The sequence below is a fragment of the Enterococcus sp. 22-H-5-01 genome (assembly GCF_050310005.1).
Taxonomy (GTDB): Bacteria; Bacillota; Bacilli; order Lactobacillales; family Enterococcaceae; genus Enterococcus_A; species Enterococcus_A hailinensis.
Genome location: NZ_CP189993.1, coordinates 978,085 through 1,025,000, shown reverse-complemented (window position 1 = coordinate 1,025,000; position 46,916 = coordinate 978,085). Strand labels below are relative to the sequence as shown.

At 36.2% G+C, this 46,916-nt stretch carries 59 protein-coding genes and 2 tRNA genes (2 of these 61 only partly in view); 39 read left to right on the top strand and 22 right to left on the bottom strand.

All coding sequences use genetic code 11. The features are described from left to right. A protein-coding gene (locus ACQKTA_RS05290; RefSeq protein WP_427814454.1) for a histidine phosphatase family protein crosses the window boundary here: on the top strand, positions 1-151 show its 3' end. 392 nt of this gene lie to the left of the window's left edge; the window shows 151 of its 543 coding nt (coding positions 393-543); its start codon lies off the left edge, out of view; it ends in the stop codon at positions 149-151. A gap of 58 nt (positions 152-209) precedes the next feature. Here ACQKTA_RS05290 and ACQKTA_RS05285 read toward each other — a convergent pair whose 3' ends face one another. From ACQKTA_RS05285 to ACQKTA_RS05275, 3 genes are all read right to left on the bottom strand, one after another. After that, complete coding sequence (locus ACQKTA_RS05285; RefSeq protein WP_427814453.1) at positions 210-1,115, bottom strand: lactate/malate family dehydrogenase; 906 nt, start codon at positions 1,113-1,115, stop codon at positions 210-212. 85 nt (positions 1,116-1,200) lie between these two features. Beyond that, positions 1,201-1,644, bottom strand: coding sequence for a class Ib ribonucleoside-diphosphate reductase assembly flavoprotein NrdI (nrdI, locus tag ACQKTA_RS05280; RefSeq protein ID WP_427814452.1), 444 nt, complete (start codon positions 1,642-1,644; stop codon positions 1,201-1,203). Between the two features lie 89 nt (positions 1,645-1,733). Then, on the bottom strand, positions 1,734-2,885 hold the full coding sequence (locus ACQKTA_RS05275) for a hydroxymethylglutaryl-CoA synthase (RefSeq protein ID WP_427814451.1): 1,152 nt from the start codon (positions 2,883-2,885) through the stop codon (positions 1,734-1,736). Positions 2,886-3,109: 224 nt separating this feature from the next. Here ACQKTA_RS05275 and ACQKTA_RS05270 point away from each other — a divergent pair, with 224 nt between their 5' ends. From ACQKTA_RS05270 to ACQKTA_RS05260, 3 genes are all read left to right on the top strand, one after another. Continuing rightward, on the top strand, positions 3,110-5,527 hold the full coding sequence (locus tag ACQKTA_RS05270) for a hydroxymethylglutaryl-CoA reductase, degradative (RefSeq protein WP_427814450.1): 2,418 nt from the start codon (positions 3,110-3,112) through the stop codon (positions 5,525-5,527). Between the two features lie 485 nt (positions 5,528-6,012). Continuing rightward, positions 6,013-8,046, top strand: a complete 2,034-nt coding sequence (locus tag ACQKTA_RS05265; RefSeq protein WP_427814449.1) for an LPXTG cell wall anchor domain-containing protein — start codon at positions 6,013-6,015, stop codon at positions 8,044-8,046. Positions 8,047-8,117: 71 nt separating this feature from the next. Continuing rightward, positions 8,118-8,546: a hypothetical protein gene (locus tag ACQKTA_RS05260; RefSeq protein ID WP_427814448.1), complete on the top strand. Its 429-nt coding sequence runs from the start codon at positions 8,118-8,120 to the stop codon at positions 8,544-8,546. 38 nt (positions 8,547-8,584) lie between these two features. Here the strand turns inward: ACQKTA_RS05260 and ACQKTA_RS05255 are convergent, their stop codons facing one another. Continuing rightward, complete coding sequence (locus ACQKTA_RS05255; protein ID WP_427814447.1) at positions 8,585-9,652, bottom strand: endonuclease/exonuclease/phosphatase family protein; 1,068 nt, start codon at positions 9,650-9,652, stop codon at positions 8,585-8,587. Positions 9,653-9,779: 127 nt separating this feature from the next. On the opposite strand from ACQKTA_RS05255, the gene ACQKTA_RS05250 reads away from it, so the two are divergent. Further along, complete coding sequence (locus ACQKTA_RS05250) at positions 9,780-10,361, top strand: GNAT family N-acetyltransferase (RefSeq protein WP_427814446.1); 582 nt, start codon at positions 9,780-9,782, stop codon at positions 10,359-10,361. Between the two features lie 32 nt (positions 10,362-10,393). Here ACQKTA_RS05250 and ACQKTA_RS05245 read toward each other — a convergent pair whose 3' ends face one another. Then, positions 10,394-10,915: an LURP-one-related/scramblase family protein gene (locus ACQKTA_RS05245; protein WP_332580315.1), complete on the bottom strand. Its 522-nt coding sequence runs from the start codon at positions 10,913-10,915 to the stop codon at positions 10,394-10,396. A 20-nt stretch (positions 10,916-10,935) separates the two neighbouring features. After that, entirely contained in the window at positions 10,936-11,805 is an 870-nt protein-coding gene (locus tag ACQKTA_RS05240; RefSeq protein WP_427814445.1) for a Cof-type HAD-IIB family hydrolase, read from the bottom strand. Positions 11,806-11,983: 178 nt separating this feature from the next. Here ACQKTA_RS05240 and ACQKTA_RS05235 point away from each other — a divergent pair, with 178 nt between their 5' ends. The 4 genes from ACQKTA_RS05235 to ACQKTA_RS05220 all read left to right on the top strand — a co-directional run bounded on the left by ACQKTA_RS05235 (position 11,984) and on the right by ACQKTA_RS05220 (position 14,942). Then, positions 11,984-12,664: a uracil-DNA glycosylase gene (locus tag ACQKTA_RS05235; protein ID WP_427814444.1), complete on the top strand. Its 681-nt coding sequence runs from the start codon at positions 11,984-11,986 to the stop codon at positions 12,662-12,664. 159 nt (positions 12,665-12,823) lie between these two features. After that, complete coding sequence (gene pta / locus ACQKTA_RS05230; protein ID WP_071858568.1) at positions 12,824-13,804, top strand: phosphate acetyltransferase; 981 nt, start codon at positions 12,824-12,826, stop codon at positions 13,802-13,804. A 152-nt stretch (positions 13,805-13,956) separates the two neighbouring features. Further along, the gene (gene tsaE, locus ACQKTA_RS05225) at positions 13,957-14,421 is read left to right on the top strand and encodes a tRNA (adenosine(37)-N6)-threonylcarbamoyltransferase complex ATPase subunit type 1 TsaE (protein ID WP_332580312.1); all 465 of its coding nucleotides are present in this window, start codon (positions 13,957-13,959) and stop codon (positions 14,419-14,421) included. Continuing rightward, positions 14,421-14,942 (top strand): N-acetyltransferase family protein, encoded by a 522-nt coding sequence (locus ACQKTA_RS05220; protein WP_427814443.1) that lies wholly within the window; start codon positions 14,421-14,423, stop codon positions 14,940-14,942. Before tsaE ends, ACQKTA_RS05220 begins: the two co-directional genes overlap by 1 nt. A 37-nt stretch (positions 14,943-14,979) precedes the next feature. On the opposite strand, the gene ACQKTA_RS05215 is transcribed toward ACQKTA_RS05220, so the two are convergent. Continuing rightward, positions 14,980-15,513, bottom strand: a complete 534-nt coding sequence (locus tag ACQKTA_RS05215) for a 3'-5' exonuclease (RefSeq protein WP_332580310.1) — start codon at positions 15,511-15,513, stop codon at positions 14,980-14,982. Between the two features lie 76 nt (positions 15,514-15,589). Continuing rightward, positions 15,590-16,345, bottom strand: coding sequence for an exodeoxyribonuclease III (locus ACQKTA_RS05210; protein ID WP_407856255.1), 756 nt, complete (start codon positions 16,343-16,345; stop codon positions 15,590-15,592). 151 nt (positions 16,346-16,496) lie between these two features. Between ACQKTA_RS05210 and ACQKTA_RS05205 the strand changes: the two genes are divergently transcribed. Together ACQKTA_RS05205 and murB are read left to right on the top strand one after the other, a co-directional pair. Next, a complete protein-coding gene (locus ACQKTA_RS05205; RefSeq protein ID WP_407856256.1) occupies positions 16,497-17,408 on the top strand; it encodes a Gfo/Idh/MocA family protein in 912 nt (303 codons plus the stop codon). An 84-nt stretch (positions 17,409-17,492) separates the two neighbouring features. After that, positions 17,493-18,398 carry a UDP-N-acetylmuramate dehydrogenase gene (gene murB / locus ACQKTA_RS05200; protein WP_427814442.1) on the top strand — a complete coding sequence of 302 codons (906 nt, stop codon included), beginning with the start codon at positions 17,493-17,495 and terminating at the stop codon, positions 18,396-18,398. Between the two features lie 43 nt (positions 18,399-18,441). Here murB and ACQKTA_RS05195 read toward each other — a convergent pair whose 3' ends face one another. From ACQKTA_RS05195 to ACQKTA_RS05180, 4 genes are read right to left on the bottom strand one after another with little or no spacing between them, the layout of a single operon-like run. Next, the gene (locus ACQKTA_RS05195) at positions 18,442-19,065 is read right to left on the bottom strand and encodes an ECF transporter S component (protein WP_427814441.1); all 624 of its coding nucleotides are present in this window, start codon (positions 19,063-19,065) and stop codon (positions 18,442-18,444) included. A gap of 3 nt (positions 19,066-19,068) precedes the next feature. After that, complete coding sequence (gene coaC, locus ACQKTA_RS05190) at positions 19,069-19,611, bottom strand: phosphopantothenoylcysteine decarboxylase (protein ID WP_427814440.1); 543 nt, start codon at positions 19,609-19,611, stop codon at positions 19,069-19,071. Next, the gene (locus ACQKTA_RS05185) at positions 19,608-20,333 is read right to left on the bottom strand and encodes a phosphopantothenate--cysteine ligase (RefSeq protein ID WP_427814439.1); all 726 of its coding nucleotides are present in this window, start codon (positions 20,331-20,333) and stop codon (positions 19,608-19,610) included. Before ACQKTA_RS05185 ends, coaC begins: the two co-directional genes overlap by 4 nt. Then, positions 20,333-21,322, bottom strand: coding sequence for an acryloyl-CoA reductase (locus ACQKTA_RS05180; RefSeq protein ID WP_427814438.1), 990 nt, complete (start codon positions 21,320-21,322; stop codon positions 20,333-20,335). Before ACQKTA_RS05180 ends, ACQKTA_RS05185 begins: the two co-directional genes overlap by 1 nt. 242 nt (positions 21,323-21,564) lie before the next feature. Between ACQKTA_RS05180 and ACQKTA_RS05175 the strand changes: the two genes are divergently transcribed. The 5 genes from ACQKTA_RS05175 to ACQKTA_RS05155 are packed head-to-tail and all read left to right on the top strand — an operon-like array spanning position 21,565 to position 25,955. Then, entirely contained in the window at positions 21,565-22,107 is a 543-nt protein-coding gene (locus tag ACQKTA_RS05175; protein ID WP_332580302.1) for a helix-turn-helix domain-containing protein, read from the top strand. Between the two features lie 22 nt (positions 22,108-22,129). Then, a complete protein-coding gene (locus ACQKTA_RS05170) occupies positions 22,130-23,218 on the top strand; it encodes an ABC transporter ATP-binding protein (protein ID WP_332580301.1) in 1,089 nt (362 codons plus the stop codon). Positions 23,219-23,236: 18 nt separating this feature from the next. Continuing rightward, positions 23,237-24,046: an ABC transporter permease gene (locus ACQKTA_RS05165; RefSeq protein ID WP_071858555.1), complete on the top strand. Its 810-nt coding sequence runs from the start codon at positions 23,237-23,239 to the stop codon at positions 24,044-24,046. After that, positions 24,043-24,888, top strand: a complete 846-nt coding sequence (locus ACQKTA_RS05160; protein WP_427814437.1) for an ABC transporter permease — start codon at positions 24,043-24,045, stop codon at positions 24,886-24,888. The genes ACQKTA_RS05165 and ACQKTA_RS05160 overlap by 4 nt, the downstream gene beginning before the upstream one ends. Continuing rightward, positions 24,885-25,955 carry an ABC transporter substrate-binding protein gene (locus ACQKTA_RS05155; RefSeq protein ID WP_427814436.1) on the top strand — a complete coding sequence of 357 codons (1,071 nt, stop codon included), beginning with the start codon at positions 24,885-24,887 and terminating at the stop codon, positions 25,953-25,955. Before ACQKTA_RS05160 ends, ACQKTA_RS05155 begins: the two co-directional genes overlap by 4 nt. A 246-nt stretch (positions 25,956-26,201) precedes the next feature. Here the strand turns inward: ACQKTA_RS05155 and ACQKTA_RS05150 are convergent, their stop codons facing one another. After that, the gene (locus ACQKTA_RS05150; RefSeq protein ID WP_427814435.1) at positions 26,202-26,858 is read right to left on the bottom strand and encodes a C39 family peptidase; all 657 of its coding nucleotides are present in this window, start codon (positions 26,856-26,858) and stop codon (positions 26,202-26,204) included. Positions 26,859-26,923: 65 nt separating this feature from the next. Beyond that, on the bottom strand, positions 26,924-28,843 hold the full coding sequence (locus ACQKTA_RS05145; protein ID WP_427814434.1) for an ABC-F family ATP-binding cassette domain-containing protein: 1,920 nt from the start codon (positions 28,841-28,843) through the stop codon (positions 26,924-26,926). A 202-nt stretch (positions 28,844-29,045) separates the two neighbouring features. Between ACQKTA_RS05145 and ACQKTA_RS05140 the strand changes: the two genes are divergently transcribed. After that, positions 29,046-29,690: a redox-sensing transcriptional repressor Rex gene (locus ACQKTA_RS05140; protein ID WP_427814433.1), complete on the top strand. Its 645-nt coding sequence runs from the start codon at positions 29,046-29,048 to the stop codon at positions 29,688-29,690. 27 nt (positions 29,691-29,717) lie between these two features. Here ACQKTA_RS05140 and ACQKTA_RS05135 read toward each other — a convergent pair whose 3' ends face one another. Continuing rightward, positions 29,718-30,056 carry a thioredoxin family protein gene (locus ACQKTA_RS05135; protein WP_427814432.1) on the bottom strand — a complete coding sequence of 113 codons (339 nt, stop codon included), beginning with the start codon at positions 30,054-30,056 and terminating at the stop codon, positions 29,718-29,720. 131 nt (positions 30,057-30,187) lie between these two features. Between ACQKTA_RS05135 and ACQKTA_RS05130 the strand changes: the two genes are divergently transcribed. Further along, a tRNA-Gly gene (locus tag ACQKTA_RS05130) sits at positions 30,188-30,258 on the top strand. 97 nt (positions 30,259-30,355) lie between these two features. On the opposite strand, the gene ACQKTA_RS05125 is transcribed toward ACQKTA_RS05130, so the two are convergent. The 7 genes from ACQKTA_RS05125 to ACQKTA_RS05095 all read right to left on the bottom strand — a co-directional run bounded on the left by ACQKTA_RS05125 (position 30,356) and on the right by ACQKTA_RS05095 (position 35,049). Next, positions 30,356-31,498, bottom strand: coding sequence for a tyrosine-type recombinase/integrase (locus tag ACQKTA_RS05125; protein ID WP_427814431.1), 1,143 nt, complete (start codon positions 31,496-31,498; stop codon positions 30,356-30,358). Between the two features lie 155 nt (positions 31,499-31,653). Continuing rightward, positions 31,654-31,806 (bottom strand): hypothetical protein, encoded by a 153-nt coding sequence (locus tag ACQKTA_RS05120; RefSeq protein ID WP_427814430.1) that lies wholly within the window; start codon positions 31,804-31,806, stop codon positions 31,654-31,656. A gap of 133 nt (positions 31,807-31,939) precedes the next feature. Continuing rightward, on the bottom strand, positions 31,940-32,650 hold the full coding sequence (locus ACQKTA_RS05115) for a DUF3862 domain-containing protein (RefSeq protein ID WP_427814429.1): 711 nt from the start codon (positions 32,648-32,650) through the stop codon (positions 31,940-31,942). A 319-nt stretch (positions 32,651-32,969) separates the two neighbouring features. Continuing rightward, positions 32,970-33,254: a hypothetical protein gene (locus ACQKTA_RS05110; protein WP_427814428.1), complete on the bottom strand. Its 285-nt coding sequence runs from the start codon at positions 33,252-33,254 to the stop codon at positions 32,970-32,972. 21 nt (positions 33,255-33,275) lie between these two features. Continuing rightward, entirely contained in the window at positions 33,276-34,181 is a 906-nt protein-coding gene (locus ACQKTA_RS05105) for an SHOCT domain-containing protein (RefSeq protein ID WP_427814427.1), read from the bottom strand. An 89-nt stretch (positions 34,182-34,270) separates the two neighbouring features. Continuing rightward, positions 34,271-34,675, bottom strand: coding sequence for an ImmA/IrrE family metallo-endopeptidase (locus ACQKTA_RS05100; protein ID WP_427814426.1), 405 nt, complete (start codon positions 34,673-34,675; stop codon positions 34,271-34,273). A 14-nt stretch (positions 34,676-34,689) separates the two neighbouring features. Next, entirely contained in the window at positions 34,690-35,049 is a 360-nt protein-coding gene (locus ACQKTA_RS05095; protein ID WP_427814425.1) for a helix-turn-helix domain-containing protein, read from the bottom strand. Between the two features lie 153 nt (positions 35,050-35,202). Between ACQKTA_RS05095 and ACQKTA_RS05090 the strand changes: the two genes are divergently transcribed. The 21 genes from ACQKTA_RS05090 to ACQKTA_RS04990 form a co-directional block, all read left to right on the top strand. Beyond that, on the top strand, positions 35,203-35,424 hold the full coding sequence (locus ACQKTA_RS05090; protein ID WP_427814424.1) for a helix-turn-helix domain-containing protein: 222 nt from the start codon (positions 35,203-35,205) through the stop codon (positions 35,422-35,424). A 33-nt stretch (positions 35,425-35,457) separates the two neighbouring features. Then, on the top strand, positions 35,458-35,712 hold the full coding sequence (locus tag ACQKTA_RS05085; protein ID WP_427814423.1) for a hypothetical protein: 255 nt from the start codon (positions 35,458-35,460) through the stop codon (positions 35,710-35,712). A 92-nt stretch (positions 35,713-35,804) separates the two neighbouring features. Next, complete coding sequence (locus tag ACQKTA_RS05080) at positions 35,805-36,344, top strand: hypothetical protein (protein ID WP_427814422.1); 540 nt, start codon at positions 35,805-35,807, stop codon at positions 36,342-36,344. A gap of 1 nt (position 36,345) precedes the next feature. Beyond that, entirely contained in the window at positions 36,346-36,621 is a 276-nt protein-coding gene (locus tag ACQKTA_RS05075) for a helix-turn-helix domain-containing protein (protein WP_427814421.1), read from the top strand. Then, entirely contained in the window at positions 36,618-36,815 is a 198-nt protein-coding gene (locus ACQKTA_RS05070) for a hypothetical protein (protein WP_427814420.1), read from the top strand. Before ACQKTA_RS05075 ends, ACQKTA_RS05070 begins: the two co-directional genes overlap by 4 nt. Positions 36,816-37,011: 196 nt before the next feature. Then, positions 37,012-37,566, top strand: a complete 555-nt coding sequence (locus ACQKTA_RS05065) for a host-nuclease inhibitor Gam family protein (RefSeq protein WP_427814419.1) — start codon at positions 37,012-37,014, stop codon at positions 37,564-37,566. Between the two features lies 1 nt (position 37,567). After that, positions 37,568-38,233, top strand: a complete 666-nt coding sequence (locus tag ACQKTA_RS05060) for an AAA family ATPase (RefSeq protein ID WP_427814418.1) — start codon at positions 37,568-37,570, stop codon at positions 38,231-38,233. Then, positions 38,234-38,806: a DUF669 domain-containing protein gene (locus tag ACQKTA_RS05055; RefSeq protein WP_427814417.1), complete on the top strand. Its 573-nt coding sequence runs from the start codon at positions 38,234-38,236 to the stop codon at positions 38,804-38,806. 66 nt (positions 38,807-38,872) lie between these two features. After that, complete coding sequence (locus tag ACQKTA_RS05050; RefSeq protein WP_427814513.1) at positions 38,873-39,382, top strand: DUF559 domain-containing protein; 510 nt, start codon at positions 38,873-38,875, stop codon at positions 39,380-39,382. Between the two features lie 14 nt (positions 39,383-39,396). Beyond that, positions 39,397-40,287, top strand: a complete 891-nt coding sequence (locus tag ACQKTA_RS05045; RefSeq protein ID WP_427814416.1) for a replication protein — start codon at positions 39,397-39,399, stop codon at positions 40,285-40,287. Further along, the gene (locus ACQKTA_RS05040) at positions 40,284-40,568 is read left to right on the top strand and encodes a hypothetical protein (RefSeq protein WP_427814415.1); all 285 of its coding nucleotides are present in this window, start codon (positions 40,284-40,286) and stop codon (positions 40,566-40,568) included. The genes ACQKTA_RS05045 and ACQKTA_RS05040 overlap by 4 nt, the downstream gene beginning before the upstream one ends. Beyond that, complete coding sequence (locus ACQKTA_RS05035) at positions 40,565-41,068, top strand: Holliday junction resolvase RecU (RefSeq protein ID WP_427814414.1); 504 nt, start codon at positions 40,565-40,567, stop codon at positions 41,066-41,068. The genes ACQKTA_RS05040 and ACQKTA_RS05035 overlap by 4 nt, the downstream gene beginning before the upstream one ends. A gap of 13 nt (positions 41,069-41,081) precedes the next feature. Continuing rightward, a complete protein-coding gene (locus tag ACQKTA_RS05030) occupies positions 41,082-41,543 on the top strand; it encodes a hypothetical protein (protein WP_427814413.1) in 462 nt (153 codons plus the stop codon). Positions 41,544-41,573: 30 nt separating this feature from the next. Next, positions 41,574-41,777, top strand: a complete 204-nt coding sequence (locus tag ACQKTA_RS05025; protein WP_427814412.1) for a hypothetical protein — start codon at positions 41,574-41,576, stop codon at positions 41,775-41,777. 20 nt (positions 41,778-41,797) lie between these two features. Next, positions 41,798-42,412, top strand: a complete 615-nt coding sequence (locus ACQKTA_RS05020) for a tyrosine-type recombinase/integrase (protein WP_427814411.1) — start codon at positions 41,798-41,800, stop codon at positions 42,410-42,412. Positions 42,413-42,426: 14 nt separating this feature from the next. Then, a protein-coding gene (locus tag ACQKTA_RS05015; RefSeq protein ID WP_427813514.1) for an IS3 family transposase occupies positions 42,427-43,511 on the top strand; the annotation gives its coding sequence in 2 pieces (ribosomal slippage) (positions 42,427-42,664 and positions 42,664-43,511; 1,086 coding nt in all). Positions 43,512-43,845: 334 nt separating this feature from the next. Continuing rightward, positions 43,846-44,223 (top strand): transcriptional regulator, encoded by a 378-nt coding sequence (locus ACQKTA_RS05010; protein ID WP_427814410.1) that lies wholly within the window; start codon positions 43,846-43,848, stop codon positions 44,221-44,223. 101 nt (positions 44,224-44,324) lie between these two features. Beyond that, positions 44,325-45,569 carry a glucosaminidase domain-containing protein gene (locus ACQKTA_RS05005; protein WP_427814409.1) on the top strand — a complete coding sequence of 415 codons (1,245 nt, stop codon included), beginning with the start codon at positions 44,325-44,327 and terminating at the stop codon, positions 45,567-45,569. Positions 45,570-45,631: 62 nt separating this feature from the next. Continuing rightward, a tRNA-Ile gene (locus tag ACQKTA_RS05000) sits at positions 45,632-45,705 on the top strand. An 80-nt stretch (positions 45,706-45,785) separates the two neighbouring features. Next, the gene (locus ACQKTA_RS04995) at positions 45,786-46,442 is read left to right on the top strand and encodes a hypothetical protein (RefSeq protein ID WP_427814408.1); all 657 of its coding nucleotides are present in this window, start codon (positions 45,786-45,788) and stop codon (positions 46,440-46,442) included. Further along, positions 46,442-46,916: the 5' portion of a Panacea domain-containing protein gene (locus tag ACQKTA_RS04990; protein ID WP_427814407.1), read on the top strand. Its footprint extends 281 nt past the window's final position; the window shows 475 of its 756 coding nt (coding positions 1-475); it begins with the start codon at positions 46,442-46,444; its stop codon lies beyond the right edge, outside the window. Before ACQKTA_RS04995 ends, ACQKTA_RS04990 begins: the two co-directional genes overlap by 1 nt.

Sequence of the window (46,916 nt, the reverse complement as noted above, 5' to 3'; positions counted from 1 at the left end):
AAAAGAAATTGAAGAGGATCCTGAGAACGTATATTTATTGGTATGTCATAATTCAGTTATCCGAGCTATTAAAAATTATTTTGAACCTTTAAAAAATGAAGAAGTTTTTGAATACCGTACGCCAAATGCCACATTAATAGAATTCAAATAAAAAAAGTCATCCGTAAAAATCTAATTTTTTTACGGATGACTTTTTATTTTTGACTTAGTCAGATAGTAGAATACATTGAATGAATAGTTTCTATCGTATGATGCCATTTTTCTTTTTCTGATTCAGAAAGTGCAAGAGTATAGCTCTCATCAAGGCCATTCTTAGTTATTTTAGCTGGCGAACCAACATAACACTTCTCATCTGGATGATAATGAGTAACAGGAACGATCAGACAGTTATTATTTAAGATAGCTTGAGTAATTTTTGCTGCCTGGATCGCTATGCCGTAAGAAGTATAGCCTTTTCCTTTGAAAGTAACCCAGCCACCGTTACGTGCGTCTGTATCCAATTGTTTTAATACTTGATCATTTAGTAAATCTTTAATTGGGCATCCAGCTATTTGAACAGTAGACCAAGCAACAAACTGACTTTCTCCATGTTCTCCGATGACATAACCAGAAATTGCAGATGGATGGATATTTAAGTGTGTGCTAACTGCATGTTTCATTCGGCTAGTATCTAGAGAAGTTCCCGTACCAAGAACTCGTTCTTTAGGAAATCCAGTTAATTCCTGTAAGTACTGTGTGACAACATCACAAGGATTGGTGATATTTAAAATGATTCCCGAAAAATTAGCAGCTTTAATTTTAGGAGCCCATTCTTCAACAATTTTTTTTGTTAAATTTAATTCCGCGAATCGATCAGGGTTACCTTTAACAAGAGAGATATCCCCAGCTGAAAAGATGATAACGTCAGTATCAGCTAGCTCAGATAAATCGGGAGCAATTATTTTTACTTGATGTTCTTGTTCCATCTGTCCATCAAGTAAATCATTTATTTCAGCTTGAATTAGATCTCTATTTGAATCAAACAGTACTAATTCATCAATAATATTTTTTGAAATCAGGGTATAAGCAGTAGTACTACCGACATGACCTACACCAATAATTGCCACTTTTTTCATTTCAACACGCCTTTCGATGGATAAAAGAGTTTTTTAAAGAATGCGCTAAAAATGATAAAAAGTCAATAAAACAATGAGGGAAAATCTAATTTAAGTTTTTCAATGCTTGATACACTCGTTGACAATCGACTTTAGTTCCACGAAGTTCATAATCAGCAATAAATGGAAATTTAAAAGTTTCACTGTATTGTTTGGCTGTTAAACAGTACTGGTAATTAAAGTTTTTATTGCCACTGCCAACGACACCTAAACAATTTTTGTAATTATCTTCATACTCTAAATAATCTCGCATAGCTTCAGTTAAAATTTCAGTATCCCCATTATCAACCCCATTACCACCTTCGAGATATGTAGGAACAAAAGTGAAAAAAGGGTCATTTTCTATTTCAAAAGGACTATTATCAGAAATTTCTTTTGAAGTTATCAAAGGATTGGTTGCATCCAGTTGATGCTGTTCTTCAGCATAAATAGCTAAATTTTTTACAAAAGCACGAGTATTTCCTGAAATCGATATATATAAAATATTCATGAATAAATTGCCTCCTTTAATAAATGAATTATAGCATGAATAATAATTGAAAAAATATAAAAAAAAGACAGCCGTTAAGCTGTCTTTTTTTACTTGTTATAGTAGCGAATGAAACCTTTTGTTTTATTGATAGCAAAAGGTGTAGCATCATTAAAATGATATTCTTTTTCTTCAACGGGTAATTTCTCACTAAACATTTTTTCATAAGCCTCAATCGTCAATGCTGTCCGATCAGCTAATAAAGCTTTATTTTTTTCAACGTTCAAATAGTCTTGGTAATTTTCCATCAAAGTCATTGAAAAGAATTCACTGACTGCGCCAGAACCGTAGCTGAACAAACCAATCCGATCACCACTCGTTAATTTACTGTTGTCTAATAATGAAATCAGCCCTAAGTAAAGGGAGCCTGTATAAAGATTACCCACTTGACGGCTGTATAAAATTGCTTCATCATAACGTGCTTCGAGTCGTTGTTGTTCGGTTTCATCCATTTCAGGAAAAATCGCACGTAAAGCTTTACGCCCCATCTTTGTATAAGGTAAGTGGAAAGTCAGTGCAGCGTAATCAGAACTTGTCGTATGATTGATTATCTTATTTTGCTCCCAAATACGGGTAAAAGAGTCGATATAGATTTGATTTGATAAATGTCCATCGACTTCAGGATAATCATGTCCAGCAGGTCGCCAAAAATCATAGACATCTTCTGAATAGAAGACACTATCGTCATTGGAGGCTAAAATATGTGGGTCATTTGTCACTAACATAGCCACTGCTCCACAGCCTTGTGTTGGTTCGCCACCAGAATTCAAACCGTATTTGGCAATATCTGTAGCAATAACTAAAACTTTTCTATCTGGATGAAGGGCTACATAGTCATGAGCCTGTTGTAATGCAGCAGTACCTCCGTAACACGCATGCTTGATTTCAAAAGATCGAGCGTAAGGTTGAATAGCTAATAAGTCATGGATGATAGAAGCAGCTGATTTTGAAAAATCGGTGCTAGACTCTGTCCCAACAATCACCATATCGATGCTTTGCTTGTCTTCATCAGTCAATATTTTCGCAGCAGCACTCGCTCCTAGTGTAACGATATCTTGTGTGGCAGGAATGATCGCCATTTGATCTTGTCCTAAGCCAATGTGAAATTTATTAGGATCTGTTTCACGCGCATTGGCTAAATCAGTCATATCTAAAAAATATTCTGGCACGTGAAAACCAATTTTATCAATCCCTATCTTCATATTGCTCCCCCTAAATTCTATTTTAAAATCCATTTTTTATGAATCTTCATTTTCATTTTATACAGTTCTTTCATTTGTACTTTATGTAAATAAAAGATATTTTTATCCCAAAAGTAAATATATCATAGAAAGGTTATAATTAGGTAGTTTGAATCTTAAGAAATTATAAAACTATCTATGCTACACTTATGCGTGATTTTTAATGAAAAATTGGAGGTGCCCCGTTGGAAGAAGTAGTCATTTTAAGTTCAGTTCGAACACCAATCGGCAAATATAAAGGTAAATTAGCTAGTGTTTCAGCTGTAGAACTCGGTACTATTGTAATAGAAGAAGCCATCAAACGTTCGGAGCTAAAACCTGAGCAAGTGGAACAAGTATTTATGGGAAATGTTTTACAGGCTGGAAATGGACAGAATGTTGCTCGTCAGTCGGCTATAAAAGCTGGGGTACCGCAGGAAGTACCAGCAACCACAATCAATGAAGTTTGTGGATCAGGGATGAAATCGATAATCTTCGCGATGCAGCAAATTTTATTGGGGGATGCCAAGGTCGTAGTTGCTGGCGGTACAGAGAATATGTCTCAAGCACCTAAAGTTACAAGTTTTGATTTTTCAACCCAAGAATGGCAAGAACCAAAATCAAGTATGATTTATGATGGCTTGACAGATGCTTTTAGCGGTAAGCACATGGGCTTAACAGCTGAAAAAGTAGCAGTCGAATACAGCGTTACACGTGAGATGCAAGATCAGTATGCATTTGACTCTCAAATGAAAGCAGCAGCAGCTCGTGAAAATGGCAAATTTAATTCTGAGATCGTAGGAGTTCCTCTTAGTGATGGAAGCCTATTTACAGAAGACGAAGGAATTCGTGCGGATACAACGTTAGAAAAAATCAGTTCTCTAAAACCAGCTTTTAAAGAGGACGGTGTCGTCAGTGCGGCGAATGCTTCAACTCTTAATGATGGTGCTTCTGCAGTAGTATTAGCTGCTAAATCTTATGCAATGGAACATGATTTAGATTATTTAGCAGTTATTGAGGGATATAGTGAAGTTGGTATCGATCCTAGTATTATGGGGGTAGCACCAATTTTTGCGATCAACAAATTGCTGGCGAAAACGGATTATTCAATTGAAGATATCGACCTATTTCAAATTAATGAAGCCTTTGCATCAGCCTCAGTCGCTGTTTTGAAGGAGTTAAAACTACCAGCTGAAAAAGTAAATGTCTATGGTGGTGCGATTGCCTTAGGTCATCCGATCGGTGCTAGTGGTACACGCATCGTAACAACGCTATTATCTGAGTTGTATCAAGAAGATAAACAACGCGGTATCGCCAGCTTATGTATCGGCGGAGGGCTGGGTTTAGCATTGATGCTAAAAAAGTCTAAATCTCAAGAAAGAGCAAAAAAAAAATTTTATCAGATGACACAATCTGAACGTTTAGCTAAGTTAGTCAAAGAAAATCGCCTCTCAGCAAAAGAGGCAGCACAACTGAGTATGGATACAGTGCTACCTGCTAAAATAGCGAATAATTTAATTGAGAATCAAATCAGCGAATGCTCTATACCATTGGGTTTAGCACAAAATTTTATTATTAATGGAAACCCAAAACTTATCCCAATGGCAACGGAAGAACCTTCTGTAATCGCAGCAGCAAGCAATGCGGGCAAAATCGTTGCAGCTGCCGGCGGTTTCAAGACTAGAGTAGTCAATCAAGAAATGATCGGTCAAATCGTTTTACGAAATGTCGCAGAAGCAGATTACTATCGTCAACTAATTTTAAAAAATGAAAAAGAGCTGTTTGAGGTAGCTGAAGAAAGCTATCCATCGATATATCGGCGTGGTGGTGGACTACGGTCTTTAGCCATTAGAAATTTTGAAAAAGGCTATTTATCGATTGATTTATCTGTTGCCACCTTAGATGCGATGGGTGCCAATATTCTAAATACGATCCTCGAAGCGGTAGCCCGAAAAATTCAACAGATGTTACCAGATGCAGAAGTTTTGTTTAGTATTTTAAGTAACTATGCTACGGAATCAATAGTAGAAGCTACATGTGAGATTCCACTGGATGTTATTGGAGAAAATGTTGCAGAAAAGATTGTTGCAGCTAGCGAGTTTAGTAAATTAGATCCTTATCGTGCGGCAACACACAACAAAGGAATCATGAATGGAATTGATGCTGTCGTATTAGCAACTGGAAATGATACGCGAGCAGTAGCGGCAGCTGTCCATGCTTATGCAGCGCGTAACGGCCACTATCAAGGATTGACTGAGTGGTGGATAGAAGGAACAAGATTGTATGGCAAGTTAGCTATTCCTATGAAAGTCGGAATCGTAGGCGGCGCAACAAAAGTCTTGCCTAAAGCTCAAACGAGTTTGAAACTGCTAGATATAAATAGTGCAGCTGAACTGAGTGAAATCATTGTTGCTGTTGGATTAGCTCAAAATTTAGCAGCAGTGAGAGCTTTAGTGACAGATGGTATTCAAAAGGGTCATATGGCGATGCAAAGTCGTTCACTAGCAATTACTGCTGGTGCTAAGGAAAACGAGATCGCTGAGGTCTCAAAGGCTTTAAGAAGTGCCAAGCAAATGAATTTAGCTGAAGCAGAAATGATTATAAAAAATATTCGACAAGGATAATTAAAAAGTAGGTAGGATCTGTTTTTAGATCGTTCCTACTTTTTTTGTATGCAAACATTCAAATAATTTATAAAAAATAAAAAAATTCTATTTATGGTTTTCAGAAAAAATAAGATTGGTATATCTCCATATTTTTATTTGTTTATTAATTTTAATCTCTCGTTATTTTTGTTATCTTATTTAATTTTATTATTGAAGAATAAATATTTAATTTGATTAATAATGCCAATAAATAAAGGTATTTAGTTTTGAAAAATAAATTTAAAAAGAGAACTTTATTAAGTAATGTAAAGATGATATAATCCATAGTGTTATTAAAAGGGTTGTTTTATTTTTTTAGATGGTCGATTTTATACAGAATTGGTAGGGATTGAAAATAGTCATTTCAAATGTATGGTTGACAACTGTTGAAGGGGTATGAAACCAATAATTTTGAAGACTATTGGGCAAGTGATGTTGGAGTTTAAAAAAAGGAGAGATAAAATTTGAAGAAAAAAGTTTTTTTACAATCATTAGTTGTTTCAGCAACATTAAGTTCTATGGCAGCGGCACCATTAACTATACAGGCAAAAGAGGTTTCCCCGATTAAAGTAACGCAAAAAATGAAAACGCTTATTTACGTATATGATGAAAAGAAATACATGGAATTGGAAAATGCAGCAATTGCTGCTATTCAACAAGCAAAAGAAGAGTTGGCAGCCGTAAAAGACAAAGTAGTGAAATTAAAAGCGGCAGAAAAACAAGCCATCAAGGATGCGAAAGAAAAAATTCGCGCATTGAAAGTAGAATTAGCAGCAGCAAAAGAAAGGATTCCAGAGCTTTCCGCAGCGCTAGAAACGGAAAAACAAACCTTAGCAACAGCGCAAAAATCGCATGATGATAAGGTGCGAATGGCCGAAAACGAATTAAAAGTTATTGCAGAAAAAATTGCAGAAAAACAAGCTGCAGTCGATGATGCAAAATCAGCCTTAGAAAAAGCTCAAGATGATTTTGCAAAAAAACAAGCTAAACATGATGAACTAGTAGCAAAAAAACAAAAAGAGATCGAAGATGCAAATGCCAAAGTTCAAGCTGCAGAGGAAGCACATCAACAAGCGGTGGCTGAATTTTATGAATCAGAAAGACTGATTCAAGAAGCAGAAGTCAATCTACAAAGAGTTATACAAACTATCAATGCTCAAGATGGAATAATTGCGGATGCAAATGCAACAAAAGACACGGCAGCAGCGGCAGTAGATGCAGCTCTTGTAGCGTTTGAAGATGCACAAACAATAGCTGATGATGCCCAATCAGCAGCACAAAGGGCACAACAAGTTTACGATGCGTTACTAGCGTATGTCACTCCGGAAATTAATGCACTTGAAGAATCTAAGTCGCAAGTAACACAAAAAATTACAGAATTGACAGCTGAATTAACTGGAATGACCCCGGGTGATCCGAATTATTCAGCTAAACGAGCTGAATTAGATAATGCTCACAACGAGTTAGAACTTATCAATTATCGTTTAATGACATTTAATACGGCGATTTCTACCGAAAATGATCGAAACGCTGCTGCTCAAGCTGCTGCTGCAACTGCGGAGGCAGCCAAAATCAGTGCGGAAAATGATTATCAACAAAAAATAGCTGAAAAACAAACGACCGATCAGGCTATGAATGAAAAAATTGCTCAAGCTCAAGCAATTAAAGATCAAGCAAACCAGCTGATTGAAGAAGCTGAACAGTTACGTGAAGCGGCTTATGCGAACCAAGTAGCAAAAATTGCCGATATGAATGAAGCTCAGGATGTATTAGAACAAGCACGTCAAAATCAAGTAGCTGTTACAGCAGAAGCAGAAGCAGAAACAGCAATCGAAGAAAGTTCTGAAGGATTAGCCAACTTACAAACTACAATTGATGAAGCACAAGCAAAAGTAGGAGTCAAAGAAGCAGAATTAACAGAAGCAAATGCCGAGATTGAAAGAATTGAAAAAGAAATCAAAGAAATCAAAGAAAACTTAGTAGCTTTGAAAGAAGAAATTACCGAAGCTAAAACAGCAATCAAAGAAAAGACAATGGAGTTAGAAGCGGCAATCGATTACTTAGCAGGTTTGAAAGTAGGCTTCAATGATATCAAATTGACCCAGCAAAAGAATCCAAATATCGGTAAAAGCGAAAGTTACCAACAAGGTTATGAAGTAGGATTCGCATTAGGAACGACAGAAGAACCAAAAGAGGAACCAAAAGAGGAACCAAAAGAAGGAACTACAACGGAAAACAAAGATTCTAATAAAGGAACAACTATCGTGACACAGAATAATAATCAAAATACTGGTAAGGGTAACAGCAATTCAAGTAGTGGTACGGTAGCAACAATTGCTAAAAATAGCTATATCAAAGAATATAAAAAAGTAAAGGCTGATTCGACAAAAGAGCTGCCCCAGACTGGTGAAGCAGAGAGTCTAGCAGCGACCTTAATGGGTATGGGGTTGATCGGACTTTCAGGTGCTGCCTTATTGAAGAAAAAATATTCTATTTAGGATAAAAATAATCACTGAGGCAGATTGCTTCAGTGATTGCTTTTTTATGAAAAGGAAATGTGACTAAGACAATGAAACAATCTCCTGAGCAAATCAAAACGGAAGATCAGTTGTTCATGAAGAAAATTCAAGCAAGGATCAATCTAAAAATAGCAGAATTAATCTATAGTACGGAAGAGACGAAAGAAATTTATCGTCAAAAAGTAGTTGAAAGTGATTCCTATTCAGAATTAGATGAGCTAGTCAGAATAATTGATGATGGTGAATATCAATTACAAATAATCCAACAAAAATTATTTGAACAGTTGCGCTCTTATATCTGGAAAATTCATGAGCTAGATTATTTACCGTTAAAAGAAAAAGCATTTTGGACAGAACAATTGATCAAAGCAGAATTAGCTGAAGAAATGACAACTGTTTACTGCAAAGCTTTAGATGCAGAGAGAGCCGCAAAAAACAGTCGGACAAATGGCTGGACGATCATTCGGGATAATCAGTAAAAAGGACATTCATTAATTTTGAATGCCCTTTTTTATTATTATTTAAGACTAAAATCTAAGTAGATCGGATTATGATCAGAGTAACGAAACTCCATATTTTTTACATGGATATCATCAACTGTGATATTGTCAGAAAGAATGAAACCGTCGATCAAAGTGGTCATCGTTTTGCCTTTTTGATAAGGCTCATTTAGGGCACGTGCTGAGGGGATTTTTTCCTCTGCCAAGTTTCCTACCGGGATTTGAAAACCGTCAGGTAATTCCTCTTTAGGAAAAGGATGTGTCCAAGTCTCTCTTTTTTTACTTGTATGAAAAACATCAGGGCTATTGCCTAATACGTCATGGTTATAGTCTCCAGCAACCATCACATAATTGCCTTTTTTGTATTCTGATTCCATCACAGCAAAGATTTTTTTCAACTGAGCTGTTTGGATAGAACGATCTTTCGTAAATGCAGATAAGTGCGTATTGATTGCAATAAATTCACGACCATTAGCAACAGGTATTCGGCTTACTGTGAAGGCCCGGTCTAAATCAAAGAATTTATTGAAATTTGTTTCAATAGGTAAAGAGTATCTCTGACTGCTAGTGATTTTCGCTTTACTAAGAGTGACTAATCCGGAAGAAGCTTTGCCGATGGGTTGGTCAAAGGGATAGAATAAATAGGCAGAATCATAATTTTGTCCATATAAACTATTGTAACTGTTTAAATGCGTTTTTAACCACGCAACTTCGTCAACATGTTGTGAACGGTCGCCATCTTGATCTACTTCTTGATAAAAAGCGAGCGTCGGGTCAAGTTCCTTCGTTGTTTTGACGATTCCTTGCATGTTTTCTTTCACAGTTTTTTGATCGTAAGCTCGAGAATAGTCGCCGCCATCCATAAAGAAACTGTAACTTGGTGGATAAGAGCCATAACCGATATTATGACTCATTGCTCGATATTTTTTTTGTGTTTTTAAAGTTGTTTGATTTTGATTTTCGGGTTTCAGAGTCAAATCATCGGGCAAACGATCGTAACTGATAAATAGATAGAGCAAGTAGCCGCCCACGATTAAAACGACTACCAATAAACAGGTGAGAATAATCTTTAGTCCTTTTTTCATTTTCTTTCCTCCCAAAAGTATCATAGCAAATCTTATCTAAATTATATAGTCAGGTGACTTTCATAAAAATAATTCTCGTGTTACACTATAAAATAGATATTAATGTTATTAAAAGAGAGGCATTCAAATGATTAGATTTGCAAAAAAAGATGATGGCGCAGCAGTAGCTAAGTTAGTATTGGTTATTTTAAAAGATATGGAATTAGATTTCTTAGATGAATTCGGAGAAGAAAAAGCATTAGAAGTGATTGCTGCCTGTGTGGCTGATCCAACATATCGCTATGGCTATGCTCGTGGACTAGTAGAAGAAATTGATGGAGAAATCGCAGGGGCCGTGTTTGGCTATCCCGCAACACAAGAACCGATCATTGATTTGCCATTGGAAAAATACTTGGCTGCTCAAGGATTAGATGAAAATATCAAAATGTTTATTGATCCGGAAGCATTCCCGAATGAATGGTATTTAGATTCGATTGCAGTAGATGAAAGATTCCGCGGTCAAGGAATTGGTTCGAAATTATTGACAGCAGTGGATCGCTTAGCAACACATGAAGGACAAGAAACGATCGGGTTGAACGTTGATCGTGGAAATCCTAATGCTAAACGTTTGTATTTACGTGATGGATTTAAAGATGTGGGCGAAATAACGATCAGCGGGCATTTGTATGATCACATGCAACGTAAAGTAAAACCTCGAGATCGTAGTTAAAAAAACAGCAAAGCCAATTTGGCTTTGCTGTTTTAATTTTGAGAAAAAGTTACTTCAAAAGTAGGTTCATTTTCTGTTTGCTTATTACGATTGTAAAGCCAATAATCCATGACGGCCGCTACACAAATAGCAACGGGCGCATCTGATGGATTTGCGATGTCTAATACATAATAATCACCTGTTAGTAAGGTGGCTTTATCCATCGTCATGACATTTTGATTGAAATGGTTGATTTTGTATTTGTGGTTATAAATATCTCCATAGACAGCCCAATGCAGCTGTTTGATATAATAAAAATCTCCAGGCCAATGAAAAATTTTATGCAAAATGCCTACTCTTGTCTGTTCATAATAGATCTCAAATTTACGTCCTAAAATAACGCTAGCTTGTTTAATATACGCAACGATCTGCCCATCCATTGCATAAAGCGATAAGACATTTCCTTTGCGTCCCCAGTGACCGACCATCAGATATAAAGGCTTGCCTTTATTGTCCTTGACGATAGTTCGAGTTACCGAGCTTAGTTGTTTCTCTTGAATAAAAAATTCGGTCATTCTTGATTCACACCTTCTAATTATAGCTCTTCAGAAAGGACCCGTTCAATTGCCGTGGCTACACCATTGTCTTCGTTTGTATCAGTGACATGTTTTGCGACTTGTTTGATTTCATCAACTGCATTGCCCATAGCGAAACTTTCGCCTGCATAACTTAACATTGTCAAATCATTAAAATTATCTCCAACTGCCATGACTTGCTCAGCAGTAAAACCACGTTGTTCAGCAAATTGTTTCAAAGCGATACCTTTTTGAGCATCTTCTTGGTTGATTTCGATATTTGTCAACTCAGAAGCCGCAATCGCTAAGTTGCCAATTTTTTCTAACTCTAAAGTTGCTGCTTTAAGCGTATCAGGTCCATGTTTATCGAAGGCAATAATTTTTAACACTTCTTCATCCGTTTCTTTCAAGACTTGACGGATATTGTCTACATACGTTAATGGCGTTAATGCTAAATGTTCAGAGGAAACTGCAATTGCCATTTTTTTGGATAATCCAGGAACCTTTTTTAGCAAGTGTCCTGAGATAAAATCGATTCGTTCCGGCTGGTTCTCAGAATAGACATGCTCGGCAGTAAAAACTTCGTAATAAAGATCTGCACGATCTAGAGCATCTAAAACAGCATTTGTCCGTTCTTTACCAATGGGAATCGTAAAAATCGTTTCACGTTGAGCATTAACTACTTGAGCGCCATTTAAGAGAATCATCGGCACATGGATATTGGCACGATCCAAGGAGATGATAGCGTGGCTGACACCACGTCCAGTAGCGGTAATAAATTCGATTCCTTGTGCTTGAGCTTTTTGAATGGCTTCGATATTTTTAGTCGAAACTTGTAATTGATCGTTTAACAGAGTACCGTCCATATCAGAGGCAATGAGTTTTATCAAAATTATTCACCTAGCTTTCTTATCAGTCATAGTTAGTGTACCATATTCTCAAAGCGGAAAACGACTTCGTTTTGATTCTTTATAAAGAATTAGGCACGTGTCAGTCTACTTTTAAAATAACTGTACTGATAATGTTAAAAACGATCATTATCGAGCAAAAAGAATAGGAGTGTGCAAGATGAAGGAAATCATCCATAATGATTGGCAAAATGTTCTGGCTGACCAATTTCAAGCACCATATTATTTACAATTACGAGAATTCTTAAAACAAGAATACCAAACTCAAAAGATCCATCCTGATATGTATCATATTTTTGAAGCCCTCGAATTAACACCTTACAGTGATGTGAAAGTAGTTATTTTAGGTCAAGATCCTTATCATGGAGTAAATCAAGCGCACGGCTTATCTTTTTCAGTTCAACCAGGAGTTAAAATACCGCCATCACTAAGAAATATCTATAAAGAATTAGAGAGTGATCTAGATATACCAGCAGTTCGACATGGGAATTTAATCAGTTGGGCAAGGCAAGGTGTACTGTTATTGAATACCGTTTTGACTGTACGGGAAGGTCAAGCGTATTCTCATCGAGGAAAAGGATGGGAACAACTAACGGATGTAATTATCCAACGCTTGAATGAACGGGAAAAACCGATTGTTTTTATTTTGTGGGGGAAACCCGCGCAAGAAAAAATAAAAATGATCGATATGACTAAGCATGCGATCATCAAGTCCGTTCACCCATCACCATTGTCTGCACATCGAGGCTTTTTTGGAACAAAACCTTTTTCACAAACAAACAAGTTTTTAACTGAATGGGGTGAGAAACCCATTGATTGGCAGTTACCTGAAACAGTTTAAAGTGATACCGGTTTCTGTTATATAGACATTTTATAAAAACATCTTTTATCTTTAGTTATTAGATTTTAATTAGTAGTACAGAGTTTTTACTCTGTCCTTTTCTTTTGACTTGAATTGTTGTATGATTAATAGGAAATAAATATCTGGAGGGTTTTAATCGTGGAATTATTTGATAGTTTGAAATTTAAGATTATTCGTCGCAACATCAAAGTGGCATTTCCTGAAGCAACAGATGCTCGTATTTTAGGTGCCGCTTCTCGCTTAAAAGCAGAAGAATTAGTTGAACCAGTCCTAATCGGCAATTTAGCTGAAATTGAAAAAGCTGCGGGTGCTCGTGGAATCGCTTTAGATAACTTCACGATCATTGACCCAGATCATTTTGATCGCTGGGATGAAATGGTAGAAGTATTTGTTGAACGCCGTAAAGGCAAAGTCAGCAAAGAGGATGCTGAAAAGATTCTTAAGGACGAAAATTATTTTGGTACGATGCTTACTTATATGGGAATCACAGAAGGTATGGTCTCTGGTGCTATTCATTCGACAGGCGATACTGTTCGTCCAGCGTTACAAATCATTAAAACAAAACCAGGTGTTAGCCGTACGAGTGGTGCTTTCCTAATGGTACGTGGTCGAGATCAAGAAAAATATTTATTCTCGGATTGTGCGATCAATGTAAATCCAAATGCGCAAGAGCTAGCTGAAATTGCAGTCGAATCAGCAAAAACAGCTGAACTATTTGATATTGAGCCTAAAGTGGCGATGATGAGTTTTTCAACGAAAGGGTCTGCGAAAGCGCCTGAAGTAGAAAAAGTCGCTGAAGCAACTAAAATTGCACAAGACTTAGCACCTGAATACTTAATCGATGGTGAACTACAATTTGATGCAGCTTATATCCCTGGCGTTGCCCAATTAAAAGCACCAGAATCAAAAGTAGCCGGACAAGCAACTGTCTTTGTCTTCCCAGAATTACAATCAGGAAATATTGGTTATAAGATCGCTCAACGTTTTGGTGGATTTGAAGCTATCGGACCAGTTCTACAAGGATTGAATAAACCAGTTTCGGACCTTTCTCGTGGCTGTAACGAAGAAGATGTCTATAAGTTATCAATCATCACTGCAGCTCAGACATTGATGAATTAATCATTGGAATCTCAAGAGCTATCCTCGAGGTAGCTCTTTTTCTTTTGTCTCAAATTTAAACATGAAGGCACAAAAGGATCGAGGCATGTTTTTCTTTTCTCTATGGAGACAAATCGTTATACTTAGTGAGTAATAGAAAAAGGGGGAGACACGTGATAACGTTAGTCGATACAACAGCAACTGAAAAATTAGGAAAAATCATTGGTGCTGTCGCTAAGCCAAGTGATAATTTAGTTTTAACCGGCGATTTAGGTGCAGGAAAAACAACTTTGACTAAAGGCATTGCCCTAGGTATGGAGATCGATCAAATGATCAAAAGTCCTACCTATACGATTATTCGTGAATACCAACAAGGCCGGATGCCTCTTTATCATATGGATGTTTATCGTATTGAATCAGGTGCAGATGATTTAGGATTAGATGACTATTTTGAAGGTGAGGGTCTTTCGGTGATCGAATGGGGACAACAATTGGGAGAATTTTTACCAGAAGATTATCTTGAATTGATCTTATCAAAAGATGACCAAGATGAAACAATGCGACGAGTAGAATTATTAGCTCAAGGGAAACGAGCTGAACATTTCCAAGCAAGAATTTTAGCAGCGTGGGAAAGCTGATGAGTGAAGTAGAGATCACTTTAAGAGAAGCAATTCCTGATGATGCAGCAGAAATACAAAAAGTCAGTCGTCAAATTGCAAAAGAAACCGAATTTTTAATCATGGATGAAACTGGATTAGGTTTGACAGAAGAATTACTACAGCTGCAATTAGCCGATTTATATGAAAGTGAAAATAATATACTACTGTTAGCACTAGCTGATGAGCAAATTGTCGGGATGTCCTCTATCAAAGCAGGAGCAGAAAAAATTATTGCTCATATCGGCGAAATCGGAATTAGCGTATTAAAAGAATTTTGGGGAATTGGTTTAGGAACAGCTCTATTAGATGAATTGATCTATTGGAGCGAAGAACAATCACCCTTACGTCGTTTAGAATTAACAGTCCAAAAAAGAAATGAACGAGCTGTTCATTTGTATCAAAAATTTGGATTTGAAACTGAAGCAGTGATGAAACGCGGAGCATGTGATCAGCAAGGAAATTATATTGATGTATTATTAATGAGCAAATTGATCGATTAAAAAAGCGAAGCAGTCTGCTTCGCTTAAGAATAAACCTTTACATGGGCAAGACTAATTTTTTTAATGGGTCGACGCCAAAATGATTCTCTTGATAGAGTAGGATTTTGGCACAAGCTCGACTATCTTCCAAAGCATCATGATGGTTTTCTAAAGGAATCGCGAGTTTTTCACAGACCGTATTTAACCGATGATTGGCCATTTCAGGGAACAAGCGTCTACTGGTTCGAACGGTACAAAGTGAAAGGTAAGAAGGCTGTTCTAGCTGATAATAATCAAGACAGCCTGCCAATACTTTGGTATCAAAACCGGCATTGTGAGCAACAATCAACCGATTTTCTTGATAATATTGTTTGATTTCTTGCCAAACTTCAGGAAATTTTGGTGCCTTTGCTACGTCCTCTGGATGAATACCGTGAATTTGGATGTTTTTCCAGAAAAAATCTGTTTCCGGTTTGATCAAAGAATAGTATTCACCAACGATCTGGCTGTTTTTTACCATTACTAATGCTAATGAACAAGCGCTGTGGGATTGATAGTTCGCTGTTTCAAAGTCCATTGCAATAAAGTTCAATCGTTTCACCTCTTTGCCATTATTTTGGCATAATTTGTTTAACGGCAAAAGACTAGTCAGAAAAACTTGAGAAATTTTAAAGATTGATCGTTAGTTCAACTGGACAATGGTCGCTGCCGATGATCTCTGTATGGATTTTGGCATCTTGCAGTTGATCTTTTAGATTATCCGAGACAACGAAGTAATCGATCCGCCAACCGGCATTATTTTTACGGGCGTTGAAACGGTAGCTCCACCATGAGTAAATACCTTCTTGCTCAGGATAAAAGTAACGGAACGTATCAAGATAGCCACTTTCTAATAAGGTACTGAATTTTTCACGTTCTTGGGGTGTAAAACCAGCATTTTTTTGATTGGTTTTCCAGTTTTTTAAATCAATCTTTTCATGTGCGACATTCAAGTCACCACAGAAAATGACCGATTTCTTTTCTTTTAGTTGATTGAGATAGGTTAGAAAAGCTTCTTCCCATGTCATCCGATAATCTAAACGTTTCAATTCACTTTGTGAGTTGGGCGTATAACAAGTAATGACATAGTATTCAGGATATTCTAAGGTGATGAGACGACCTTCTTGATCATGTTCTGCAATACCTAGGCCATAATTTACGCTGATCGGTTCATGCTTGGTAAAGATTGCAGTTCCAGAATAACCTTTTTTTTCGGCATAATTCCAATATTGATAATAACCAGGCAAGTCCATTTCGATTTGGCCTGCTTGAAGTTTTGTCTCTTGCAAGCAAAAGAAATCAGCCTCTAATTCGTTAAAAACTTCCATAAAATTTTTTTTCATAACAGCACGTAGACCGTTGACGTTCCAAGAAATTAATTTCAATGTTTTTTCCTCCATTTTTCAAATGAATACGTTTAATTGCTTCAATTGTAACGAAAAAAAGTCAGAAAGCAAAGAAACATTGCTTTGACTACCTAGAGTTGAGATGAAAGTAGTATACAACTAAATAAAATGATAGAAGGAGTTTTTAGATATGAAAGTTGGCGTTATTGGCATTGGTGGGATTGCTCAAAAAGCCTATTTACCGACCTATGCAAAATCAAGAGAGAAAACGACCTTTATTTTTGCGACGCGCAATGAAGCAGTAAGGAAAGAAATTTCCCAAAAGTATCATTTTGAAGAAACAGTTTCAACAATTGATGAATTGATCGCACAAAACATCGAAGCTTGTTTTATTCACGTAGCGACTAAAGTTCATTTTGAGATTGCTAAAAAATGCTTAGAAGCAGGAGTAGCAGTCTTTATGGACAAGCCCGTCAGCGAAAATTTTGCCGAAGTTCGTCAATTACATGAATTAGCAAACGAAAAAAAAATCTTATTCATGGTTGGCTTTAATCGTCGTTTTGCTCCCATGGTTGAGCAATTGAAACAGCTACCGCAAAAACGAGTGATCCATCTAGAAAAGAATGAACCGAATCATGCGATGGCGACACAATACGGTATCTACGATTTGTTTATTCATTTAGTAGACACGGCTGTTTATTTGTTGGATGATGAAATTTTATCCGTCCAATCAAAGATTCGCGAAGAGGCTGGATTAATGACATACGCGCAGATGCAATTGTCCACAGCTACTAGTGAATGCTTGTTATCGATGGATCTGATGAGCGGCGGAAAAATGGAACGTTACCAAGTAAGTTCCGCAGAACAAACAATGATTTTGGACCAATTAACCGATCTAACGATTAAAAAAGGGCAGATGGCCGAAATACAAAAATTCGGAGATTGGACGACAACTTTAGAAAAACGCGGGTTTGAACAATTAGTTACACATTTTTTAGCAGCACTTGATGGCGCTGACAATGATCTACGTCAAAAGAATATTCTATTGAGTCATGAATTGTGTGAGAAAATGTTAGAGCAGCATCTACGACATGTATTATAAAGGGTGGTAAGTTTTTTTTGAGCGTGCTAAAATAGCAAAGACGTTTGAAAATTTACCCGTATTGAACGAGAGAGGCTTATCAAAGTGAAAATAACTAAGTTAACAGAAACATTACCTAATTTGAAAATCCTTTTGGATGAACCTTTAATGAATTATACTTTTACTAAAACTGGCGGGCCCGTTGACGCTTTAGCTTTTCCTACTGATAACCAAGAAGTTAAAGAATTAGTTGATTTTTGTCGCGAAAATGATCTTCCTTGGATCGTACTAGGAAATTCAAGCAATTTGATCGTAAAAGATGGTGGTATCCGCGGTGTGGTGATCATGTTGACCGACATGACCACGATCCGTGTTGACGAAACAAAAATCACTGCGCAAGCTGGCGCAAAATTAATCGATACAACATATGTTGCCTTGGACCATTCATTGACCGGCTTTGAATTTGCTTGTGGTATTCCAGGAAGTATCGGAGGGGCAGTCTTTATGAATGCTGGTGCTTACGATGGTCAACTAGAAGATGTTTTTGAATCGGTTGATGTTTTATTAGCAGGTGGAAATTTTGAAACTTGGACCAAAGAAAAAATGAATTTTGCTTATCGTCATTCAGCGATTCAAGAACAGCCAGCGATCGTTTTGAGTGCCACGTTCAATTTAGCTCACGGTGATCATGCTCAGATCGAAAAACGGATGGCGGAATTGACAGAATTAAGAGAATTGAAGCAACCATTAGAATATCCATCATGTGGGAGTGTCTTTAAACGTCCCGTCGGTCATTTTACTGGTAAATTGATTCAAGATGCTGGATTGCAAGGATTGATTTGGGGCGGTGCGCAAATATCAGAAAAACATGCCGGATTTATTGTAAATATCAATCATGCAACAGCTACTGACTATTTAGAACTGATCGCTCATATCCAAAAAACAATCAAAGAAAAATTTGATGTAGCCTTAGAAACGGAAGTCCGTATTTTAGGGGAAGAACCAAAATAAAAAATGCTTGATAGGAATCGTGTGATTCTTATCAAGCATTTTTTTATTTTTTCATCAAACGAAGCAAGACGGTACAAACAGCCATTGTTGCTATTCCGGCTACGGCAGCTTCGACTAATCCACTACCGAAAATAATTCCTAGAATAACACTATATACGGCATTAGCGGCAACCTGTAATACATCTGCGTAGCTATCTTTAAAGAAAATAAAAATTAGATTCATGACTAAAATCGTGTTAGTCAATGAGCCGGCCATACCAGCTATAAAAAGACTAACTGGGATCGCTTTTTCTTTTAATAGTTTACGCAGTCCTTTATAAACATAATAAGGAACCACACCAATCAAGATTCTAGGAATGATCGCGATGATCACTGCACGCCAGTCGCCATGATTGGTTAACGGATTGGCGATAAATGGCGAGAAGACAAAGGACATTGGTGTGATAATGACCGTCGAGCGAATCATACTGATCACGCCAAAGATAGTGCCTAGACCTGCTCCGATACGAGGACCCAAAATGATCGAAGCAATAATCACGGGAATATGCATCGTTGTTGCATTGATCGGTCCGATCGGTATAAAACCAAGCGGTGTTGCAGCTAATAAGATCATGATTGCTAAAAACATCGCGGTTAATGTAAAACTTCTAACATTTGTCTGTTTCATAAGTTACTCCTTTAAGGCCGTATTGATCAGATGAACGATCTCTGAAACATTGGCTAATGCGCCGCGACCATAATCGCCACATGCTAATAAGGCTTCACGGGGTTCGATCTCTTGGTATCCGACTTCCTTTAATGTAGTTAAATTTTTTTGAACGATCGGATTTTGATACATATATGTATTCATCGCTGGAGCAATAAATTTTGGTGTTTCTGGTAATAGGGCCAATGCAACCGTCGATAATAAATCGTCAGCGATCCCATTAGCTAATTTACCGATCGTATTTGCAGAAGCCGGAGCGACTAAAAATAAGTCGGCTTCTTTTGCTAATGCAATATGATTGATCAATGCTGCATCGGGCTCAGCCATTACATCTAAGTGGACACGACGATGTGAAAGAGACTGAATCGTTAATGGCGTAATAAATTCTGTACTGCTTTTTGTCATAATGACATCTAACTGGTAACCCATTTTGGTCAATTCATTGGTAATATCGGCGGCTTTATAAGCCGAGATACTTCCACTGACTCCTAATAGGATCGTTTTCATTTTGTTTCCTCCAATTTCATGACTTCCTCTTTGATCAATTCAGCAATTTCTGTTTTAGTATGAGCTTCTTTGACTTTATGCTGCTGATTGACCAAGTAGCCATGATGTTTTTCACCGCTGATTTCTGACAAATCATTGGCCAAGATAAAATCGGCTTGATTTTTTTCCAAGCTTTTTTTGGCGACGTTCAATAATTCTACTAACGGGACATCGACTAATAATTTAAAGCCGACTAAAATTGTTTCTGGTTGTAGTTGTTTGATCAACCCAATGATTTTTGGATTTTTCTTTAATACAATCACTAAATGGTCAGTATCTGAAGAGATTTTTTTCTCAGTTCGCTCGGCTTCGATTGTTGTTAAAGCGGCAGGGAGGTCACTAGGCTTAGAAGCGATCACTATTTCTAAATCTTCTATCGTAACCGAACTTTCAGGTGTAAAATCACTGACAGCCATACTGTGAATCACAGCATCATAAGAATGCGTAGTCATCAATTCTTTTAAGGTTTGTTCGAGCTCTAAAGTTGTTTCAATATAGTAAGGATGGATCGTATTTCCCACAGGTTGAACTGCTTGTTTTGTAGTAATCATATCGATGGTTGTATCATCTTTAGCAAAACTTTCCGCGATCGCCTTGCCTAGTTTTCCACTAGAATGATTGGTAATGGCACGAACATCATCGATTTTTTCGGATGTACCACCTGAAGTAATCAGGATTCTCACTATTTTTTTCCTCCTAAGGCGACGATTGTACGTCCAATATGTTTTCCAGCCAATAAAGCATCAGCTGTTTCAAGCACTTGATCAAGTGCGATCGTATTTACTTGCATATTTTTTGGTAGTAGCCATTCATCGGTCATTTTTTTCCAAATTTTTTGACGTTCTTCCATCGATGCTTCGACAGAATCAATTCCTAAGAGATTAACACCTCGTAAAATAAAAGGGAGAACGGTTGTATTTAATTGGATACCGCCAGCATTTCCACAAAGAGCAACGCTACCGGCATAGTTAATAAATGGCAAAATTTGAGCCAAAGTATCTGCTCCAACAGTATCGATGGCGAAATCAAATAATTGTTTATTTAAAGGACGGCTTTTCTCTGGAAACAATTCTGTGGGCGAGATAACTTTTGTTGCGCCTAATGATTTTAAATAGTCCGCTTGCTTTTCTTTTCGACTAAGTGCGATCACTTCTTGGCAACCTAATTGTTTTAGAAAATGTAGCGCAAAACTACCAACACCACCCGTTGCTCCCGTCACTAATACACGACTCGATGCATTTAATCCATGAGATAAAAGTGCCTGGACTGCTAAAGCGGCTGTAAAACCAGCAGTCCCGAACGTCATTGCTTGTGTAGCAGATAAATTTTTTGGACGTTTTACTACCCAATCAGCTGGAACGATCTGGAGATCGCTGAGGCCGCCATCTTGTTTGACACCTAAACCATAACCAGTCACTAAAACAGCCTCACCGCTGACAAATCGCTCATCTTTTGATTCAATGATCGTACCGGCGAGATCGATTCCTGGTGTCATCGGGTATTCGCGTAAGACACCGGTCTTCGGACGAGTGGCTAAAGCATCTTTGTAATTGATACCAGAATAATCCACGGCAATCAAAACTTCATTATCGGCAATCTCAGGTTTAGAAAAAGCTTCGATTTCAGCTTTAAAAGTATCCTCATTGCTGACGCGTAAACGGCGGTAAGTCATGTATACGTTCCTCCTTAAATATAAAAAAATTCGTTACTATTATCTTAGCTGAAATGGAAGAAAAAGCAAATTTCTTTTCCTGTGCTAAAGCAAAATTTGAATAATAAAAATCTTTCAGAATGCTTGATTTTTAAATCAAAGTTCGTATACTTGAATGGTGCTATTAAACAAGAAGTTTACTATTAGCAAACTTGCTGGAAACGATTAACTGAAACACTTAATAAAAAATCGGAGGTGAGAAGATGGAAATAGGCGACAAGTTACGAAATTTAAGGATTCAAAAAAATTTAACTCAAGAAGAGTTAGGTGAACGAACAGATCTTTCCAAAGGGTATATTTCACAGCTGGAAAGAGACCTCAGCTCACCTTCGATGGAAACTTTTTTTGATATTTTAGAAGTTTTAGGTGTTACCCCAGAAGAATTTTTTAAACAAAAAAAGAGTGACCAAAAATTGGTTTATAAGGAAGAAGACACAACTTTTTACACAGATGAAGAACACGGTTATCATATTAAGTGGCTCATTCCTGAATCGAATGAAAAAGAAATGGAACCCATTTTGCTGACATTAGAAAAACAGGGGCAATATAAACAATTCACGCCTTCACTATCTGAGACTTTTATCTATGTATTAGAAGGAAAGGTCGCTTTGCAATTTGGAGAACAACTTTATGAAGCAGAAAAGGGCGAGAGTATTTATTATGAAGCTAGTAAACCGCATCGTCTACAGAACCAAGCGAAAGGCATCAGTAAAGTCCTGATCGTCGCAACGGAATCTTATTTATAAAACTATTCATTAGGAGGAAATCATGGCAAAAACAATTATTTCATTTAAAGATGTTGTCAAACAATACGACGATGATGATCCCGTATTGAAAAAAATAAACTTTGATATTGAGGAAGGGCGCTTTTATACTTTATTAGGACCTTCAGGTTGTGGAAAAACAACGATCTTACGAATCATTGCAGGCTTTACGGATGCTAGTGAAGGAGATATTTATTTAGAAGGAAAACGAATGAACGATGTTCCAGCGAATAAGCGTCAAGTAAATACCGTATTCCAAGATTACGCATTATTTCCGCATATGAATGTATTTGAGAATGTTGCTTTTGGCTTGAAAATCAAAAAATTATCTAAAAAAGAAATTGAGAAAAAGGTATTAGAAGCTTTGAAGTTGGTGCAATTGCCTGGATATGAAAATAGAGAGATCACAGAGATGTCCGGCGGTCAACGTCAGCGGGTAGCGATTGCTCGAGCAATCGTGAACGAACCTAAGATTTTATTACTGGATGAACCTCTTTCAGCTTTGGACTTAAAATTGCGGACAGATATGCAATATGAATTGCGTGCATTGCAAAAACGTTTAGGAATCACATTTATTTTTGTTACTCATGATCAAGAAGAAGCCTTGGCGATGAGTGATGAAATTTTTGTGATGAACAAAGGAAAAATTGTTCAAAGTGGTTCGCCAGTCGATATCTATGATGAACCGATCAATCATTTTGTAGCTGATTTTGTCGGTGAAAGTAATATCGTTTCAGGAGAAATGGTTGCAGATAATTTGGTGCGTTTTGTCGGCAAAGAATTTGAATGTGTGGATGGCGGAATGCGTCCGAACGAGCCGGTAGAAATCGTCTTACGTCCAGAGGATTTAAGTTTAACGACTCCTGAAAAAGGAAAATTAGTCGTAACAGTCGATAGTCAATTATTCCGCGGCGTTCATTATGAAATGAATGGCATCGATGCAGATGGTAATGAGTGGATGGTCCATTCAACGAAAAAAGCAACGATCGGCAGTAAAGTCGGACTGTATTTCGATCCAGAGGATATCCATGTTATGCGCTTTAATGAAAGTGAAGAAGACTTTGAAGCACGTTTAGAAAGTTATGAGGACTGATAGAAAGGGGAAATACAAATGAAAAACATGCGTCGTCTGTATTCGATCCCGTATTATTTCTGGTTACTGTTCTTTGTGATCGCGCCAGTGATTTTGATCGTCTATCAATCGTTCTTTGATATGAACGGACAGTTTACTTTAAGCAATTATCATACGTATCTGACATCAAAAACTTATTTGATGATGACCGTCAATTCGGTACTATTTGCTTCTCTGATCACCTTGATGACCTTGTTGATCAGTTATCCAACTGCGTATTTTTTATCAAAATTAAAACATCGGCAATTATTATTATTACTTGTTGTCTTGCCCACGTGGATCAATTTATTATTAAAAGCCTATGCCTTCATTGGTATCTTTAGTGCAAATGGGTCAGTCAATGATTTTCTAAGTTTTATCGGCATCGGGCAGAAACAATTGCTGTTTACGGATTTTAGTTTTATGTTTGTGGCGGCTTATATCGAATTACCTTTCATGATCATGCCTATTTTCAATGCGTTAGAAGAAATCAATCCATCGTTGATCAGTGCTAGTCGTGACCTCGGTGCGAATAATTTTGACACGTTTCGTCGGGTCATTTTCCCACTATCGATGAATGGGGTGAAAAGCGGAGTTCAAGCTGTCTTCATTCCCTCGTTATCATTATTCATGTTGACTCGTTTGATCGGGGGAAACCGTGTGATTACTCTGGGGACTGCGATTGAAGAACATTTTTTAGTTACGCAAAACTGGGGGATGGGTTCTACGATCGGTGTGATTTTGATCGTGGCGATGTTTATCGTGATGATGCTGACAGGCGAACGACGTAAAGGAGGACGAGTGAAATGAAAAAAAGAACTTTCTCATGGGCCAATATCTATTTAGTTTTTATCTTTGTTCTATTATATGTTCCGATTTTTTATTTGATTTTTTATTCCTTCAATGCCGGCGGAAATATGAGTACCTTTACCGGATTTACTTGGGAACATTATCGAAACTTGTTTTCAGATAGCCGTTTGATCAGTATCGTTGTTCAAACCTTTATTTTAGCGTTCTTGTCAGCACTGTTAGCCACAATGATCGGAACTTTTGGTGCGATGGCGATTTATTATACTAAAAAAAGAGGCTCAAGAAATGCATTATTGGGATTGAACAATATCTTGATGGTTTCGCCTGATGTCATCATTGGTGCTAGTTTCTTGATTTTATTTACGTTACTTGGCGGCTATTTGAAGAGTTTTCAATTAGGCTTTGTCAGTGTCCTGCTTTCCCATATTGCGTTTAGTATTCCAATCGTTGTCTTGATGGTTTTACCTAAATTAAAGGAAATGAATGACTCGATAATCGATGCGGCAAGAGATCTTGGGGCAAATAATTTTCAAGTCTTAGCGAATATTATATTACCGTTTCTAACACCGGGAATCATTGCCGGTTACTTTATGGCCTTCACGTATTCGCTAGATGATTTTGCGGTCACTTTCTTCGTTACCGGTAATGGCTTTACAACATTATCCGTGGAAATCTATTCACGGGCACGTCAAGGAATCAGTTTAGAAATCAATGCCTTGTCGACGCTAGTGTTTATCTTCTCGTTGTTGCTAGTAGTCGGGTATTATTTCATCAGTCGTGATACGTCGAAAAAAGCTCGTAAACGCAAGCGTGAATTTGAGGAGGTGGCAGTACTGAAATGAGAAAACTCCGCTCACTTTTTATTGGGGTCATCGCAATCATTGTACTGCTGACCTTATCAGTGATCCATTTGAACCGTTCATCGAATGCGAGTTCAAATGTTTTGAATATTTATAATTGGGGCGATTATATCGATCCAGAATTGATCAAACAATTTGAAAAAGAATATGGTTATAAAGTCAATTATGAAACCTTTGATTCAAACGAAGCGATGGAAGCAAAAATCAAGCAAGGTGGAACAGCCTATGATATTGCTATTCCTAGTGAGTACATGATTCAAAAAATGAAAAAAGAAAATTTATTGCTGCCATTAGACCATTCAAAAATCAAAGGGTTAGAAAATATCGATTCGCGTTTCTTAGATTTGGATTTTGATCGTAACAATCAATATTCAATCCCTTATTTTTGGGGAACGTTAGGGATCGTTTATAATGATAAATTTATTGCTGGCGATAAGATCAAACATTGGGATGATCTATGGCAGCCGGAATTAAAAAATAATATCATGTTGATCGATGGTGCACGTGAAGTGATGGGCTTGTCTTTGACTACTTTAGGCTATTCCCTTAATAGTAAAAATGAGGAGCAATTGGATCAAGCAATCAATAAATTAAGCAGTTTGACACCGAATGTCAAAGCGATCGTTGCTGATGAAATCAAGATGTATATGGCGAATGAAGAAAGTGCTGTTGCGGTAACTTTTTCAGGGGAGGCCGCAGATATGATGGTTGAAAATAGCCACTTGCATTATGTCATTCCACCAGAAGGTTCTAATCTTTGGTTTGATAATATCGTCATGCCTAAAACCGCGAAAAATAAAAAAGGTGCTTATGATTTTATCAACTTCATGCTGAAACCAGAATCAGCGAAACAAAATGCTGAATACATCGGTTATTCGACACCTAATAAAAAGGCGCTGGCTATGTTGCCTAAAAGTATTTCTGAAGATAAACAATTTTATCCAGACAATGAAACGATCAGCCATCTCGAAGTCTATAAAGACTTAGGCTCGAAGTATTTAGGGATCTATAATGACCTATATTTAGAATTTAAAATGTATCGTAAGTAAGTTATGAAAAGTAAAAAAAACGAACAAATTTCTATTAGTTGTTCGTTTTTTTTTCATTTAATTAACTGTTCTGAATAAACTTTGATGCTTTCACAATTTAAACATACTTTTTTCTAACTTTAGTTTTAAAAGGTCATAGCTTTTTCATTTATTGATAGTAAGATGAACTCAACCCTAAAAATAATCTTTTTCCCCTGTAAAAGCAGGAACCCCATAAAAAATAAAGCTGACGCAAAAGCGCCAGCTTTATTTTGTGTAGACCCATGCATTTGCAACTTGTGGAGCTAATTGATCAAGAGAGTAGAGTGTCGCATAATGTTTTTTCTCAGCAGTATCATTGGGATCATAGACGACGATCTGATCACTGTTTGCATCTTTTTTTATTACCATAATGTGGCCAACTTCAGTAAATTCTCCTGGACGAACGGAAACAACTAAAGGTTGATTTTGAGCTAAATGTTGTTGGATTTTTGCCTGATCGGTAGCTAAATCTTCAACGGTTAATCCATAATTTTGGGCAAAGGCGGGGAAAATTGACCAGGCAGTACCTTGGCCAGATTGATAATAACGATTTCCGCTCCATTGAAGGATCTCCGTGGGCAAGACAGAACGATCCTCATAATAAGCAAGAATCATTGCTAGCGATGTAATCGCACAGCCATTCGTCGCCAAATCATTTTTATCTGAACCGCTCCCGTAAGCTGTATCTGCCCATCGTGTATCGGTTTGTAGTAATAAAGAAAAATCTTGTCCTTGCTCTTTTAAATAGTGATTAGCTTGAGTTGAGAAATCATCTTGGCTGCTAGCATGAAAATCAAGGGAACGTAAGGCTAAGATGCCTAAACTTCCCAAAACTAAAATGAGTCCCAGCCAGATTGGAAAAGTACGTGTTCGTCTGCGCATAAAAACACCTCCACAGCTTTATTAAAACGAAAAAGGTGGGAGGTGTCATCGGTCAAAAGTTGTAGTTATTCAAATTCTTCTAATTCAAGGCTCAATTCTTCCCAACTGGTCAGTTGTTCTTCTTGTTCAGCATTTTTAGCTTCTAAGTCATTCGTTAACGCCATTAATTCGACGTGATCGTTCAACACTTCAGGTTGGCTCATCTGAGTTTCTAATAAGGCAATACTTTCATCTAAAGTAGCTAAATTTTCTTCGATCGTTTCAATTTTACGACGCAAACTACGAATTAATTTTTGTTGTTCTTTGTCTTGATAAAATTTCTTTTTAGGTGCTTCGACCGGTGCTTCTTCTTTCGCTTTAAGTTCGGCGATTTCTTCTTCTTCTTTTTTCTTTTCTAAATAATAATCATAATCACCTAAATATAATTTACTACCGTCAGGAGATAGTTCAATGACTTTATTAGCAATCCGGTTGATAAAGTAACGGTCATGTGAGACGAAAAGTAATGTTCCTTGATAATCGATCAAGGCATTTTCTAACACTTCTTTATTGTCGATATCTAAGTGGTTAGTTGGTTCATCGAGAAACAAAAAGTTCTCTTTGTTCATAGATAACTTGGCTAAAGCAACACGGGCTTTTTCGCCGCCGCTTAATAAAGGAATCGTTTTTTCGACATCGTTTCCGCTGAATAAAAAGCCGCCAAGAACATTGCGAATATCTTTTTCTGGGGTAGTGGGGTGTTCGTCCCAAAGTTCCGCCAAAATAGTTTTATTTCCATGCAGATCTGCTTGGCCTTGGTCATAATAACCAATCGAAACGTTTGTTCCAAAGTGAGCATCACCTTGGATAAAGGGAAGTTTACCGATCAGCGATTTTAATAAAGTAGATTTACCGATTCCGTTTGGTCCGACTAAAGCAATCGCATCTTCACGGCGAACATCCATATTGATTGGTTCGGACAAAGCTTCTTCATAACCAATCGCGGCATCTTCGACTTGCAAGACGACATTTCCAGAAATCTTATCGATGTCGAACATAAAGTTAGCAGATTTTTCTTTGCCATCAGGGCGATCCAAACGATCCATTTTTTCTAAAGTTTTTCGTCGGCTTTGCGCACGTTTGGTTGTCGAAGCACGCACTAGATTACGCGCAACAAAATCTTCTAATTTATCGATTTCTGCTTGCTGTTTCTCATAGGCTTTCCAATCACTAGCAAGCTGAGCAGCTTTCAAATCAAGGTAACGTGAATAATTACCTGTATAGTGTCGAATCTTATGTCGTGAAAGTTCATAGATTTCATTAACGACACGATCTAAAAAATATCGGTCATGTGAGACGATCAAAAGTGCGCCTGAATAGCCTTGTAAATAATCTTCTAGCCAAGCTAAAGTCTCAATATCTAAATGGTTGGTCGGTTCATCTAAAATCAAGATATCAGGACGCACGAGCAGCATTCTAGCAAGTGCTAAACGAGTTCGTTGTCCTCCTGATAACGTGCTGATTTCTTTATCATAGAAACTTTCATCAAATTTAAAACCGTGTAAGACACTGCGAATCTCATTTTCATAACCATAACCATTTTGATCATTAAAATCATGTTGCAGTTGATCATATTCTTTTAATAAAGAAGTATAAAGTTTATCGCTTTCGGGTGTTTCGCCAATGGCTACTTCGACTTCGCGCATTCGACGTTCCATTTGCCGAACCTTCGCAAAGGCTTTGAGCATTTCATTCCAGATCGTTTCATTAGAGTCTAAGCCAGTGTCTTGAGCTAAATAGCCTAGTGTCGCTTGTTTATTTTTTACGACTTGACCACCATCTGGTGCTTCAATATTAGCGATTATTTTTAGTAAAGTTGATTTTCCGGCACCGTTTCGCCCAACTAAACCGATCCGAGCTTTACTGGCGATCTCTAAGTGGATATTCTCAAATAGAATATCTGCACCAAAGTGGCGGGCAACTTGATTTGCTTGTAATAAAATCATTGGATATCTTCCTTAAATTTATTTTTTCGAATGGCTTCAGTCTATCATATTTTTAACATTGACGCGATTAGAAGGAGATAAATTAGGAAATAGTGATTTTTTCACAAATTTTCGAGCAATAGCGTTGCATTTTTAGCATTATTCTTGCTATTATAGTTCAGTAGTCAACATTTACGAAAATTTTTAATAAAGGAGAGTTATTGTGAAAGAACAATCAATACCAAAAGCGACTGTTAAACGATTGCCGTTATACTATCGGTATTTACGTATATTAAATAATGCTGGAAAAACAAAAGTATCATCTACAGAACTAAGTGAGGCGATCCAAGTCGATAGTGCAACGATCCGCCGTGATTTTTCTTATTTTGGTGAGCTAGGAAAACGTGGATATGGTTACGATGTAGAAGACTTAATGCATTTCTTTGGAAAAATTTTGAACGATGACCAATTAACGAACGTCGCATTAGTCGGTGTCGGTAATTTAGGAAGCGCATTGTTGAAATTTAAATTCCATCAAAGTAATAGTATCCGTGTCAGCTGTGCCTTTGATGTCAAAGAAGACATTGTAGGTCGCATCGTTGATGGTATCCCAGTTTATCCATTAGACAATATGGTCGAACAAATCAAATTGCAGCAAATTGAAATCGCCATTTTAACATTACCAGCGCCGCAAGCACAAACAGTGGTTGATCAATTAGTTGATGCAGGAATCAAAGGGATTTTAAACTTTACTGCTGCACGTTTGACTGCACCAAGTGATGTCATTATTCAAAGTGTCGATTTAACCAATGAATTACAAACCTTGATTTATTTCTTGCATCACAATCCTGATAAAGTAGCAAAATAAAAAAGTTGAGCAACTGCTCAACTTTTTTTATTTGAATAAGGATTCATAATCCGTTGGGAGAGTTTCATTAGGTAATTCTGCAAATCGTTTTTCCAAATTTTTAAAATCAATAAATCGTGCTTGACGAGCGATTTCTTTTCCTTCGTGATAGACCAAGACAGCAGGTACAGTCAATACTTCAAAGAAACCAGCTAATTCAGGATCTTCAACACTATCTAAATGATAAAAAGGGATATGGTAGTCAGTCGCTAATTGTCGTACTTTTGGTTCATCGACGTGGCAGATACTGCAAGTCGGTGAAGAAATAAAAACCACCGCATTTAGTTGATCCTTTAGATTACTTTGAACAGTTGCAAAACGATCCATGACACCATTCCTCCTATATAATAGTACATTCTTTATTGAACAATAATCAGTAAAGGTCAAATTGTCAACTGGATTGCTTTTATAAAATAGTTGCCGAATAAAATAAAAAGCGTTATACTTCCAAATGTACTGCGGGTGTAGTTTAGTGGTAAAACAGAAGCTTCCCAAGCTTCCGTCGCGAGTTCGATTCTCGTCACCCGCTTCCTTTAAAGTCTCTAAAGCCTTGGTATATAAGGTTTCTTAGAGACTTTTATTTTTTTATTACCCAAATATTACCCAAAAAATCTGAAAAACGTCTTTTATAGGATATCTTTCAAATAATCAAAGACCTTTTTCTTGTTCTTATTTCTATTATCTTTTGTAGCAGAAGCGTACTCGTATGATTGAGAAATATTTTTGTGCCCTAATTGATTTTTTATATAAATTGGATCGGCTTCAGCCAAAATCATTGCGTCAGCTCGAGCGTGCCTGAATGCATGGGAAGTTATTCTAGGAAGTCCAGCTAGTTTGCAAGTTTCTTTTATATAATCATTCACAGCATCATTTGTAATAGGCCAAGTGTTTTGTTCGTTAACAAAAACTAGATTTCTTGGATTTTTAACTTTTCCTAAAATGATTCGTTCATTTTGTATTTTCTTAAATTTCTTTAGTTCCATAAATAGCGAGTAGGGTACGTCAACGTCTCGAATCCCGCTTGGAGTTTTTGTATCTCCTAATCCACGATCTTCTTCATCATTCTGATAAGCTCTTTGTATATGAACGATGCCGTGCGATTCATCCAAATCATCCCAAAAGAGAGCAGCGACTTCTTGATAACGACAACCAGTATATAGTTGCGTTAGTACAAAATACTTGCTAATGGTGTCTGGACGAGCAAGAAGGGTGTTTCTGAACTTTTTTGTATCCTCAAAGCCGATCGTGATTTCTTTGTTGTGTACTGGTTCAATACCAGTAAGTTTTGCGTTCCTTGCAGGATTAGATGGAATATATTTCATGTCTACAGCTTCTAAAAAGACCGCTTTGCATATTTCATGTCTATTTTTAACAGTGGTTGTTGATAAGGGGTCTCCCTTTTTACCACCTTCAGAACCAAGCCAATTTAAGAATTTTTGATAGCTAAGCTTAGTTACTCCTAATAGAGTTTGTTCCGAACCGAAAAACTTCTCTAAATTCTTTCTAGTAAGAAGATATCGCCGAAGTGTACGATTAGAAACTTTGCCACGTTTGAAAGTATCAACATATTCATCGAAAAAGTCTAACAAATTCGTTTGCTTAACAGATTCGCCTCTTGATACTTTACTCAAAAACTCTATTCTTTCTTCGTTAACGGCTTTTTTTGTTGGGCCGGTGATCATTTTACTTTCCCACATGTTGGTGATTGGGTCCTTATACTTAAACCGAAGCCGCCATTTACCTTTTTCTATCATCTTTGGTTCAGCCATAATAGTCATCCTTTCTGATTTTGATTAAATTAATCAGCAATTAGCTGAATTCACACGTATTAAAAAAGCTTTATGAACAATTTTTTCTGATTCTAAATAATTTAATCAAACGTGTGTTCGTTTAGGGGCTAAAAAGAAAAGCCCGAAGGCTGATCTTAATTTTTCTCCCTTAAAACTCTTTCAATGTCTTTTTTTGCTTGCGCATAATAGTTAGCTACTTGTTTTGCAGATTTGTGATCTAAGTCTACTTTTTGCAAATAGACGAGCGCTACATCATGAGCTGCTTTTCTAATTTCTTCTTCTGACATTTTAAATTACCTTCTTTCAGATATTAAAAATTTATATATGTTTAAATTATTGAACATGCGAAAAATAGAAAAAAATTATATAAAATTTCATTTGGTATTTTCAAAATAAAGAAAAAGCTCGAAGGCTTATTCTTTATTTTAATCCCATTTGAGACTTAGAGGTAGCCATGCCATCGTCAAATGTAACATTTAAATTAGCACCAATATCTCCGTCAGCATTTTTCGACCAAGAAAGCATCGTTTGTTTCTTACCATTAACAAGACTTTCTGAAATACCATCGGGTTCCCCAAATTCTTGTTTCGCTTTATCTTCGGAGTAATTTCCATCAGTAGTTATTGCATTGAAGTTTTCAAGCGAAGCTTTGTTATCATTTTTGGCAATTTTTAATCCTGTTACAGCTTTTGATACAGCTTTGTCATTTGAAAATGATACGACTAGTGAAGACATCAATTCTCCACCTTTTGGGGCACCCCAAGTTAGCATTTTTGCTGAATGACCTTCAATGTTAGTTTCGGAAGTAGAATCAGGTTCTCCAAAAGTAGATTTAACATCCTCTAAGGATGAGCCACCGTCGCCTTCGCTTAAAATATCACCAATTGAAATCTTGTTAAAATTGTCTTTTAAGGTAGAGTCAGTTTTTGTAGTGCTGCCATTAGAAGTTTTTTCAGATGTTTTAGCTGAGTTATCATTTGAAGCATTTTTATTGTCAGATTTTCCACCACCCAAAAAATTTCCAAGAATAACCACTAAAATCACAACTAGAATCCAAAACCACACTCGTTTATAGAATGGTTTCTTTACCTTATAAGTCTTACCATCTTCACCCGTTACTTTTTTTGCCATTTGTTTATCCTCTTTTCTGTTATAATAGTATTGTTGTAACCACTCAGAAATGAGTTCAGTCCGTGTTCCCAGCACGGACTATTTTATTTTCCTCTTTTTTGAATTAGAAAAACAATAGCTAGAGCTATTCCAATCTTACTAAGTAGTTTCATAATAATTACTCCAATCTATTTTTTCTTTTTCTGTTGCTTTATAAAAATAATAATAGCTATAACACAAAGTACTCCACCCAAAGCAAAGGGTAGAAAATAGGCTATATCAAGGATATCTAATCCAAACATAAAAATCCCTCCTTGTTTAACTTAAATATATTTGACTTTTATTTGCTTTTCCAAGTCTTTCCACATTCAGTACATACATACTCCCGACCCTTATTATCTTTTGTACCAGTAATCATTAAAGAAGCACCACCAGTTGCAACAGCAGCCAACATTTTTCCTTTGGATTTCTTCTTGACTTGCTTGTCTTTGTGATTGAAAACTGTGAGTGGCTTCAACGGATTTATATTGACACTAGTTGATTGCTTTGTTTTTTTTACATTTGTATCTGTTCCGATTAATTGAATTTTAGACGACTTACACTTGGGACACTTTAACTTTCCCATGTTGATAAACTCCTTTTCCTATTATAAAAAGTTGATATAATTAGCTTTTTTTTGGTTAAATTCTTCTTCACTTAAAATACCCAAATCAACTAATTTCTTTAGTTCTTTTAGTTTAGAAACTACTTGTTCATAAGACAATTCATTTTCCAAACCTAAATCGTTTTTTGACTCCATTCCTGAAGATAGTTCATGATAACCTTCGCTATCAATTTTTATTGTAATAGAAAAAACTTTTCCATCTGCGATTCTCTCTATTGTAAGAGTACCTAAAGACTTTTCCTCAACCTCTTGAGTGGTGTTTGTACTGTGACTTTTGTTATTGGCTTGTTCAGAGATTGTTATTTTCTTTTTATCTTTCCCCTTGCTACCGGCATATGCTCCAACAGCAGTTCCTAAACCTGGAGCTATTATAGATCCAATGATAGCTCCAGAGGCGACTTTTCCTGCTTTCCCTTTTATCTTCTCTTTTTGTATCGTGTTTGTACTGGATGAACCTTGGCTGGATTCAATGGTAACGGTTTTGAACTTTGGTCCTTCAAATTCAATAGATTTCAAGTAAAAAAAATCCTCATCATTATTTTTGAAATATATTCGCCCATCTTTTAGTTGATGAATGTATGAATATTCAATAGTATTAATAAGGTTAGCGCCACCGATAATTCTTAAAAAGCGGGAGAACGATTCTTCGGTTTCATCGATTTCTTTTAAGAAAGCTTTTTGTTTTTTGTGGCTAGATTCTAAGTCAACTCCGATTTTAAAATATTTTTGATAAATTTCATCAAGGGAATATTGAAATTTATCAAAAGCACTTAAAGATAAATCCTTTTTCGTTTTATTCTTACAATTATTACATATTTTTTCTCCAGAATTTAGTTGAGATGTTTTGAACAGTTTTAACTCATGATTGCAAAAGTAACAAGTATTCATTGGAGAACCTCTTTTCTAACATATGATATAAAAATGTTTTTTATTAGTTAACTCCCACTTAATGGCAGGTAGTGATAGTCGCCAAAATATCACCCAAATGATACTTGCTGTGCATAGTCAGATGCAACTTGTTTTATTAAGTCTTCGTATGCAAAATCAAGCTCATTTTGTTCAATAAATTGTATATAGTTAAATTCTTGTATATCTATATCAATTAGCGATATGTAAATTCTGACTAGCTCAGTTATCATAAAGCAGTCAGCTTGATACTCCATTTTAGAATGAAACCCATTCATTTTGTAAATTTCTTCTAGATCATCATGTAACACTCCATGACCAGCTTCATGTAAAATTACTTTAATTGTCTCAAAATTATTTAATGCTTCTGAAACAAACATTGTCTTAATATCTGAAATATAGCAACCAGGAATTTCTAAATCTATAAATTCTAAAGTGATACCGTATCTTTCGAGAAGCGCTTCGACTTCTTTCATGTCAGCACTCTCCTTTATTTACCATATTTTCCTTTAAGATAGGCGCGGATGACTTCCCGGTCATGGTCATTTATAGGTTCACCATCAAAACTCATTGCATTGTCTATCATGTTATCAAGATCAGTATCTGTATATTTTTTTTCAACTGTTGAAGAATTCCCATCAACAAGAAAATCAACAGTAACGTTATAAATTGAAGCCAAGTCCTTTATAGCTTGCAGATCAGGCTCTCTCGTTCCATACTCCCAATTAGCATAAGTAGCCATATTTTTTAGACCTAACTTATTTGCTACCAATGTTTTTGTCCATCCATTTTGCTCTCTTAACGACTCAAGTCGTTTTGCTAATGGAGGCCTATCGTCTGACATTTTCATTTAATCACCTCGTTTACTTATTATAAAACATTTAAACCATATATTTAACAAATTAAACAAATAGTGTATAAAAACGCTTGACTTAAACTTTAAGTTTAATTACAATGTATTTATAAGTTAAACAAATAGTTTAATTGAAAGGAGTTGATTCAATTGGAAATTGCAAAAGACGCATATTTAAAAATGCGGATTATTCGAAAAGATAAAGGCGTTACCCAAGCTCATATTGCAAAAAAACTTGGTTTTTCTTCATCTCAAGCTTACGCAAATATCGAGTATGGAAAAACTGATTTAAAATTCGATGTGGCCGTAAGAGTTGCAGAAATATTAAATGTCTCAGTGTATGATTTTTTAGGCGAAAAAATTAAACAATAAGTTTAATTTACCTATTTATAAGGAGGTTTCAAAATGAAAGACAAACCACAAATGATTCGTGCCTCAATTGATATGCGTTTTTTGAATCAATATATCAAAATGTTAGTCCCAGCAATTCAAAGAAAATTTAATGTTGAACCTGGAATAGAAGGGCCTTTATTCTCAGATAAAAATAGCATTGATGAAATGTATATTTTATTTTTATCAACCGATGAACAAGCACAAGATATCTTCAACTTTATCAATTCGAAATGGCAATTCGAAAGTATTCCAGTTTTAGTTTCATAGAAATGTCTGAAGCGTACTTATCTTAAATAGATTATGACAATTAAGCAGTCTGATTAAAAGATTGTGGAATCAGAACTAGAAAGGAAATTAGGATGAATGTAGTATCTCAAGTATTAAAGCGACCAATAATTAATTGGTTAACTAAAAGTGAAGTAAGTAAAAAGGAATTGTCAAAATCGTTGGGCGTATCCAGGCAAACTCCTACTGATTGGACAAAGGATAAACCTGCTCCAGTGACTCCAGAAAATAGCGTACGTTTAGCAGAGTTTGCGAACGATACAGAATTAACAATGAATATTATCTATCAGTTCTTTGGAGTTTTTAGACCAATGGATGGTGATCTTTATAGAAGGGATCTTTCAGCATCAGACGACTTACGAGAACTTGAAGAGAATGAACGAGACGAAGCAAAAGCGTTAGCTCAGCGAGTATTGCTGAAAAGAGTCCAAAAATTAGAATCACAAGACTTCGATTTATTACTTAAATTTTCAAAAGAACAAGCTGAGGCAGTATTTGCAAATATTCAATACTTAAATGCTCTATGTGAAATTCAAAATATCTCAATTATGGATCTATTCGATACGTTTATGAAGGATTGGCAAGATGCTGGATATTTCGGAAAGGATGATTAGAGTGGTTAATTCAGAAAAACAAATGAATGATCTAGCTAGAAGATTATCTAGAAATCTGTATCTGTGTATGGGATTTGGAAAGCCAATAAAAGTTACAGAGTTAGCAAAAAAAAGTGGAGTTTCTATTGCCGTGATCAGTCGAATTAAAAACGACTGGGAAGGAAAAGAAAGGGTACAAGTTGAAACAGTGGTCAAACTAGCTGCTGCATTAAACGTAGATGCAACAGATTTATTAAGTAAAGATTCTATATTTGAAAAGTTGGAGGCGAGAGCATGAGAAGAGATTACAAGATTGTACCAATGATTCCCGTTGAATTAGCTCAAAAAAAAGCAACCCTTAGAACTTCTAAAGCAATATTTTTAGGTGGAATAATCGGAATTGTATTAACAGGATATTGGCCAGTAGCGTTGCTATTAATACCAGTTTCATTTGTTGTAAATTTAATCGTCAAGAAAGTGTTAGGACTATGAGAAGGCACAAAAAAAGACTTACTCGCCTGCAAGCCAAAGTAAGTCACAATTAAAAATAATGATTGCTTACATTATAGCAGAGGAAAAGAGGTTTTATCAATGCCAAGTTTAGAACAAGCAATCGATGACTATAAGAACAACCCAGACTGGGGAGTAAAACCTACTGAACAAGAAACTCAAAGTATGGAAGGTTGGGATGAAGATGAATGCTCTTGAAAGATATGAATTAGAAGATCTTGAAAAAAGTAACGTTAGAACAGAAGAAACACAAAGCTGGCAAGTAGATAGTATTGAAAGTGCAGATTGGGCATTTAGAAAGATTTTAGCTTTAAAAAAAGCGAATGAAGAAGTAAAGCAATTCGCTGATAAAGAGCATGAACGTCTTGAAGACTGGGAAAGAAAAGAGACAACAAGCAATCATGAAAGTATCGAATTTTTCCAGCATAAATTAGCCGAATATTTACACGTATTAAGAAAAACAGATAAAAAGGCTAAGGTAAAAACACCACACGGTGTTGTGAGCACACGTAAGCAACCAGATTTATGGGAATATCAAACTGATGCTGTAGACAAGTTAAAGAAGCTAGGACTTGCAGAACTTATTGAAACGAAAGAGTCAGTAAAGAAACAAGAATTTAAAAAGGTTGTTTCTGTACTGCCGAATGGCACTGTCGTTAGCCCAGACGGTGAACTTATCGATTTTGTAAAAGTAACACCTCAAGAAGAAAAAATTGTTATTAAGGAGGTCTAAAATGAAATTTTATCCTAAAGGAACACTTCCAGAACAAGCAAATATGTTCTTTATCTATGGAGATGGAGGAACAGGAAAAACATCGTTAACGAAACAATTTTCGGGAGAAAAATGGCTGATTACTTTCGACAAATCTACTAATCCGATAAGAAAGGATATTGATACATCCGTTTTGGTTATCGAAGAACAAGACTTTCCAATTATTCAACAGTTGGTTATTAAAGCAGTTACAAAGGCTATAAACAATCCCGAATTTGATGTCATCATTTTAGACAATGTAACAGGTTTACAGAATTTAGTTCTTGAAAATATTGATGGTGCTTCAAAAGATGGACGGCAGAATTATCAAAAATTACAACTATGGTTTAGACAACTAGGCTATAAGTTAAGAGAAAGTGGAAAGACCATTTATGTAACAGCTCACCAAAATGACAATGGTACGAATGGATTAGATGGAAAAGGACGTTTCAGTGCAGATATGAATGAAAAGACATTCAATGCATTTACATCAATGTTTGATGTCGTAGGTCGCATTTATATTGACGGAGGCAAACGATTAATTGATTTAGATCCAGAAAATGGAAATCATGCAAAAAATAGATTAGACGATCGCAAACTTATTGAAGCAAATGATTTAGTAAACAACAAACAGGAAGAGGTAATTTAAATGACATTATTTGTAGTAGATTCACAAAACGTATTTGGTAAATCAGTAGGAGAAGCTGGTAGCTATAATGTAAAAATTCTATCGGACTCTGAATGCAAGAAAACTCAGCAAACACAGGAAGACATGGCTGTATTGAATTACGAAGTTGTAGATGGAAAGTATGCAGGCGGTAAGGTACTTTATGACAACTTAGTTTGGAAAAATGACAACATTGAGATGTCGGTCAAACGTTTTAATACGGTTTTAGCTGCGGTAGGAATACCTGATGGAACAAAAATTGAAAGTGTTCAACAGATAGTACAAGCGTTAAAGGGCAAACAACTCAATATTACAGTGGATTGGAAGAAAAACGAATTCAATGGGAGACACAATTTAGTAGTAAAAGGATATCACAAATTTAATCAAGAGGGCAGTAAGCCAAATGGGATTAAACGTCCATCTGAACATCAAGAAAAAACACGTACCAGTAATAATACATTCCAAGACCCGCTCCCAGGAACTGATCCATTTGCTGAAGCTAAAAGTATTGCAAACGGTGGTGTCAACATCACAGATGATGATCTACCATTCTGAAAAACTAGTGAGGGAGAATTTCTCCCTCTTATCTATCAATAGGAAGGAGGAACGATTTTGGACTATATGAAGTCTATAGAAAAGAATACACATTTATACGAAACGTCAGTCAATAAAGAGATATCGAAAATACTAGAATTCTATTCAGAAGAGTTGATTTCAGAACTGGATGAAACAAAAAGTCCAGTTGAACGAATGTATCTCGTTTGGATAAATTATGAGCGGATTTACAATGAACTAGGAAACGATGTGTTTGTTAACGTAGTGCCCCAATACAAAGTAATAAAAGGAGAAAAAACTTTTTATATAGATTTTTGTTTTGAAGTAATTGATTACTATCCAGTCAGCGTACCTTTGTTAAAACTCTTTGTAGAAATTGATGGTCATGATTTTCATGAGAAGACAAAAGAACAAGTGAAACTTGATAAACAAAGAGAAAGAGAACTGGCAGACGAATGTGATGCATTACTCCGATTCTCTGGATCAGAAATATTTAATGATCCACGAGGATGTGTACGCGAAACGATACGTATACTAAGAAAGAAATTCAACGATAAGTATCCGGAAGGAATATAAAGGCGGTGGAGTAAGTGAACGTCGGTTATATAAAGCTTTACCGCAAAATCACTAATTCATTTGTTTGGACAAATTCAGATATGTTCAAGCTCTGGTGTCTCTGCTTGATGAAGGCCTCACATGATGGTCGAAAAATTTTATTCAATGGTCAAGAAATCGAATTGAACAGCGGAGAATTCGTCACTGGGCGCGACGCAATCACTAAAGAACTAAACGAAGGCGTTAACGTTGCACATCAAGTGAACAGCGGAACTGCATGGAGATGGCTAAAGAAATTTGAAAAAGAGCAAATGTTGAACATCAAATCGACTACTAAATATAGCGTCGTATCAATAATAAATTGGAACGACTATCAATCGAATGAACAGCAAGTGAACAACGAACGAACAACGGATGAACAACGAGTGAACACAAACAAGAATTATAAGAATTACAAGAATGATAAGAATAATAAAACATCTTCGTCGCAACGCAAAGAGCGCATTTACGACACCGATAGTATTTATTATCAGCTTGCAGATAAGTTATTCAAACAGATTTGTCAGAATCAGGAAATCAAAGAGCCGAATTTAAACCGCTGGGCGGATGATATTCGGAAAACGATCGAGATCGACAAGCGGACCGAACAACAAGTAAGCAACATGATAGAGTGGGCGACCACTGATCCTTTTTGGTCAAGCGTAGTGTTGTCTGCTAAAAAACTTCGTGAAAAATACGAGACGATGAGAGGGCAAGCCAACAGAAAAAATACAAGCGGATTCTCTAAATCTAAAGGACGCGTCGAACCATTACCTGATCACATAGCACACCCACCAAAAGAGGAACTAAGTGCAGAAGATAAACAAAAAATGAAACAAAAGTATGAAAAATATCGACATTTAGCTGAAGGAGGAAAAGCAGAATGACTGATTTAGAATTAGCGGGTGCCATTATATCCCTGTTACCAGAAGACGCTCAAGAAAAGCTAAACGGAACATTTGATCGTTTTGAAGCAAGCATGGAACAACTAAAACCAGAAGGTCCAGAATCGCAAACTAAATTTTGTCGATTTATGGAGGTTTGCTGGCTGACTATCTATAACGGCAGATATGACTATTGCAAATTGCAGGAAGGAAGCTATTCTCAATGGCGAAATAACGCAGAGGACAAGCTTGTGCAATTACAGCGTAAGGCGGCGGTTGCGTGAAGCCGTGGAGCCAATTTGAGAAACGCATCGAGGGTGTGAATCGACTGTATCGAACCAAAGGATTCGGGGTCGTTGAGAAAATCCCAAACGGTACAAAAACAATTCGGCAAGGAAATCGTCAAATAATTGTGAGAGACGCAAAAACAGGATGCGACTTTATTGGTCATTTGGATGGAACGCCGATTGCTTTTGATTGTAAGCTGACTTCGAATAAAACAAGTTTTCCTTTCGGGTCTGGTAAGGTCATTACAGTAAAACCACATCAAAAAGAATTCTTAAGTGATTTTAAGAAGGACGGTGCCTGTGCATTTCTACTGATTGCCTTAGAAAACGCTACAAGAGTGTTCTTAGTCGATATTGAGGACTATCTGAACATTGAACAAGAAATGCTTTTAATCAACCGCAAATCAATTCCTATTGCTCGATTAGAGCAGTATAAAGTTGATCAAGCGAATGGCATGATTGATTATCGAAAAAATATTCTTGAATACTTAAAGTGAAAAGAGGTTGCTTATGGAAACAGTAAAACACAAAAGACGTGATCGCACTGGGGAAGTATACGGTAACTATACAATCACCAAACCAACTGGAAAAGACAAAGAATGGATCGCTCGCTGTTCATGCGGCAAAGAACGTAAAGTTATAAATTCAAGCATGTGTAAACTGACTTATTGCAACAGTTGTGCCGGAAAGATACGGATGCAAAAGAAAAAAGCTAGCAATAAAAAGCCAGAGAAAGATAAGTTGCAAGAAATGAAGAACTGGATAAGTCCTAAACGTACTAAATTTACGCATGAGGCGTTTTATAAGATTGAAGATAGTTGGTTGAATCAGCCAATCATTGGGAAATTAATTAATGAATATCGAAACACGGCATCTTTTGAAATCATTAATTGGCATGAAAGTGATAAAAAAGCTCTAAAAGAAAAAAATTTTAGAGTGGTTGTTAAAAAAAGAAACGTTGTTGAGATGTAAAATTGATCGTTTGAAAAACGGAGGATTGAGATGAGAGTTAGAGATCGTGTCTTAATTAATCGAAAAGTGCGTGAATTTGTAAAGGACATGCCAAAAGGGTATGAAAAACAAAAAAATAAAGTCCTGATTATAACTGAAATTCTTCAAGCAAACGAATATTTTTTAACTGTTCGCGAGCCTGATCAAATCATACGTGAAGAAGTAGAAGAACAATTTGACACCTATACAAGATGAATCCGAAAGGGTGGTAAGTCATGGATATGAAAGAGCAGTTTGTAAATTCTGTCATTCGTGGCATGGAACCAGAACTTGGGTTAAGTCAATTGCAAAAACTAAAGATCATTTTGACTATTCGCTTAGAAAATATACAGCTAGAAAAAGAGAGCAGAGAGGTGATTATTTATGACGAATCTAGCGATTTAGCAGCATATAAGCAGTATTTTGTATCTATGAAGCTTCGCGGACTGTCGGCTGGAACAATCGAATTAGCTATGCGAACAATCGATAAATTTAACCGTTGGGTAAGAGTTGACTTTAAAGATGTAACAACCAACGATATACGTTTATATATTGCTAACCGTCAAATGAATGACCATTTGTCATCAGCAACTTTGAATAGAGAACGCGGATGTATCTGCCGATTTTTTAGTTGGTTGTATGAAGAAGAATATATTTCAAAAGATCCAGGGAAAAGAGTAGAAAATATCAAAGTTGAAAAGCGACTAAAAAAAGCCTTTTCTCCGATTGAAGTGGAACTTATGCGTAACGCTTGTTTGAAGCCGAAAGAAAAAGCAGTCTTTGAATTACTACTTAGTACGGGAGGCTCCTATAATATGATTACGGACAAGTTGTTCGCTATAATCTATTAAAGGAGTTTTTTATTATGCAAACAAAAAATTCAGCTACAAGATATTCACAAGAATTTAGAGAATCCATGATATCTCTGAGTCAGACCGGGCGGTCTGCTAACTCATTGTCTAGAGAATATAACGTGAGCGTCTCAACAATTAGCAAATGGATTCGCCAAGCAGATCCCAATGATAGGGGTATTCTTTCAATAAGAGAACGTGAGTTAGTAAAAGAAAACAAACGATTGAGAGAGGAACTCGACATTTTAAAGCGAGCAGCGGTGCTTCTGGCAAAAAATTAAAGAAGCAAGGGAGAGAGGTCATTTTAAGAATCATTCAGTGTAACTTAGATGCAGGACACCGCATTACCCGAATTTTACAGGTTTTGAATATTTCTAGATCAACTTACTACGATTTTTTGAAGTGGAAGCCGAGCAAATCAGAGCAGAGACGTCAATTTCTTAAGCAACAAGTATTAGATTGTTGGTTAAAACACCCCATGTACGGCTATCCTCGAATAACAAAATACTTTAAAGAAAAGTTAAATCTCTCAATTAGTCGCTATCTTAGTTATCGTCTCATGCGGGAATTAGGAATCAAATCACGAATGGTTCGGAAAATGAAGAAACCGAAAAGCTATACCGAAATCGCTCAGCGGCCTAACTTGATAAAGAAATTAAGAAATAAATCTAGTGTCTTGTTAACAGATATTACCTATATTCCTGTGAAACGTAAATGGGTCTACTTAGCCAGTCTTTATAATCCTGAAACCCGACGGGTTGAAGCACATAAAATAGGAGCTAACATGACAAAAGAGCTCGCTATCAGCGTGATTGATCAACAAATTTTAAAATCATTAGGGACAAAAATAATTCATAGCGATATGGGAAGTCAATACACAAGTGATTTATTCGAAAATAGTTTAATACAGCTAAATATCAAACATTCTTATTCCCGTAAAGGATGTCCTGGAGACAATGCAAGAATTGAGAGCTTTCATTCTATTTTAAAGAGAGAATATGTAAATTTTCAAAGCTTCCAATCACTGGATGAAGCAATCGTGGGAATTGACAGCTATATCCGTTGGTACAATAATGACCGTATTTCATTGGTTTCCTAGCTTATGCCCGTACCGTTTTTAAAATTTATCTAAAAACGGTTATTTAGGCTACTCTTTTTCAGGAAAACTCCAAATAAAATTATAAAAAATAGGTTAAAACGGGGATTTTTGTTTGAATAAAGAAGTATCGTAAATTATTTTGAAAAGTATTCGCCTTTTTGTGTGCGGATTCTTGACATAGGAGCCGAACGTCGCTATGTCGCACGACGTACATTGGATTGGTCGGTTGTATATGGGAATGCTTACTAAAAGTGAACCGATTAAAGTCCCTAGACTTAACCGTTTAGGGACTTTTAACTTTGTTTTATTAAAGAATAAAGGTGGAGAATCATACATGGAAAAAACAGTTCGCGCACATATCAGAAAACTATTGTGGGATTATAAATCAATTGAAAAAACATTAAGCCAGTTTACTGAGATACTATCTACAAATAATGAAGTGATTGAAAATTATCCTTACTTAAAACATTCCACTGAGGAATGGACAATCAATCAATTGGTATTTAATAAATGTTTTTATCAAACAGTAGAGGAACTCCTATCGGATTCTACACCAGAAATTGTAGATATCTTTCAATCCAAATATTTAAATGGGTACTCCACTAAAGAAAATGCCATTGTGGCCTATGAAACATGCTTAAGTGAATCGACAGTAAAAAGAAGAGATCTTGAATTATTGAAGGAAATTTCAAAGCGCTTGGGTTGGAACTAAGGTTTGAACTCTTTTAACAAACTACAAAAAGTAAAATAAGAATTGTACTAAGACATATATGTAAAAAATGTGGACGCACAAAAAAGAAAGAAGGATTACTTATGGCAAATAACTGGGGTTGGCCCTTTAAAAAAGCATACACGGGTGCTTATGAGGATGGTCAACAATTTGGACTTACTAGTTACCATCGACCAGGAGGCTCTTATTTCCATGATGGCTTCGATTTCGGTTCAGCTATTTATGGACAGGGAAGCGACATTCTCGCTGTAACGGATGGTCAAATTATTTATACAGGTATTGAAGGCGGAGGGCTAAATGCAGTAATTGTTATTTCTGCACCGCCTTATCAAGTCATGTACCAAGAATTTTCATTATCTATGAGTGATATTTTTGTCGCTAATGGAAGCAGAGTGACTAAAGGTCAACGTATAGCACGATTAAATAGCTCCCATTTGCACTTAGGTATTACACAGAAGGATTGGAGATCAGCGCTGGGCAGTTGGGCAGTTGATGATGGAACTTGGTTAAACCCAATTCCTATTTTAAAAACAGGTGGAAATCAGGGATCTGGTGGATATGAGCTTGGAGCTCTTGTAAACAGCGGTTTCTCACTTTCACAAGGAAATATCCAGTCAGTGATTCATTACGGAACTAGAAGTAATATAAAACCAAGTTTTATGATTGCACAAATGTTTCTAGAAAGTCGTTGGGGAGACCCAAATACTTCTTATGTAGGAAGTGTGGATAATAATTGGTCGGGTGTATCAGAACCATTTTCTTATCCTGGTGATTTAGGAATTCAAACTAGTCGGGGGACTGCACGTCCATCAAATGAAGGTGGTTACTATGTTCATTTTGCTAGGTTAGATGACTTTTTTAATGCATATAGTTTTATTTTATCTAAAAGAAATGGACTCTATAATGTTGAAGGAACAACGAATGTTGAATCCTATGTAAAAGGTCTATTTCGTATTGGTGGAGCAAGAAGTGATTATGCTGCAATAGGTTATCAATCTTATTTGAGTAACTTTGTAGCAACATATAACGCAATTAAAAGACAAAATCCTGGAAAGCTTGAGGCAATTGATTCAGCAACACCAGGAGGTAATAGCGATAATTCAACTAAGGAGGAAACAACAATGCAAGCATTATACAAAAAGGGAAGCGCAATGTACTATTTTTCAGGGGATAAGATTAAAATTTTAACGGACCCAGCTCAAGCTACCATTTTAGAAACAATTTACTGGGATAATAACGGTAAAAAAATGCCAAAATATGACTGGAGTAAGCCTAATCCAACTTCAGATCTTCTAGAAGTGTTACTAAAAAACAATTTAGTGGGTTAGATATCTTTTATGTAAAGTTACCTAAGCAGTCAAGTGTCCAATTTACTTGGCTGTTTTATTACGCACCCTTAGCTCAGTTGGTTAGAGCAGACGGCTCATAACCGTCCGGTCGTAGGTTCGATTCCTACAGGGTACATAGATTTTTAACGCTTTACTTTGACTAAATCTAATGATAATCTTTCACTATTGATATTTTGCTAAAATAGGAGAATTCGTTTGTCAGACTTAGAGATTATTGAGAAGGCGATTAGAGATATTAACGGTATTCATAGGTCAATATCTGAGGATCATTTTGATAAAAAGGAAAATATTATCAACCTTAAAAAATTTGAAATTAAAGATTGTATTTCATCTGAGGGAATAGATTCGGATTTTTTAGAGTACATAAATGAATATCATAGTAAGCTAAATCTTGTTATTGCTTATTCGGATTTTGAATATGATTACGCTAGTAGTGATGGGCGTATAAGGGTTAAACAAAAAGAATCAATACAGAATAAAATTCTCCATTACTATTTAACGAATAATAATGGAGAAATTCCTATTCAAAAATGTTTAAATGACATGCTAGGCTTTAGATTAACATTTGATTGTTTTGATCCCTGTACAGATGAATTCATAAATATGATGACAAGCCTTAAAAGTGAATTGACCTTAATGAAATGGTATAATAGAAATAAAGAAGGTTATAAAGGCACACATATTTACTTCAAAAATAGTAAAAATATATATTTTCCTTGGGAATTACAAATATGGAATAGTTCAGATTCAAAACTCAATGAGTTGTCTCATTCTGAACACAAGTCGAAGAGAAATTATATTAATTGGCCGAGACAATATAAGGCAGGAAGATTAAGAAAGGATGATGAGTGATGGCATATCATTTTATTGCTATTTCTAGTTATTATGAAGGTGGCACGAGAATTGGTTGGCATTACGCATCTGAAAACCAACTTGATAAAGACATTATTAAGAAATTTTTAGATGAGAGTGAATTTTATTTAGGCCAAATGGAATTTGGAATTCACAAACTAACTACTGATAGTTGTGAGTGGAAAAGTGTAGTGGAGAAAGATTCCTTCTTCAAGGACGTTATTATTCACGAAGACAAAGATGTTTTTTTTAATTTGCTAAAGAATGATAGGGACATTGACGTTACTGATATAGCTAAATTCTTTCTATCTATAGGTTCTATAACAAACTTGAAGTTACAAAAACTTATTTATTTCGCTTATGCTACATACTTGAATATATCGGGGAAAAAGCTATTTCCTGAAAAAATAGTTGCTTATAAATACGGTCCTGTGGTAGAAGAAGTTTATCAACTTTATAAAGGATTTGGAAAAG

Excerpts from the sequence above, each read along its gene's own strand:
- ACQKTA_RS05150 (WP_427814435.1), bottom strand. The coding sequence starts at position 26,858 with ATGCGCAGACGAACACGTACTTTTCCAATCTGGCTGGGACTCATTTTA.
- ACQKTA_RS05125 (WP_427814431.1), bottom strand. The coding sequence starts at position 31,498 with ATGGCTGAACCAAAGATGATAGAAAAAGGTAAATGGCGGCTTCGGTTT.
- ACQKTA_RS05070 (WP_427814420.1), top strand. The coding sequence starts at position 36,618 with ATGAGAAGAGATTACAAGATTGTACCAATGATTCCCGTTGAATTAGCT.
- ACQKTA_RS05170 (WP_332580301.1), top strand. The coding sequence starts at position 22,130 with ATGGCAAAAACAATTATTTCATTTAAAGATGTTGTCAAACAATACGAC.
- ACQKTA_RS05220 (WP_427814443.1), top strand. The coding sequence starts at position 14,421 with ATGAGTGAAGTAGAGATCACTTTAAGAGAAGCAATTCCTGATGATGCA.
- ACQKTA_RS05155 (WP_427814436.1), top strand. The coding sequence starts at position 24,885 with ATGAGAAAACTCCGCTCACTTTTTATTGGGGTCATCGCAATCATTGTA.
- ACQKTA_RS05110 (WP_427814428.1), bottom strand. The coding sequence starts at position 33,254 with ATGGGAAAGTTAAAGTGTCCCAAGTGTAAGTCGTCTAAAATTCAATTA.
- ACQKTA_RS05095 (WP_427814425.1), bottom strand. The coding sequence starts at position 35,049 with ATGAAAATGTCAGACGATAGGCCTCCATTAGCAAAACGACTTGAGTCG.
- ACQKTA_RS05020 (WP_427814411.1), top strand. The coding sequence starts at position 41,798 with ATGGATATGAAAGAGCAGTTTGTAAATTCTGTCATTCGTGGCATGGAA.
- ACQKTA_RS05260 (WP_427814448.1), top strand. The coding sequence starts at position 8,118 with ATGAAACAATCTCCTGAGCAAATCAAAACGGAAGATCAGTTGTTCATG.
- ACQKTA_RS05005 (WP_427814409.1), top strand. The coding sequence starts at position 44,325 with ATGGCAAATAACTGGGGTTGGCCCTTTAAAAAAGCATACACGGGTGCT.
- ACQKTA_RS05285 (WP_427814453.1), bottom strand. The coding sequence starts at position 1,115 with ATGAAAAAAGTGGCAATTATTGGTGTAGGTCATGTCGGTAGTACTACT.
- ACQKTA_RS05120 (WP_427814430.1), bottom strand. The coding sequence starts at position 31,806 with ATGTCAGAAGAAGAAATTAGAAAAGCAGCTCATGATGTAGCGCTCGTC.
- ACQKTA_RS05080 (WP_427814422.1), top strand. The coding sequence starts at position 35,805 with ATGAATGTAGTATCTCAAGTATTAAAGCGACCAATAATTAATTGGTTA.
- ACQKTA_RS05030 (WP_427814413.1), top strand. The coding sequence starts at position 41,082 with ATGGAAACAGTAAAACACAAAAGACGTGATCGCACTGGGGAAGTATAC.
- ACQKTA_RS05105 (WP_427814427.1), bottom strand. The coding sequence starts at position 34,181 with ATGAATACTTGTTACTTTTGCAATCATGAGTTAAAACTGTTCAAAACA.
- ACQKTA_RS05180 (WP_427814438.1), bottom strand. The coding sequence starts at position 21,322 with ATGACTTACCGCCGTTTACGCGTCAGCAATGAGGATACTTTTAAAGCT.
- ACQKTA_RS05135 (WP_427814432.1), bottom strand. The coding sequence starts at position 30,056 with ATGGATCGTTTTGCAACTGTTCAAAGTAATCTAAAGGATCAACTAAAT.
- ACQKTA_RS05010 (WP_427814410.1), top strand. The coding sequence starts at position 43,846 with ATGGAAAAAACAGTTCGCGCACATATCAGAAAACTATTGTGGGATTAT.
- ACQKTA_RS05115 (WP_427814429.1), bottom strand. The coding sequence starts at position 32,650 with ATGGCAAAAAAAGTAACGGGTGAAGATGGTAAGACTTATAAGGTAAAG.
- ACQKTA_RS05065 (WP_427814419.1), top strand. The coding sequence starts at position 37,012 with ATGAAGATGAATGCTCTTGAAAGATATGAATTAGAAGATCTTGAAAAA.
- ACQKTA_RS05245 (WP_332580315.1), bottom strand. The coding sequence starts at position 10,915 with ATGACCGAATTTTTTATTCAAGAGAAACAACTAAGCTCGGTAACTCGA.
- ACQKTA_RS05060 (WP_427814418.1), top strand. The coding sequence starts at position 37,568 with ATGAAATTTTATCCTAAAGGAACACTTCCAGAACAAGCAAATATGTTC.
- ACQKTA_RS05255 (WP_427814447.1), bottom strand. The coding sequence starts at position 9,652 with ATGAAAAAAGGACTAAAGATTATTCTCACCTGTTTATTGGTAGTCGTT.
- ACQKTA_RS05165 (WP_071858555.1), top strand. The coding sequence starts at position 23,237 with ATGAAAAACATGCGTCGTCTGTATTCGATCCCGTATTATTTCTGGTTA.
- ACQKTA_RS05100 (WP_427814426.1), bottom strand. The coding sequence starts at position 34,675 with ATGAAAGAAGTCGAAGCGCTTCTCGAAAGATACGGTATCACTTTAGAA.
- ACQKTA_RS05055 (WP_427814417.1), top strand. The coding sequence starts at position 38,234 with ATGACATTATTTGTAGTAGATTCACAAAACGTATTTGGTAAATCAGTA.
- coaC (WP_427814440.1), bottom strand. The coding sequence starts at position 19,611 with ATGAAAACGATCCTATTAGGAGTCAGTGGAAGTATCTCGGCTTATAAA.
- nrdI (WP_427814452.1), bottom strand. The coding sequence starts at position 1,644 with ATGAATATTTTATATATATCGATTTCAGGAAATACTCGTGCTTTTGTA.
- ACQKTA_RS05025 (WP_427814412.1), top strand. The coding sequence starts at position 41,574 with ATGAGAGTTAGAGATCGTGTCTTAATTAATCGAAAAGTGCGTGAATTT.
- ACQKTA_RS05145 (WP_427814434.1), bottom strand. The coding sequence starts at position 28,843 with ATGATTTTATTACAAGCAAATCAAGTTGCCCGCCACTTTGGTGCAGAT.
- ACQKTA_RS05050 (WP_427814513.1), top strand. The coding sequence starts at position 38,873 with ATGAAGTCTATAGAAAAGAATACACATTTATACGAAACGTCAGTCAAT.
- ACQKTA_RS05040 (WP_427814415.1), top strand. The coding sequence starts at position 40,284 with ATGACTGATTTAGAATTAGCGGGTGCCATTATATCCCTGTTACCAGAA.
- ACQKTA_RS05205 (WP_407856256.1), top strand. The coding sequence starts at position 16,497 with ATGAAAGTTGGCGTTATTGGCATTGGTGGGATTGCTCAAAAAGCCTAT.
- ACQKTA_RS05235 (WP_427814444.1), top strand. The coding sequence starts at position 11,984 with ATGAAGGAAATCATCCATAATGATTGGCAAAATGTTCTGGCTGACCAA.
- ACQKTA_RS05160 (WP_427814437.1), top strand. The coding sequence starts at position 24,043 with ATGAAAAAAAGAACTTTCTCATGGGCCAATATCTATTTAGTTTTTATC.
- ACQKTA_RS05195 (WP_427814441.1), bottom strand. The coding sequence starts at position 19,065 with ATGAAACAGACAAATGTTAGAAGTTTTACATTAACCGCGATGTTTTTA.
- ACQKTA_RS05250 (WP_427814446.1), top strand. The coding sequence starts at position 9,780 with ATGATTAGATTTGCAAAAAAAGATGATGGCGCAGCAGTAGCTAAGTTA.
- ACQKTA_RS05085 (WP_427814423.1), top strand. The coding sequence starts at position 35,458 with ATGAAAGACAAACCACAAATGATTCGTGCCTCAATTGATATGCGTTTT.
- ACQKTA_RS05275 (WP_427814451.1), bottom strand. The coding sequence starts at position 2,885 with ATGAAGATAGGGATTGATAAAATTGGTTTTCACGTGCCAGAATATTTT.
- ACQKTA_RS05175 (WP_332580302.1), top strand. The coding sequence starts at position 21,565 with ATGGAAATAGGCGACAAGTTACGAAATTTAAGGATTCAAAAAAATTTA.